This window comes from Saccharopolyspora sp. NPDC002376 (assembly GCF_053593195.1).
On sequence record NZ_JBSFBZ010000060.1, the window covers coordinates 1 to 45,133 of the forward strand.

A 45,133-nucleotide genomic window follows, 5' to 3' on the forward strand; every position below is an offset into this window, starting at 1 on the left:
AGAATGATCTTGTGGTGAGACCTTCTTCTACCAGGACCCCACGCCCACATCGCCTTCAGGCCCCCAGCCCTCCCCATTCCACTGAGATCACCTCATTGAAATTGCGGAAGTTCTCCACAGGCGGAGGCACCTGTCCACAACCATCGGCGTGTCCGGCACCCGACACACATCGGCATGTCCGGCACCGACACGCCACGGGAACCACAGTTTCAATTGAAACTGTAAATCCCACCCACAGCGGATCACAGTTTCAATTGAAACTGTGGTCAGGCTGGGCGACGGGCGCCTGATGCCGCGGGCCGAGGGGTTTTGGACATGAAGAGAGGCCGCCCTGTGCGTGGGGCGGCCTCTCCATGATCCGCTCCGACCACTGCCGCAACGGGACGGCCCTCACCAGGTCCCGTGCCGCAGCGTGGGTCGGGCGGCGATGTTCTGCTGTCTACCGCCAGCCGGGTTTCGGCTTCGACTCTCCGCCGCTGAGGAACTCCTTGCCCTTCTCCACGGCGCCGTCGATCTGGTCTTCGTGGCCGAACTTCTCCTTGGCCCTGTCCGCGGCCGCGTCGAGCCCCTGCCCGATCTTGTCCCCGTGCTCCTGGCCCAGGTCCTTCATCTTGTCCGCGAAGTCACCAATACCCATGGTGCTCCCTTCGGGGTTGCGGGATAAGTCCTGGGGCTACACACCGCCTCGCTGAACCTAAGCCCGACGCGTGGAGCCCGCAGGGCGTCAGGATCGCGTTAACACGTTCCAGCGATCTTGTCGTGCGCCGCGCACCGGGCTACCGTTTCCCCATGACCGGATGACCAGTTTTCAAATCCGGTCACGAAGTCACCGGAGGTGTCCCGTGCCGCAGCCGACCGAACGAGCCGACCGCATCCTCGACGCGGCCGGTGAGCTCATGATCCGGTTGGGCTACCGGAAGGTGACCATCGAGGACGTCGCCCGCCAGGCCGGCATCGGCAAGGGCACCGTCTACCTGCACTGGCGCACCAAGGAGCGGCTGTTCGAAGCGCTCATCCTGCGCGCGTCGGCGGAGCTGATCATCGAGCTGGCGGCCGACCTGCGGCGCGATCCGCGGGAGATCCAACCGCACCGCTTCCTGCGCACCGCGTTCCTCGCCACCCAACGCCGCCCGCTGCTGCGCGCGCTGGTCACCGCGGACGCGGAGCTGCTCGGAAGCCTCACCAATTCCCCGGCGCGGGCCAGGGAACAGGAGATCACCGACCGCTACTTCGCGCTGGTCAGCAAGCACGGCCTGGTGCGCGACGACGTCCCGCACCTGGTCTACGCGATCAACGCGACGACCACCGGCTTCTACACCATGGGCTCGATCAAGCCGGGCCTCGCGTCGTTGGACGACGAGGCCGCGGCGGACGTCCTGGCGCACACCGTCCAGCACGCCTTCGAACCCGACCTCGACCCCGACCCCGCCTCACTGGCGTCGGCCGCGGCCGAGATCGCCGACCTGTTCGACGAGTTGAACACGTCCTACCGGGAGCGGATCTACGCCGACCCGGAATCCGAGCGGGGCTGATCCCGCCGCTCGACCCGTGGAAAGGGGCAACAGATGACGACCCTCGCCGACACCTGGGGAATCAACGAAGCGCAGTTCTGGCTGCGCGGCGTGCACCCCGACCAGCCCGTGCAGCACGATCCGGAGGCCGGCCTCTGGAACGTCTACGGCTACCCCGAGATCGTGCAGGCGCTGAGCGACCACACCGCCTTCTCCTCCAACACCCAGCGCCTCATCCCCGACCTGGGCAAGCAGTTCTCCAGCGAGGGCAACCTCGTGCAGATGGACCCGCCGGACCACAACAAGCTGCGCAAGCTGGTCAGCCACGCGTTCACCCCGAAGGTCGTCGCGGACCTCGAGCCGCGCATCGCCGGGCTCACCAACGAACTGCTCGATGCGGTCACCGACCGGACCGAGCTGGTCGCGGACCTGGCCTACCCGCTGCCGGTCATCGTGATCGCCGAGCTGCTGGGCGTGCCGAGCAGCGACCGGGGGCTGTTCAAGAAGTGGGTCGACGCGATGTTCAACAGCTCCAACAAGGTCTCGATCAAAGCGCAGACCAAGGAGCAGGAGGAGTACTTCGCCCGTGCCCTGGAGCAGGTCCAGGAGCTGACGAACTACCTGATCGAGCACGCCCAGGAGCGGCGGGAGCAGCCGCGGGCAGATCTGCTGACCAAGCTGGTCGAGGCCGAGGTCGACGGGGTGCGGCTCACCGACGGCGAAGTGGCTAACTTCGCGATGGTGCTGCTCATCGCCGGGCACATCACCACGACGATGTTGCTGGGCAACACGGTCCTGTGCCTGGACGCGCACCCGGAGCAGTTCGCGAAGGTGCGCGAGGACCGGTCGCTGGTGCCCAAGGCCATCGAGGAGTCGCTGCGCTTCTTCAGCCCGTTCGCGGCGGTGTCGCGGGCGACCTGGAAGGACACCGAGTTGGGCGGGCAGATCATCCCCGCCGATCAGGTGGTGCTGATGTGGGTCGCGGCGGCCAACCGCGATCCCCGGGAATTCGAGAACCCGGACGTCTTCGACGTGACCCGCGATCCGAACCCGCAGATCGCCTTCGGCCGGGGCATCCACTTCTGCCTGGGCGCGCCGCTGGCCCGGCTGGAAGGCCGCGTCGCGCTGAACATCCTGCTGGACCGGTTCCCGAACCTGCGGACCGATCCCGGCACGCCGCCGGAGTTCATGCCCGCTCCGACGATGACCGGCGTGAACAAGCTCCCGCTGCTGCTCTGAGATCTGGGGGTGGAGCGAACGGACCGTTTCGCTGGACGGCGTGAACGGTCCGTTCGCTCCTGCCCGAGTTACGCGGGCACGACCTCACGCTCGGACGCGGTTGCCTGCTTCGGAACCCCGACCGGCTCTGCGGCCGGAGTGGTAGGCATCCGCCAGAACAGACCGAGGGCGAGGACGGCGACGACGGCCGATGCCGGGCCCAGCGCCCACCAGTCCCACTGCGCGGCGACGGCGCCGCCGGTGATCCCGCCGAGGCCCATGCCCAGGTAGAGCGCGGAGGAGTTGAACGCGATCACCACGGCGGCGCCGGTCGGGGTCAGCGAGATCAGCCGGTGCTGGACGGCGGGCATGATCCCCCAGCCGCCGAGGCCCCACAGCACCAGCAGCGCCCCGGTCGCCACCAGCGAACCGCTCGCGAGCGGCAGGAACGCCAGCCCGGCGGTGAGCAGCAGCAGCGATCCCACGATGCCGACGCTCGAACCGAAGCGGTCGGTGATCCGGCCGACCACGGCGTTGCCCATCGCACCCGCGGCCCCGTAGACGAAGAGCAGCACGCCGAGCGTTCCCGCACCCGCGCCGGTCAGCGCGGACAGCATCGGCGAGGCGTAGGTGTAAGCGGCGAAGTCGGCGAGGGAGGCGAGCATCGAGACCACCAGCACCCACCCGACGGCCTTGTTGCGCAGCACCGACACCCGCTCGCGGACCCGCATCGCCGGCGGTGCCGGAACCGGCGGCAGCACCAGCAGCGCGGCCGAGGCCAGCACGCCGAGCCCCGCGATCATCCAGAACAGCGCCTGGTAGCCGAGGGATCCCTCCAGCAGCACGCCCAGCGGCACGCCGATCACCGTGGCCAGGGTCAGCCCGGCGAGCACCATCGACACCGCGCGGCCGCGGCGGTCCAGCGACACGAGGTCGGCGGCGATCACCACCGCGGTCGGGGTGAACAGGCTCGCGCCCAGCGCGCCCACCACGCGCGCGGCGGTGAGGGTGCTGAAGTCCGGTGCGAGCGCGGTGGCGATGTTGCCCACCACGAACAGTCCCAGCGACAGCCACAGCAGCTTCCGGCGCTCCCACTTTCCGGCCACAGTGGACAGAACGGGGGCGCTGATGGCATAGGTGAGGGCGTGCACGGTGACCAGCTGGCCGGCGGTCGTGACCGGCACTCCGACGTGCGCGGCGATGGCCGGGAGCACCCCGGCGACCAGGTACGACCCGGTGTTGATGACGAAGGTGCCGACGGCGAGCACCAAGAGCCGGAATTGCATTGGCGTCCCTCGGGATGACGGGGTGGGCAGGGCAGCACGAATCGCACGACGACCCGGGGGTCGATCGCGTGGAGCTGAGGGAGCCGCGACCTCGTCAGGGCATGACGGGGTCAGCGGTGCGATGTGTTCGGTTGGGGATGACCCTGCAACTGCGGACGGCCAAGAAGACCAGACCCGTTCTCGGTGTCAGGTGGAACAACGACCACAACGGGGCCGCACCCGGGATTTCGATCGAGCCTCGGGCGACGTTAACAGCCGTGTCTCAGATCACAGGCAACAGTGAGTGACCACCCCCGGGACACCTCGGGGACAGGCTGACGCGCGCAGCGAATCACCTTGTATCGCAACAGTTTTCACCCAGGGATGCCAGCAGGGGGTCCCTGATGCGAAATCAGGCGCCTACCCGACCGGGTGATCCCCGAGGAACGCCGAGCCGGTGATCGGCGGACGCGCGGGGTAATCGGCTTGTTCCGGCGGCTCCGTCTGGGGGATTCTGCGCGGCATGAGCAATGCCACCGACACCTTCTCCGCCTGCCTGCGCGGGCTGGACGTGCCCGGTCAGGTCGTCGAGTTCACCACCGAGGTGCCGACCGCCGCCGCGGCCGCCGAACAGCTCGGCTGCGAGGTCGGCGCGATCGCCAACAGCCTCGTCTTCACCGCCGACGACGAGCCGCTGCTGATCATCGCCAGCGGCGCGCACCGGGTGGACACCAAGCACGTCGCGCGACTCCTCGGCGTGGGCAAGATCCGCCGCGCCACCCCGGAATTCGTGCAGGAGGCCACCGGCCAGCCGGTCGGTGGAGTCGGCCCGGTCGGCCACCCCCAACAGATCCGCACGGTCGTGGACCAGATGCTCGCCGACCACCCCGTGGTCTGGGCAGGAGCGGGCACCAAGCACGCCATGTTCCCCACGACCTTCGACGAGCTCGTCCGCATCACCAACGGCCTCCCAGCCGAGGTCGAGAAGCCCTGACCGCAGCGGTCCCGTCCCGACTTCCGCAATTTCCATGGAAATCAGACGTCCGATTTCCATGGAAATTGCGGAAGTCCCCCACAACCAGGGCGCTTGTCCACAGGGTCCCCTCCCCCGGCCTGCCCCAGGTGTCCGCTCCGGGCTCCGGAATTACAGTTTCAATTGAAACTGTGATCCGTCGTGGGTGGGATTTACAGTTTCAATTGAAACTGTGGTCCTGGACGGACGTCACGGGCTGCTCGACGGGTCGGACGACGGCGATGGGGTCAGACGCCGGGGTCGAAGCGGCCGTCGATGGCCGTCCAGCCGCCTTCGACCAGTTGGAGGCTGCCGGTCACGTAGGACGCGGCGTCGGAAGCCAGGTAGACCACGGCGCCGGTGATCTCGTTCGCCTTGGCCCAGCGGCCCAACGCGGTTTTGCGCGCGTACGCGCCGTACCAGGCTTCGTCGGACTTGATCTGCTCGGTCAGCGGTGTCTCGAACGGGCCGGGCGCGATGGCGTTGACCCGCACGCCCTTCGGCCCCAGTTCCGCCGCCAGCGCGCGGGAAAGCTGCACCACACCGGCCTTCGTCGCGGCGTAGATGCCCTGGCCGGGTTCGACGACCTCCGCCCGGAAGCTGGCGAAGGTGATGATGCTGCCCCGCCCGTGCTCGGCCATCCGCGCGCCGAAGTCGCGCAGCAGCCGGTAGGTGCCCTTCAGGTTGACGTCGACGACCCGGTCGAACTCCTCGTCCGCGGTGTCCGCCAGGCGCTTGCGGACGTTGATGCCGGGCGTCACCACCAGCACTTCAGCGTCGGATTCGGCCGAGGCGAGCTCCCGGATCCCCGCACCGTCGCGCACGTCCAACTCGCGCCAGCTCGCCTCGTGCCCGAGCTGCCGGATCGACTCCGCGGTCTCCGTAGCACCATCGGTGTCCACGTCCGCGATGACCACCTGAGCGCCGAATTCGGCCAGGCCCACGGCGCTGGCGCGGCCCAGACCGCTGCCGCCGCCGACCACCACGGCCTTGCGCCCATCGAGCCGGAAGAGGTTCGCCAGCCGATCCACCACGAGCAGCCTCCAGACCATCCACAAAGGACCATTCGTCCACGAGCTCCGACCGGCCGATCATCACCCGGCGAACAACACCGGGCAAGAGCTCAACGGGTCACGAGCTCTTCAGCCCCGCGGAAGGTGCTGCGATACGCACTGGGCGAAACCCCAAGCGCAGCCTGCAGATGCTGGCGCAGCGAGGCGGCCGTCCCGGAACCTCCAGGTGAACGTCCGCACGCTCATCGCCTCCTGTCCGGCCAGCTCACGCAGCGCCAGCGGCCGATCCAGGTGCTCCAACGCCCAAGCGCGCGCCCGCCCGGTGGACTCTTCGGCTGGGTGAGCGCGGCCCACCAGGTGGGCACCGAGCTGGTCGCGCTTGGCGGCGGGATGGCCCGCGACCTGCTCGGCTCCTACGACGAGGTCTGGATCAGCACAGTGGGCCTCTGCGCGATGGCAGCCCCGCTGGCAACGGTGATCAGAGCCCGAATTCCCTCGCCGGCGATCTAGCCCATCGACTGCACGACGGCGGCGGCGACGGCTTGGGCGCCTTCGCGGACGCCCTGCCAGGCCTTCGAGGTTTCCTCCGGCCACTCCAGCTGCTGGTGCTTCTCCAGCAGTGCCGCCAGTTTCGGCGAGAGCTCGGGCTGCAGCGGCGTTCCTTCGCGCAGCATCGCGATCAATCGCTTCAGGTCCTCGGGCGCCGCCATGCGCCCTTCCAGCGCTTCGCGGGCCAGGTCGAGCGCCGCCATGTCGGCCATCAGCCAACCTCCGGGCGGGGTCGTGCCCACCTCGGCGTTGACGTGGGCCTCGATGAGGTCGGCGAGCAGCCCGGAGGATTCCGCGGGCAGCGCCGCACCCGTGCGCAGCGCGCGGATCGCGCGGTCCATGTCATCGCCACTGGCCATCGAGAACCTCCCCATCGCGGACAACCGACAGGCATTCTGCCCCCGCCCACCGCGCCCGCTCGGCACCACCTTCTTCAACCGACCGGTTGACTACGGCGCGGCACGGGCTTACCTTCTTATTCAACCGACTAGTTGAGGAAGACTGGTGGACGAGAGCACTGAGCAGCTCAACCGGGCGTTCGCGGCGTTGGCCGACCCGACCCGGCGCGAGCTGGTGGCCCGGCTGGCCGGCGCGGACGCGACCGTGGGCGAGCTCGCCGAGCCCTACGACGTGAGCTTCCAGGCGATCTCCAAGCACGTGAAGGTGCTCGAGGAGGCCGGCCTGGTGACCCGCAGCAGGGACGCCCAACGCCGACCGGTCCACCTGGACGCGGAGGTGTTCGACCTGATGTCCAAGTGGATCGAGCGCTATCGCCGGGAAGCCGAGGAGCGCTACCAGCGTCTCGACGCCCTGCTGGAACACATGACCGACGAGAACCGGAAATCCGAACGCGCGGAGGACGCATCATGACCAAGCACGAGACCGAGATCGTGGCGGACGAGAAGGTCCCGACGATCGAGATCATCCGGGAGTTCAACGCGACGCCCGAGCACGTGTACCGCGCCCACGTCGACCCCGAGCTCTACGCGCAGTGGGTCGGGCCGCGCTCGCTGACCACGCGGGTCACCAAGTGGGACGCGCGCACCGGCGGCGAGTGGGCCTTCGCCAGCGATCGCGACGGCGAGGAGATCGCCGCCTTCCACGGCAGCTTCCACGAGGTGCGGCCGCAGGAGCGGATCGTGTGGACCTTCACCTACGAAGGCCTGCCCGACGTGGTCGCGCTGGAGACGCTGACCTTCGAGGCGCTCGACGACGGGCGCACCCGGCTGCGGACGCTGAGCGTGGTGCAGGACTTCGAGACCCGCGACGGAATGCTGGCCAGCGGCATGGACGTCGGGGTCCGGGAGGGCTACGAGAAGCTCGACGAACTGCTCGCGAAGGAAGCCTGAGATGGGACCGGCACAGCAGCACGCGCACGACGCCGCCCGGTTCACCGAACTCGTCGAGGCGGCCGACGACTGGACGCGGCGTCGCCAAGACCCTCGGCCGCGAGCCAGACCTGGGCGAGGAACGTTGCCGCGCCGCGCTGGAGGGCATGAAGCAGATTGAGCAGCTGCTGCGCGACAGCGGGCAGTTCGGCCCCGCCGTGCCCGTCTCCGACGGAGCCTCCGCGTGGGACGAGCTGATGGCCTTCATCGGCCGCGATCCCGCCTGGCCGTCCTGATCCGACTCGCGAACAGCCTTGCCGCATACCCCCAGTGGGTATATGAACACCTACATGGGCCGGGGCCAGGAGTCCCGGCGCAGCGCTGAGGTGCTCGACTCTGTGGTTCGCCTCACCCCGGATGGAAAGTTGGCGATTAATTGGCAACCCGGGCCTGACGGGCAGGGCCGACCGCCTCGTCACGGGCCCTGAAAAGCAGCGAACCCCCTGCTAGAGGGGGTTCGCGCTGTCTCGACCAGACGTGCGCCCGAAGGGATTCGAACCCCTAACCTTCTGATCCCGTTTCCACAGTAGACGACAGTTTTCGTTGTCTGCCAACACCTTTGGTTACCTGCATTGACGATCCCAACCAGTTTCGCCTTGCATGACGACGTTTGCCATTGGTTGCGGATGATTACTGGCCATTAATTGGCAATCTGGATCGGGACCACAACCAGGCAACCCCGTTCGGCACGCGCCACTCCGAGGTCGACTGGAGCGGCAAGGCGCCCAGCTCCGCGACGCGCCCAGCACCGTACTTCAACGGCTCGCCCAGTCGACCCCGTGCAGTCGGGACATCTGGACTCAAGGACTTCACTTCTGCGGCTCCTGCGGGGTCGCCTGCCTTCCGCTCGCGCTCAACCGCGGCCGCCGCCCCACCGCTCGCGGCCGGTCCGCCGACCGCCTGCCGGGACCGGCGCCAGCCGCACGCCCGGCCGGCGGTCGGCTGGACCGGGCTCGCAGACAGCGGGGCGGCGGCCGTGGTTGGGCTCGCATACAGCAGGCAGGCGGCCCCGCAGGGGCCGCCCTTGATGAAGTAGAGAAAGTTTAGACACACGCGGACTGCGGCCTGGTCACGCTGACGCGGGCTGCTGGTTGACGCGGACGGCTATGCTAGCCAGGTGGCCGCCCCGAATCCTGTTCCGAACAGCACTCCGGCTCCGCCGCCTGCGGACGCTGCGAGTATCCGGGCGTGCCTGACCCCGCAAGCGGCCTCCGAGTTCGATGCGGAGTGGGAACTGGTCCTCGACCGTGCGAAGCGCTCTCACGACCTCACCGAGGTCTTTGGTCTGCTCCGGAAGTGGCAGCACTACGCGCATACCGAACAAGTAGCGCCGGGGACCTACACGCGAGTCTTGGCCAAGGCTGAGCAGATCCTCCGGACCGGCAAGAACCCTGATGCGGTACCGCTCGATGTCATGCAGGAGACCCTTCGTCGGCGGTTGGGCCGGTAGGTGTACGAGCTCGTTCCCGACGAGTCGGTCAATGATCAAGTCGCCGCGCTGCCAGGCCATGCCCTGACTGCCTACGCTGAGGCGTTGGACGTTCTGCGGCTCGCGCCCTGGAACGGGTTCCCGGTGAACGGCGCTAATCCCACTGGCCCCGTACGGCGCTGGGATTTCGGGTACAGCCACGCAGGCCACGTGCTCTACCTCATCCTCGAAGAACAGCGGGAAGTCCACCTACTGCTCGTGCAGTGGTTCGGCAACTAGAACAGCGCTTGGCCACCCACGATCGCCGTCATTTCTCCGTGATCCGCCCGAACCGCGTTCCAGCCTCCACGCTCCAGCCGTAGCGTCAAGCGTCGTCTTGCTCGCGCTGGCGCTGCCCGTGCTCGCGCAGCTGGCGTTTAACTTCCTCGATGTCAAACCGACCTTGTCGACCAGCAGTAACGATGGTCGGGGTAATAACGCCTTCCCGCACCCAGCGATTGACCGTTTGACGCGCTACCCCAAGTTCGCGCGCCACTTCCGAGCTGGTGATGAGGCGCGCGGAACTAGGCATGACCCGAAGCTACGAACTTCAGGCCAAACCTTCCTTCCCAATGTTACCGTTGAGCTCCTTGAGTCAAGATAGTCAGTCAAGCCAGATGAGTCTAATGTCCAGTTTTGGGACCGGTTATGTCAAGCGGTAACGGGGTGCTAGCGGTGCTTCTACGTGCCGCCCAGTGGGAACTCGATGAGGCCGCGTTCGCTCTCGGCGCTGGGCGATACACGCGCGAGCAGCGCCACTCGCTTGCCGAGCAGTTGACTGCTCTGGCCACGCAACTTCGGGCAGATGAGGGGCAGCCTGTAGTCATAGACGCCTCTGAGCAATGAGCAAGCGAAAGAGGCTTTCAGCCACAGCCCAGAAGGCGGGACGAAGCTAAGCGAGTGATCATCTCGACTCGCTCGACGTGACTGGCACGTGTATCCAGTTCGAGCTGGATGCGATCAACGCAGCGCTGCACGTCGCTGCCGGAGGGCTGTGGCCAAGGATCCGGCAGGCTGGCGAGTGGCGGCGCTACGACGCTGTTGGCCCCGGCCGTGATACTTCCGGTGATGTCTCGCGACGAGCCGTGAATGATTTCGAGCTCTGGCCCTGCCTCCGCGCGGATCTGTGCAATCTGCGCCGCTGTTACCTTGGACAGTTTGACGGCTGTCGGCATCACACCCCGGCGACGCGCCTTCGCAGCAAGCTCCGCGGTAAGCACGACCCTGCTGTACCGGGGGTTGGCGTACGCAATCGCGTTGCGAGGCAGGGTCGCCATCTGGGTAAGAAGCTCGTCGGCGGTGGAGGCTCGCAGCATCACCAGCGGCCGGATACCTCGCCGAAGTGCCGCGCTCGTGTCCTCGGGGTTCCAACAAGCGCTGACGAGCCCAGATCGGTCAACGTTGTCTGCCCATAGATCGAGAAGCTGCAAACGCTCCGCTTGGGTGGCTCGTTCACCGAACCCCATAGGACCAGCAATGATGACCTGCCTTATCCAGGTTGACCCGACCAGCACCGCGTATTGTTCAGTGGCGTTTCGGTCGAGAACACCGCTCTGCAGCCGGAAAGTCGGGGCCGGGAGGGCAACAGGAAGCATCGTCTCAGCACTCCATCAAGACAGGACGTTCTGTGCTGCTTGAGCGATTCGCCTTGCAGCGGCGTCGGGTTCGATCTGGTCGGTTCTGACCGAGAGGTCCGCGCGTTCGAGGCGTTCCGTGGCATCAAAGGCCGCGAGCCGTTCGGCGGTATCACCTGTGCCACGTTCCTCGATGCGCCTGGCGGCGACGCCCCGAGAGCACCACAGCTCGACAACCAGCCACGCGACATCAGGCATGGCGGATGTCATGGCCTCCACTGCTTCGACCTGGCCTAGATGAATCACCGGCACCGAGCCCTTGCCGATGATCACCAGGAGCTCTGATCGATCGACTACGTATGTCGATGAGTACCGCCTGTTTTCCCAGAGCACTTCCCCAGGTTGCTCGCGAAGTTCGTCGAGCTGCGCCGTACTGATCATCCGATATCCGGCCGAGCGACCGGAACCGCACTTGAGGCGTCGAAAGTGCTCGTACCTGGTGTCGATCCGCGAGAGAGCGTCGTTCACGGTGTCCTTGCCCGCCGCTGGAGGGCCGTAAAGAACGATCGCACTGCTCATGATTCGATCCTTTGCAGCAACTCGGCAGCCTGCTGTTGAAGCGGACGCGAGCCGACTGAGTTTTCGATCACGCCATGTTCGATGGCGGGCGTGAAATCAAGATCGATCGCGTCCAGGTACGAAGTCCAGTTGGCAAGCTTCGTCGCGTCTCGCGCGGCACCGCGCTGCTTGAGGTACGCGCGCATCGAGTCCGCATCGCAACGAACCCACACCACATGAAGCTGTGCCCCCATGCTCTCGACGGTCGCGGACGTTCGTTCACACCAAGCACGATCGGAGAGCTCCCTGATGAATGGAGCGGTGACAATGGCCGAGTTTCCGCACATCAGGTTCTCGGTCATGGCAGCTGCCAGGGCCTCGTACTCGGCGGGGCGGATCGTGTTCAGGTAGACATCGGACTCACGATCGTGCGGCGACTTGCCGAGCATCTCAAGGGCGGCTTCAACGACCGCCCGCGTCGTGGTGTCCTTGTCGAGCATTGGCCAACCAGCCCTCCGGGCCAGCACCCGGCCGAGTTCGGTCTTACCTGATCCAGCGTATCCGCCAACCATGATGACGTGCGGCGATACTGATTGCTCCGCAGGCCGGCCAGCTGATGACGGGTAGTTCACGATCCGGCTTGATCGCGCTCGGTTGAGTACGAGCCCTTCGTCTGCAAGCACTCCCATCGCACGGTTGATCGTTGCGACGCTGGTGCCCCACTCCTTAGCCAGCTCGCGCGTGCTCGGGAGCTGCTGTTCATGGACCAGCTCCCCTGCCTCGATCTTGTTTCGGATGTTTCGCGCGATGACTAGCACGCTCGTGCCGTGCTGCAGCCCTTGTTGATCCTCCGATGCCATCACTACGCATGCCTCCCTGTATCAGTCACGATTCAGATGGTAACAGAGGCGGCCAGCTGAACCAAGTTCCCCCTGGTCAGGAGCGAAGTTGCTAGTGATACCGATGTTTCAGTTGACTCCACCTGATCCGAGCTGTTAGATTCTGTTCCAGACGGCAACGAGGTCGGGCTTCCGACCAACAACCATGGAGGTCAAGAATGCTGAAGAACGTTCCGGTCGTGCTGGAGGGCTACAAGGTGCGGGTCGTCGAGGAGCCGGTGGTGAAGATGTACAAGAACCGCGACACGGGTAAGCAGGAGATCGCCACCAGCCAGGACGGCGCGCCGCTGTACGAGATGTCGATCTTCATGAAGTCGATCCCGACGGAGGAGGGTAAGCGCGCTCCGAAGGGCTTCGAGATGAAGGTGACCCTGGAAACGGAGCCGCAGGACAAGATCGAGGAGGGCGAGCTCGTCGCGCTACACCAGCCGCGCCTCTCCCAGTTCGTTCTCGACAACGGGGCCCAGGGCGTCACACTGAAGGCTCTCGGCGTGATGCCCGCGAACGCGGGATGAGTTAGCCCCGCACTTCCGAATTCTTCCTCTCGCCAATTCTGGCTTGTTGTTTGAGAAATACATAGTGGGCCGAGCTATGCCTTTTTCGGCGCGCATTCGTCGCGTCGGGGAGGCCATGTTGACCCCCGGCCACCTGGGATTTCCCTGGGCATTCCGGGGGTCTTGATGGACTCCATTAGGAAAGGACGGTTTCGGATGTTGTCTTTGGGTTTGCAGTACTGCCCGGCGTGCCACGTCGACCCGTGGCGCTACTCGCACTCGCAGGATGTGCACTGCTCGAAATTCTCGTGGCGGTGATGGGCGGTGATCTGCACGGTGGTTGCGAACGGATCTATCCGGGGCGCGAAGGTTTCCGGCCAGGGGCGTGATCCGCGTTTCACGATCGGAATGCTCTACGACGTCGGGAAGGCGTTGGAAAGCCACGGTTTTCCGGCGCTGGAGAACTACACGAGCGGGCAGCTGATGCGGCTTCAGGAGGCGCTGCACCACTTCGCTCACCCGAAGGGCGGTGATCAGTGATGGGCGGTTTCGGGTTCCACGGCGACTCGGGATGCATCGGAGATTCGACGGAAGGGCAGGGCAAGTGAGCAACGAGAACCAGATGAGTGACGAGGAGCTGCGGGCCCGGGCTGCCGAGGACCCGCCATGGTTTCCCCCGGACCCGAACATTTCCATGGATAGTTACAAGCTGATTGGAGAGGTTGAGTTTTATGGCTGAGGTGAATTTGCCGGTCGGGGCGCGGAGGAACACGCCCGCTGTGAACCGGCTGAAGAAGATCGGGGAACACCTCGACGTGTTGCACAGGGAGCTCGTCGCGGTCCGGCTGTTGGAGCCGAACGTGATGCAGAAGAAGGACTTCGACGAGATCACGGAGCTGGCGGACGCGGCCCGCCAGACGTTGTACGGGGTTCGGGACGGGATCGCTGCAAAGGGCGGTCAGAACGTGGCGAAGGGATACGTGAAGAAGTAATGGCATTCGGTGATGAGGTGCACAACCGGGTCAAGCGCATCGACGCGTCGATGCTGTCGCTGGTCGAGACGTTGAGGAAGTTCGGTGTGCCCAAGGGATTGGGCGAGCCGCTGAACAAGACGCGCAACGCCGTCGGCGACTTGGTCGCGAAGATGGAGATGACCCAGCGCCGGAGCTGAATCTGGCGACTGCTCGGCCGGGGCACCGAACCTCTCAATGGGGTTGGGTGCCCCGGTTTCTTTTTGCTCGCATGAAAGGTGAACGGCAATGCGGAACACGCTGGTGGGCACGGAGAACACCTCCCCGATTCGATGGGGGATCCGGACGGTGGCCGGCCACCCCCGGACGTCGAGCTCGGCGGTCGCGACGTCGGCGGCGGTGTTCTGGTTCGGCCTGAACACGATGGTGTGGGCCGTGGGGATCGCAGTGCTGGCAGGGATCTCCTGGCGGCTGCTGGACCGGCCGACCTTCGACCGTTTCGCTGGTCGCCTGCTGCGGGCGTGGTGGAGACGCTGGTGGACCTACCAACGCCAATGGCTTCGGATCATGACCGCCTGCAACTTGACCCTGACCGATCACAAGGGCAACACGCTGATGCCGCGCGTGACGAGGGTCAAGAGCACGTGGTCGTGGGACATGGTGACCGTTCGGATGGCCAAAGGACAGGAACCGGAGGACTTCGAGAAAGCCATCGGCCGGTTGGCGAACGCGTTTCGGGCGCGCTCGACCAACGTGCGGCTGGTCAAGCCCGGCAAGCTCGCGCTGGACTTCCAGCGGTGCGAACCGTTCGACGAGATGCTGATCCCGCTTCCGGCGCTGGCGGAGTCGACCACCGAGGTTGACCTGACGAAGCTGGTGATCGGCCGCGACGAGTACGGCCGGGAGTTCACCCTGAATCTCCTGGAACGCGACCTACATGTGCTGCTCGGTGGCGCGACAGGTGCGGGCAAGGGTTCGTGGTTGTGGGCACTGCTGCGGGCGCTGGCTCCGCTGATCCGCGCCGGGCTGGTGCGGCTGTGGGTGATCGACCCCAAGGGCGGCCAGGAGTTCGGCATGGGCCGGGAGATGTTCCATGCCTTCGCCGACAACGACGTGGACGGTCTCAAGCTGATGCAGACCTACGTCGCGACCCTTGACGACCGGAAGCTGGAGCTGGGCCGTGCGGGCGTCCGGAAGTTCACCCCGTCGCGGGAAACGCCGTTGGAGCTGCTGGTCTGCGATGAGCTGGCCGCGATGACCTCCTACGGAGGCAAGGCGGTCACGGTCCCGTTCGAGCCGCTGATCTCCAAGGGCCTGACGCAGTACCGCTCTGTCGGCGGCCGGATCGTCGCCGCGACTCAGGAGCCGACCAAGGAAAACGTCCCGATGCGAGGACTGTTCCCCACCAAGATCGCCCTGCGCCTGGACTCCGCTTCGTATGTGGACATGTGCCTGGGTGAGGGCATGAGGGACATGGGTGCGTTCGCCGACAAGATCCCCGAGATTCTCGCCGGTGTTGCCTACGCCAAGCGCGACGGCCGCCGTGAACCCCTGCGGGTCCGGGCTCCCTACACCCGTGACGAGGACGTCACCGAACTCGTGGAGTTCTGTACCACCGTGGGCACGGTGACCGACCTCCGCAGCGAGCCCATCGACCTCGATGCGATCCCGGAGCACGAACAGCCGGCAGACATCTACAACTTCGACTTCGAAGCCCACGAGGTCGACGACTACGACCAGGACAGCAACGAGGTCGACGAGATCAATTACTTCGAAGGCGACGATGAAGAGAGCGCCTGACCCTTTTCCCTGTTCAAGTGGCCCGCCCGGCCTCCGGCAAGAGATTCCCGGGCGGGCCTTACCTCGCATTGGAGGCAAGACCCATGTTGGCAAAGATGGCGCTGGGTGTCACCAGCATGACGAGTGTGGCGGCCGGGACCTGCGCGTACCGGCTGTTCCGGCAGTCCCGCACCGACCCGCTGACCGGGCTGGGCAACCGTGCGGCGCTGGTGTCGGCGTTCAACCGGGCGATGCGGCGCGGCCGGGGCCTGGTCGGCGTGGCGGTCGGCGACATGAACGGCTTCAAGACCTTCAACGACGTGCACGGGCACCGCTTCGGCGACCAGGTCCTCATCCAGGTTGCCGCGATGCTGCGGATCACCGCTAACCGCGGTGAGGTCCCGGTCCGGCTGCACGGCGACGAGTTCGCGCTGCTCCTGCCGAACGTCGAGACCCCGGAGCAGGCCGAACACCGTGTGCGGGAGTTCCAAACCGCGGTGTCGACCATCACTGAAATCGACGGCCAGCCGGTCGAGGTCGGCCTGGCGTTGGGCGTGATGACCTCCCCTGCCGCCAAGGCCCAGCTGACCACGCTGCTGGCCTCCGCCGATGACCGCATGTACGGCGACAAGCACACCACTCGCCAGAACACCGGCCGCGTCGCTGTGGCGGCGTGAGGTCCTGAAAGGACGGTCATGAAGAAGGACATGAACCACTTCTACAGCGCTTTCGGTAACCGGCTGGTGGAGATCAGCCACTGTCGGCGAGGTGTGGAGATCTCGGTGACTGAGCTGGGTCGCGACGGTGAGCACGTCATGTCGGCGGTGATCAGTCGCGAAGATTTCCAGCAGCTGATCATCGACGCCCCCGAGATCTTGGAGGCGGTCGACGAACTGCGCGACGAAGCCATGCGTAAGCGCGGATATCCGCTCTAGAGAAAGGAAATTCGAGAGTGCAGCACATTCATTTCGAGGTCACTGGCAAGAGCGTGTTGACGATCCTGCTGCTGCTGGTGATCGTCGCGGGCGGTCTGGCGCTGGTGTGGACGTTGATCAGCCCCGGCATCGCCTTCGGGATCGGCATCGGCCTGGTCCTGGTCGTCCGGGGCTTGTTCTGGCTGTTCAAGCCCAGCAGCGAGTAAGCGTCAACGAAGAAGGGAGCTGAAGATGAGCCAGAAGCTGGAACAGCAGCGAGCTGCCGCCATCGAGGCGGTTGACCAGGCGTGGGACGCCGTCGAGAAGGCCACTGTCGCAGGCCTCAAGTGGTACCTGACGCGGGTCAGGCAGGAGAAGGAACGTCTCGGCGTGGGCGGAGAGCCCGAGGTTGTTCTGGGCATCGAGCTGCACGACGCCCCGGAATGGCAGCGGGTGGAAGCGAAATTCACGGCGCTTATGCGGCTGAGCGATGCCGCTGACGACGTGGCTCGTCTCTGGCTGCGATGACCAACCCATTCGGTAGCGAGTAGGAAGGAAACGACCGTGGGCCTGCGTCGCAAGCACAAGCAGAACGCCGACCCCGAGGAGGTGGGTAAGACCTGGCGGGTCCGCAAGCTCGGTGATCGGATCGCGGAGGCTCGGGAACTGCGGGGCCTGGTCCGGGATCCGGATCTGCGGGCGGTGGAGCTGGAGCGGCAAGGCCGACGGACCCTGATCGGGTTGTGGTTCTTCCTCTCGCTCGGGCTGGTGTTCACCACGGCCGGTGTCCAGAAGTTCCTGGCCGGGGATGCGACCACGGCAGACCCGTTGTGGTGGGCGGCCTGGACGGTGGAACCGATGTTCGCCGGGCTGCTGATCGTGATCCTGAACTTCGAGGCCACGATCCTGTCCTACGGCTGCGATCCGGATCACGAGTGGTGGTCCCGTCTCAAGCAGGTCCTGCTGGCCTCGACGCTGGCCATGAACGTGATCCCGCAGATCACACCGCTGGTGCGACTGAAGTTCGAGGAGTTCAACCTCGGGTCGGCGGCGGTGCACGCAATCATCCCGGTCATCGTCTACGGCATCGCTGAGATCATCCCGGTCATTCAGGCCCGGCAACGCGAGGTCATGTTGCTGATCTACGAAGCCGCCGACCAGGACCAGGACGCCGAATTCCCGGCCGTCGCGGAACAGCCGGCCACCACCTCGCCGGAACCTGATCCGGTCGCCCCGGTTCCCGAACCTGAACCGGTGGCCGTCGCACCAGTACCTCCGGCTCCGGCTCCGGCTCCGGCTCCGGCTCCGGCTCCGGCTCCGGCTCCGGCTCCGAGCACGGTGGCTGAGGTGTCGAGTCGAACGCTGAATCTGCTGCCGGGTGAACTGGCGGGCAAGGTGCGCACCGCCTACACCGACGCCGTCGAGCAGGGCCGGGAGTTCACCGCGGCTGATGTTCGTGCGGTCACGAAGATTCCGGAACAGATGGCCGAACGGATCGTCGACGAGATCCGCATCCACAACGGACACGCCATCGCTGCCTGAAAATCGTTGTGGCACAACTGAATACGAACCACTGCACAACCACGCTCGGCGGGTATGACCGCGCGGGGTGATGGACCTGGTGGTGATGCCCGCCGGGCCCTGTCCCTCGAAAGGTCACCGCCCATGGTGTTGCCCACGCTCCCGGACGTCGACCGCCTCAAGCGGCGCATCCAATCCCCTGACTACCGCGACTGGCGCGCGAAGGTCGAGAACGTCTACGGCTGCCTGCACCCGGTCCGCCTGTCCGGGCAGTGGCAGATCACCGACAAGACCACCGGCGACGTCCTCACCCGCCCTGACGGGCGCCCCGCGCAGACCAGCGGCCACATCATGTCCCCGTGCGGAAACCGCCGTGAGAGCGTCTGCCCAGCCTGCAGTGATCGCTACGCCGCCGACGCCTTCCACCTCATGCGAGCAGGCCTGTCCGGTGGCTCCAAGGGCGTCCCCACTTCTGTGGCCGACAAACCGCGTCTGTTCGTGACCCTGACCGCGCCCAGCTTCGGGCCGGTGCACAACCGCCGCACCACCACCTCCGGGAAGCACGCCCCGTGCCGCTGCGGCACCTACCACCACGAACACGACCCGAAGATCGGCCAGCCACTCGACCCCGACGGCTACGACTACACCGGCCATGTCCTGTGGCAGGCCCACTCCGGGAAGCTGTGGAACGTCTTCACGACCAAGCTCCGCCGCCACCTCGCTCGCGCGGCCGGGATCACCACCCGCGACTTCAAGGACCACGCCCGGCTGAGCTACGCCAAGGTCGCCGAGTTCCAGAAACGCGGCACCATCCACTTCCACGCCGTGATCCGCCTCGACGGCCCGAACGGTGCTGTGGACACCACCCCGCCGTGGGGCACGGCCGAGCTCCTGGCCGCCGCCGTCCAAGCCGCTCACGCCGACACCACCGTGACCACCCCCATGTTCGGTGACGGCCAGGTGCTCGAACTCGCTTGGGGCGACCAGGTCGACATCCGCCCGATCCGCCCAGCTGAAGCGCACCGCTTCGAAGACGACCACGGCACGATCAGCGATGACCGGATCGCCTCCTACGTGGCCAAGTACGCCACCAAGGGCACCGGCAAGTCCGAAGCCGCAGACCGCCCGATCCGCTCCCGCACGCAGATCGAGTACCTGCGCACCACCGAGCACCACAAACAGATCATGCGCACCGCCTGGGACCTCGGAGCGCCGGCCGTCTGCCCGGACTGCCACCCCAACGGCGAGCACCAGGCGGACGGCTGCGACTGCGCGGAGATCGACCACTGCGCTACCTGCGCCAACGGCGGTTGGATCCCCGGACCGCTCGCCGAACTCAACCTGCGGCGCTGGACGCACATGCTCGCCTTCCGCGGCCACTTCCTATCCAAGAGCCGTGCGTACTCGACCACGTTCAAACAGCTCCGCGAGGACCGCCAGACCTGGCGCTTCGAGCAGAACCTCGCCGAACTCGGCGTCACCGCCGACACCATCGCCGTGGTCAACCACTGGGACATGACCTCCGTCGGCCACCACACCGACGAAGAACGCGAACTCGCCGCCGCCATCGCCGAACGAACCCGCCAAGCACGCAAACACCGCTACGCCACCGAACGGAAAGACTGACCATGATCCGCAACCTGTGGGGCATCCAAGACGTCTCGGCCTACCTCGGCGTCCCCGTCGGCACGCTCTACCAGTGGCGCAGCCGTGGCTTCGGCCCGACCGGCCGCAAGATCGGCAAGTACGTCCGCTACAAGCCTGACGACGTCGAGCAGTGGTTCGAAGCCCAGGCTGAGGGGGTGATCTGATGGGCGGACGCCTGCCGCTCTCTCCTGGCAGTAGCGGAGAGATCAAGGTGAAGAAGGTCGGGAGCTCGTACAAGGCGCGCTGCCAGTACCGGCGCACCGATGGCACCTACACGGATATCCGCCGTCTGGCGCGGACGAAGGAGCTGGCCAAGCAGGCTGTACGGGATGCCATCAAGAACATCGTGGCCCAGTCCGTCGGGGCGAGGCTGACCTCGCAGGACTACTTCCGTACCGCCGCAGAGATGTGGCTGGCCCAGTTCCAGGCTGATGCGGAGAACGGGATCTACTCCTTCAGCTCGCTGGACACCTACACCGACGCCTACCGCAACCACGTGGCCAAGAGCCTGGACAACCTGCGGTTGTTCGAGATCAAGGCGCCAGTAGTCAACGCGTTGTGCCAGAACAAGCTGAAGGCGAACAGCCTGAGCCTGGCCAAGCACGTCAAGGCCGTGATCAACGGCGTGATGGTCTTCGCGATTCAGGAGGGCGCGATCGAAGAGAACCCGGTTCGCGAGATTGCCCAGCTGACTGAGCGCCGGGCCAAGACCAAGCGGAAGAAACCCCGTGCCATGGACGCGGCTCAGCTGCGGGACTTCCTCGGCAAGCTCGACGCCGACGAGCAGGCCGGGGAGAAGGACCTGCCGGACCTGGTGCGTTTCGTCGCCGCGACCGGCGAACGTGCTGGGGAAGCCCTCGGAGCCCACTGGGAGGACTTCGACGCCGAGGCGAAGAAGCTGCGGATGTCCGGCAACATCATCCAGGCCCGTGGCCGGGGCACGGTCCGCAACTCGGGCAAGTCCGAAACGGCGGACCGGGACATTCCGCTGGCGGACTGGTGCGTCGAGATGCTCCTGGAGCGCCAGGCCAAGCTCGGCGATGTTGACCCGGGGTCGCCGATCTTCACCAACACGAAGGGCGGCTACCTGAACTTCCAGAACCTGACGAACCGGATCTGGCTGCCGTTCCGGAAGCGCGCGGGCTACGAGTGGGTGACCTTCCACACACTCCGCAAGACCTTCGCCACGCTGCTCGACGACGCGGGGATGACCGCCCGGGAGATCGCCGACCTGTTGGGCCACTCCAACCCGTGGACCACCTACAACACCTACATGGGCCGAGGGCTGGAGTCGCGGCGCAGCGCCGAGGTGCTCGACTCCGTGGTCCACCTGGACCCGGACCCGAAAACTGGCCATTAACTGGCACACGGGCCCTGGCGGCGGTCCTGGTCTACCCTCCGCCAGACCCCGGAAAGCAAGGAACCCCCTGCTAGAGGGGGTTCCTGCTGTCTCGACCAGACGTGCGCCCGAAGGGATTCGAACCCCTAACCTTCTGATCCGTAGTCAGATGCTCTATCCGTTGAGCTACGGGCGCTTGTTCAATTGTGGACCCCCACCTTACGGTGGAGACCTCTGCGGAGGCTCCGGGATTTGAACCCGGGAGGGGGCGTAACCCCCAACCGCATTAGCAGTGCGGCGCCATAGACCAGACTAGGCGAAGCCTCCCGGCGTCCGTTCTTCGCGGCCACCGGAGAAAAATATACACACCCCTCTCAAGGGGGTTTTCAGGGGGGTCCCCTTAATCATCCAGATGCCCCCTGAACTGCACGAACGAATCCAGGGCCGCCGGGTTGCCCAGAGCGTCGCGACTGACCGCCCGTTCCGGCGGTGTCCCCGTGAGGATCTTCTTGACCGGAACCTCGAGCTTCTTACCGTTCAGAGTCCGCGGCACCTCGTCCACGACGATGAAGCGGTTCGGCACGTGCCGGGGTGACAACTCGCTGCGCAGAGCGGCCGCGAGCTGCGGCTCGACGTCGGCCAGCGACGCGCCCTCGGCCAGGACCAGGAAGCACAGGAGCTCGCCGTCGGTCTCGCCCGCGCCCGAGGTGTCGATCACCAGCGAGTCGGCGATCTGCTCGAAGCCCTCCACCACGTGGTAGAACTCCGCGGTGCCCATCCGGACCCCGCCGCGGTTGAGCGTCGAGTCGCTGCGGCCGTAGATCACCAGCGAGCCGCGGTCGGTGATCCGCACCCAGTCGCCGTGCCGCCAGACGCCGGGGAAAACGTCGAAGTAGGCCTCGCGCAGCCGGGAGCCGTCCGGGTCGTTCCAGAAGAACACCGGCATGGTCGGCATCGGCTCGGTCAGCACCAGCTCGCCGACCTCCTCGTGCAGCTCCGCGCCGTGTTCGTCGTAGGCGGCCACAGCGGCACCGAGCATCGGGCAGGAGATCTCGCCCAGCCACACCGGCACGTCCGGGGACGGCCCGACGAACGCGGTGCACACGTCGGTGCCGCCGGAGATGCTGGCGATCTGCACGTCCTCGCCGACCGCGTCGACGATCCAGCGGAAGCCGTCGGTGCTCAGCGGCGCTCCAGTGGAGCCGACCGCGCGCAGCGTCGAGAGGTCGAAGTCGTCCTTCGGGCGCAGGCCGTGCTTGAGGCAGCTCTGGATGAACGGCGCCGAGGTGCCGAAGAAGTTCACCCGGGTCCGCGCGGCCAGCTCCCACAGCACCGACTGCGACGGGTGGCCGGGACTGCCGTCGAACAGCACCAGCGCGGTGCCGTTCAGCAGGCCACCGACCAGGAAGTTCCACATCATCCAGCCGGTCGTGGTGAACCAGAAGAACCGGTCGCCCGGCCCGAGGTCGCAGTGCAGACCGATGGCCTTCAGGTGCTCCAGGACCATGCCGCCGTGGCCGTGCACGATGCCCTTGGGCAGGCCGGTGGTGCCCGAGGAGTACAGCACCCACAGCGGGTGGTCGAACGGCACCGCGTCGAACTCCAGCGGCGCGCCGCGGTGCTGCGTGAGCAGGTCGTCCCAGCTCAGCACGCCTTTCAGCGATGCGCCTTCGCCGAGGTAGTCGATCAGCACCGTGGCGGCCGGCATCGCCTCGCGCAGCTGATCGACCGTGGGACGGACGTCGAAGGCGCGGCCGCCGTAGCGGTAGCCGTCGACGGCGATCAGCACCTTCGGTTCGATCTGCACGAACCGGTCCGCCACCGCACGCACGCCGAAGTCGGGCGAGCACGACGACCAGGTGGCGCCCAGGCTCGCCGCGGCGAGGAACGCCACAAGCGTCTCGGGGCAGTTCGGCGCCAGCGCGGCAACCCGATCACCAGTCCGGACGCCCAGATCCACCAGCGCCGCGCGAGCCGCCGCCACGCGCGATCGCAGCTCGCCGTAGGTGATCTCCTCGGTGCGCCCGTCCTCGCGCTTGAAGATCACCGCGAGGTCGTCGTCTGCTTTGCCCTCTCCCCCGCGCAGCGCGTGCTCGGCGTAGTTCAGCGTCGCGCCCGGGAACCACTCCGCACCCGGCATCACCTCGGCGGTCAGCACCTGATCCGCGCGCTCGTGGAACGCGACGTCGAAGAAGTCCGCGACGGCGCCCCAGAACCCGCGCAGATCCGAAACCGACCACTCCCACAGCGCCCGGTAGCCGGCCAGGTCAACACCCCGCTCGGACCGCAGCCACCCGCGAAACGCCGCCATCCGACTGGCGGCCACCCGCTCACTGCTCGGCCGCCACAACACTTCCGGGGAAGGCGCCCTAAACCCCATGCACCCTTGGTAACCCCGAAACCTACCGCCCAACAACCCCACTGAGCCGCCCTTTTCCGCGCGCCGGGGGTTGGGGTGTCAATTTCGCGAGAAATTGACCACCTCGGCAGGCTCAGCGGAGGTGGTGGTCGAGCCAGTTTCGGGCTCGGCGCCAGGCCTCGACTGCGGCTTCGGAGTCGCGGTCGAAGCGGTGTCCCGCGCCCGGGAAGCGGACCACGTCGGTCACCGCCGACGCCGTGTCCGCGACCTCCCGGAGCTTGTCCACGTCGCCGGCCTCAACGCCCTCGTCGTCGCCGTACAGCCCGAGCCACGGGCTGGACAGCTCGCCCGCGATCTCCACCAGCGGCGGCAGCTCTGCCGTCAGCGGCTCGAGGATGCCGCGTCCGCCGACGCTCACCGCCGCGCCCAGCGTGCGGCTCGCGGCCACCACCAGCGCTGCGGAGCCGCCGATGTCGAACCCGATGATCCCCTGCCGATCCGCGGGAACACCCTGGTCGGAGAGCCACAGGAAGGACGCGTCCGTGTCGTCCAGGATCGATTCGCCGGACAGCTTCCGCACCTGGTCGGGGTCGTCGTCGTGGTACAGGTGCGGTACGACGGTGAGCCAGCCCTCCTCCGCCAGGGCGCTGCTCAGCCGACGCACCCGCTCGGTGACCCCGCGGGCCTCGTGCAGGAAGACGAGCCCGCCGCGCACCACGTTGTCCGGTTCGGCAACGGTGAGCCGGAGTTCGGTGCCGTCGGTGAGCGCGAGCGTCTCGGTCCGGGTTTCGGTCATGCCGTGCAGGTAATCACGCCCAGGTGAATACGAGTCAACACCGTCATCCGGTCGGACCATCCGGTTCTGCACAAGATCACCGAAACGCGGCAGCGGGTTGCACTGACCGGAGTCGAGCCGCGGCATCGGATATAGGGCTGCTTCGGAGGGCCTCGGCGCGTTAACGTCAGCCTGACCGACCTCGAAGGAGTCGTAGATGAGCGTGCGCACCCGTGCCGACCTCGATCAGCTGCCCGCTTACGTGGCGGGACGCACCGTGCCCGGTTCGATCAAGCTGGCCAGCAACGAGGTTTCCGAAGGCCCGCTGCCCAGTGCGGTGGCGGCCATCAACCAGGCGGCCACCGAGGTGCACCGGTACCCGGACATGGGCGTCGGCCGGCTGACCGAAGCGCTGGCCGCGCACTACCGCGTTGAGCCCGAGCGGATCGCCGTCGGCTGCGGTTCGGTCGCGCTGTGCGAGCAGCTGGTGCAGGCCACCTGCACCAGCGAGGACGAGGTGATCTTCCCGTGGCGTTCGTTCGAGGCCTACCCGATCATCACCCAGGTCGTCGGCGCCAAGCAGGTCCGCGTCCCGCTCACCGGTGAGCACGCGCTCGACCTGGAGGCGATGCTCGCCGCGATCACCCCGGCCACCCGCCTGATGTTCGTGTGCACCCCGAACAACCCGACCGGCACCCTGCTCCGCAAGGCGGAGCTCAACGCGTTCCTGGACCGGGTTCCGGAAGAGGTCCTGGTGGTCCTCGACGAGGCGTACTTCGAGTTCGTCAACGACCCGGAAGCCCCGGACGGCGTGGAGATCGCCGGAGAACGAACCAACGTGGCCTCGACGCGCACCTTCTCGAAGGCCTACGGCCTGGCTGGCCTCCGAGTCGGCTACGCGATCGCCCCGCCGAAGGTCGCCGAGGCCCTCCGCAAGGTCTGCATCCCCTTCAGCGTCAACGCCCTTGCCCAGGTGGCCGCGATCGCGTCCCTGAAAGCCCAGGACGAACTCCAGAAGCGCTGCGCCAACATCACCGCAGAACGCGAGCGCGTGCACCGAGAACTGGTCGCCCTCGGCTACGAAGTCCCGGAAACCCAGGCGAACTTCGTCTGGCTCCCCCTGGCCGACCGAACTGCGGACTTCAACGACCACTGCCTCCAAAACCGAGTCGTGGTCCGGGCCTTCGCGGGTGAAGGAGCCCGCGTGACGATCGGCACCCCCGAAGAAAACGACACCTTCCTCACCGCTGCGGGATCTTTCACCCGATTGACGCAGTGACAGTTCCCAGGTTCGGCGCGTTCGGTTCCTCGAATGCGCCGAACCTGGTCCTTTCATGTGAAATGTCCCGCGGTAAACAGCTACCGCGATGCTTGACCGGCACCCGTAGTCCAGGCGGGCGCTGAAGTTCCGCCACTGGCACCGCCACGCACCCGAGACCAACAGATAGACATAAAAACGGTGGTGTCCAGCGAAGAGAGGGGGAGTACTTCGCCGGACACCACCGCAGGGGGTGTGGTCGCCCGAGCCGGGACGACCACGTGGAGCACGTAGTGATCTACGCAGCTCCGGAATTTAGTTGTGATCTCGAACCCCCGCCAGCCTGAGCGGATTGTTGTACCCGTTCAGGTGGCGGGGGTTCGTCAATCAGCCCGTGACCGGGTGGTGCCCGGCCACCGGGTCCGGGGACGGCGCGGTGGGCAGGTTCGAGTTGGACGGGGTGGTGCCCTGTACCGGCGGGACCGCACTGTCACCTGGGTCGCCCGGAGGCACAGCGCCGTCACCTGGGTCGCGCGGAGGCACAGCGCCGTCACCCGGGGGCAGCTCGCCCTCCACCGGCGGGATTTCGCCCCAGGACGGCGGCTTCTCCGACGGGGGTTCCTGCTTCGGGTGGTCCACGACAGGCGCGTTGACGCAGTTGTTGACCTGCGGCGAAAGCGCCGACACGACCGCGCCGAGCACCGCGACGTTGTTGCCGCAGAGCTGGGTCGGCGCCAAGCTCACGTTGTTGCCGTCGCCCACGTTGATGCCGTCGTTGTCCGCCGAGTCGGCGAACGCCGGAACGCCTCCGGCCAGCAGTCCCGCGCCAGCGATGAATGCGCCAGCGAGGCAAGCACTTCTACGCATAGCTCCCTCCCTTTTCGTTGTCCTTCGGGGTATTTCCATCCTCGGTGGTTACCGCAGGTGGACCAGAGTGCCCAGTGGCAGAGTCGTCAGCAGGTGGAGCGCATCGGCTGGCACGCGGATGCATCCGTCGCTGGAGGCTTGGCCGAACACCGATGAGTCCGGCCAGCCGTGCAGCGCGACCGTGCCGGGGCCGCCGCCGTAGGTGCTGTAGGTGTTGGAGTGAGTGCCCAGCGGGAGGATGATCGGGCTGAACTTGGTCACCGTCTCCTCGATCGCGGCCATGATGTAGGTCCGGCCGCGCGGTGTCGGTGATTTCGTCGCCCCGACGCCGACCACCCATTCGCCGATGGGAGCGCCGTCCTTGCGGACTACGAGGCGCCGCCCGTCGATGTCGACGTCCACCACGTAGGGCGTGCGGGCGCGTTCGACGGGGCCGTCGGTGCGGATCCAGCCGGTAGTCCCGTTGGGACGGGATGGGAGCAGCACCTGCGCCCACGGCCCGCGTTCGGCGATGATCGGTACCCAGGTCGGGTTCTCCAGCTGCGATGCGGGCAGCTTGGCGAACACCGCGCCGTCCGGATCGTGGTGCAGGGCGATGTCCTGCTTGACGTGCAGGACGACGCCACTCGTTTCCCTGTCCGGCGCAGGGTCTTTCGGTGCGGTGGGGAATTCGGTGAAGGTGCTGGACGGTGCCTGCATGCCCAGGTCGGCCCGGGCCATGACCTGCCGCTCGGACTGGGCCGCTGGCGCGGTGCCGCAGCCGGAGAGCGCGACGCACAGCGCACCGAGAGCAGCACCCAGCTGGATCCTGCGCCTAGCAACGGTCGTGCGTGGACTCATGATCGACTCCTGGCCCGTAGTTCGATTGGCTGTATGACCCGGGAGATCAACGCCGCACGGACGCTAACCCGGGCCTTCGCGCCGTTGGCGCGGGCCGATCGGGGATCGATTCAACCGATCAAGGCCCTGACCAGGCAAAACGTGCAGAATCGATCGATGGATTTAATTCGTTACTAAAGAACCGTCGCTCGATAGTGTTTATTTTTTAGCTCTACCGAGCGACAAATGGCCGGGTCGTTCGATCCCAAAAAGGGGCTCGAACGACCCGGCCGGGTAAACGCGAAATGTCACTTCCAGGTGGCGAGCACGCCCATCGGCTTCTGGTTGGCGTCGGTCGGCGCGTACTCGACGGTGAACCCGGTCGCGTCGGCCGGAACGTCGTAAATAATCTTGCCTGAAACCGGTTTCCCCTCGGTCAGCAGGTGGAGGAACATGTTCTCCATCGTCACGGTGGCCGCCTCGTAGCGGTTGCCCTGCGCGTCGACCAGCGTGAACTCGTCGTCGCTGATGTTGTCGACGGTGCCGGCCAGCAGTTCGGCCTGGGCGTCGACGGCGACGTACTTGCCCACCTCCGGCGAGAAGCTCACCTGCGCGGGGTCGAGGTCCGCGGGTGCCGCGATGGACACCTTCAGCTTGGCGCCGACGTCCTTCTTGACCTCGGCGGATTCACCGAAGGCCACCTGGCCGCTGCTGGATTCCTCAGTCGCCTGGCCGCTTTCCGAGCTGCTGGAGTCAGTGCTGGTCGTGGTTTCCTTCGGCACCGCGGGGCCGCAGCCCGCCAGCCCGATCACCAGTGCCGCGGCCAGGGGTGCAATCAGCCTCTTCAACGTTCCTCACACGGGGGGATGTTCGGTTGACAGTAGGGCTGGACTTTTGCACGACGGAGAACGAAAAATCACCGAAATGGGCTAATGTTCTGAAGGAAATTTCGACTGCACTCCGGATCTGAACCACGAACGCAACAGGCCGGATTCCGAGCCGCTGATGAATCAGCTCACCCGCGAATGAGGCTGATCGGGAGGCCGTCGGTGGGCATCGGGCCGGTGCCGTAGCGCATCGGCGGTTCGTAGCCGGGGCGGACGCTCCAGCGGTACTTCAGCAGGAGCTGGTGGAGGATCGCCTTCACCTCCATGGTCCCGAAGTGCATGCCGATGCACTTGTGCGCGCCGCCGCCGAACGGCGCCCACGCATATCGGTGCACCTTGTCCTCCCTGCGGTGCTCGGCGAAGCGCTCCGGGTCGAACTCGTCCGGGTCGGGCCACCACTGCGCCATCCGCTGCGTCGCGTAGACCTGGGCGACCAGCTTGGTGCCCGCCGGGATGTGGTGGCCGAGGATCTCGGTGTCCGCGACTGCCTGCCGGAACAGCCCGCCCACCGGAGCGTTGAGCCGCATGGCTTCCTTCACGACCATGTCCAGCTGGGGCAACCGGTCCAGGTCGGAGTGCTCGACGGCCGGTTTGCCCAGCGCCGCGGCTTCTTCCCGGAGGCGGTCCTGCCATTCCGGGTGCTTGCCGAGGTAGTGGGCCGTCATGGCGAGCGTGATCGTGCTGGTGTCGTGCGCCGCCATCAGCACGAAGATCATGTGGTTGACGATGTCGTCGTCCGAGTACCGGTCGCCGTCCTCGGTCTCAGTCCGGCAGAGCACGCTGAACAGGTCCTGCCCGGAGCCCGCCCGCTTGGCCGGGATCCGCTCCCGGAAGTAGCTCTCCAGCATCCGGCGCCCGCGCAGTCCTTTCGCCCAGGTTCCGCCGGGCACGTCGGCGCGCACGATCGCGTGGCCGCCGTGCACCGCGGCCACGAACGCCTGGCTGAGCCGATCCGCGTCCGCGCCGGGCCCTTCGCCGACGAACACCTCGGTCGCGATGTCGAGGGTTAGCCGTTTTGCCGCGGTGTACATGGGGAATCGCTCGCTCGGCCGCCACCGGGCCAAGGCTCGCTCGATGGCCGGGGTCATCGCGTCGAGGTAGCCGAGCAGGCGGTCGCGCGTGAACGCCTGCTGCATGATCCGCCGGTGGTGCCGATGCTCCTCGAAGTCCATCAGCAGGATGCCGCGGCGGAAGAACGGGCCGATCAGGTAGTCGTAGAAGCCCTCGGTGCTGAACGCTTTGTCCCGGTTGGTCGCGATCGCCTCGATCGCGTCCGGCCCCATCACCGTGACAGCCTTGGTTCCGAGCGTCACGCCCCACGACACCGGTCCGAACTCCTCGTACCGCTGGCGCGAGGAGTCGAGCAGGTCGGTCAGCACGCTGACGGTGTGCCCGATGACCGGTAGCCCGCGGTTGCCGAACACGGGCTTCAGACCCGAACCCGGTGGTGGCATGGCCAGCGGGCGCGTGGCAGTCATTCGCTCGGCGTGGAAAATCGCGGACCGCAGCTGACTGAGGAGCGCACGAGTCGTCACCAGCGACCTCCCTGCGGCACGGGGCAGCAATCCCCCTTCCACGGAAGCACGTCGCTGGCGCGAACCTCATCCGCCGTGAGCGCGAACCTGTTCCGCCGAACGCCCCCAATCCAGCGGGGTGGCCGGTCGGCGCGCGGGGAGGGACGACGCGCCGACCGGCCGTCCGGCTCGACGCCTCAAGTCGGGGGCATCGGCGACGAACCGGAATTCAGGTGGTCAGAGGCAGCGGAGTCCGTCCAGCACGCGCTGCTGCAGCTCCAGCGGCGGACCCGAACTGTCCGATATGGACTCAACCGGTTCGCGGAGGCGATGCCGACCACCGCGTTCTCGTTGCTGCCGCTCGGCTTCCACGTGCGCAACGAGCTGCCAAACGGTCAGCGCGCCCTCACCGCCGCCGGCGTGCTGAGGACGACTCGGCCGCCAGGCCAGGATCAAGTAGCAGGCGAGAATCGCCGAGACGGAGCCGATCTGCGGCATCAGGTCCAGCATGTCGAGTCCTTCCGGAGTTCAGCGAGCGGTATCGGCGATCCGCCGCGCGGCGGAGTTGCAATCGGCGCAGGTGCCCCAGAGCCAGGCGACCTCGGAGTTGTCGGCGACGAGTTCGCTCCCGCACAACGTCAGAACCCCGGTCCCGCTCGGATAAGCCAGAGCCCCATCAGGCCGCGCATCGGTACTCGCATGCCGCGCACCACCAGCAGGAACCCAATGAAACGGATACATGGCCACCACCCCAGATTCTCGGATTGCCGAACGCTGCGATCGCCTACAACTCGAAGACTAGAGGTGCAATTAACCCTTTACTATCCCTTGATCGGGTGCAAGTGCACCAAACTCGCGAGAGCTAGGCTCCTGCCATGCCCGCCACTCCGACGCGTCGCAAGAAGCGACTGGGACAGTTGCTCGCCCGCCTGCGCAGTGACGCAGACAAGGCGCTCGGCGATGCGAGCGACCTGCTTCGCGTCAGCGAGCCGACCATCAGCCGCTACGAAACCGGACACGTCCGTCCGGGATGGGCGGCCCTGCAAGCACTTCTGGCGCTCTACAAAGCAAGCGATGAGGAGCGCACCGAAGCTGCGGCGTTCTGGGACGATGCAGGTGAGCGCTCCACGCAGGTCGTTACGCCTACAGGCTCGCCAAAGGCATTCCGCGCCTTCCTACGCGCAGAAGCGGAAGCCGACACAGCCCGAACGCTGGAGCCGCACGTAGTTCCTGGACTGCTCCAAACCCATGCCTATGCACAAGCTGTCAACGAGAGCGGCCAGCAGTTCCACAGCGCGACACCCGCGCGCTACGTGACGGCCCGACTGAGTCGTCAAGCCAGGTTGGTCCAGCCATCGCCGCTCCGCTTCCACGTCTTGATCGACGAAGCGGTGATCCGAAGGACAGTGGGCGGACCGGAGGTGATGGCCGAGCAGCTGATCCACCTGAACGATTGCGGTGCACGGAAGAACGTGACCGTGCAAGTTCTGCCGTTCAACCTCGGCGCGTACGGAACCATGTCCGGCGGCTTCACGATCATCAGCTACGCCGATCCCGATGACCCGCCTGCCGTCTATCTGGACTACGTCGCCGGCGGCGTCTGGGTGGAGAATGCGAATGACGTACAACATTTCGCGGAGATGTTCTCGGAGATCGCTGCATCGGCGCTCAGCCCCGATGAGTCTGCGGAACTGATCCGCGAACAGGCGAAGGCGTTGAGATGAACAACATGAACTGGCGCAAGAGCAGCCGCAGCGGGAGCGGAGCGAGCAACTGCGTCGAGCTGGCGATCGGCGAGTCGGCCACCTATATCCGCGACACGAAGGACCGCGACGGCGGGACATTACGCGTCCAGCAGCCGGCCTGGGCCGGTTTTCTCGGCGGCCTCAAGGCCGGTCGTTTCGACAGGTGACAGCTCCGCTGCTGGTCAGGTCCCGTGAGCCTTTTGGGCTGTCATGACGCCCCAAAAGACTCACGGGTCCCACCCGGCGCTAGTCCAGGGCTCGGCGGAGGAAGAACTTGATGCCGAGGGAGCCGAAGATCAGGCAGGAGACCAGCAGGGCCAGGACGCAGATCCACGGTGGCATGTGCGGGACGTCCGGGAGCAGGGCTCCGCGCATCCCCTCGCTGACGTAGGTCAGCGGGTTGATCGCGCAGAGGACCTGGAACCAGCGCAGGTGGTCCAGCTGGGCCCACGGGAACTGGGTCGCTCCGGTGAACATCAGCGGGGCCAGGATCACCGCGAACATGATGTTGATGCGGCGCGGTGGAACGGCAGCGCCCACGGTCATGCCGACCGATGCACCGGCGAACGAACCCAGGAGCATGCAGAGCAGGGCGAACGCGAGACCGCTGAAGTTCCAGTTGATCTCGCCCAGCATCACCATGCCGATCGGCACCATCAGCACCGCCGCGAACAGACCGCGCATCGCGCCGAAGAGCATCTTCTCCACCGCCACCCAGCTGATCGGCAGCGGCGCCAGCAGCCGGTCCTCGATCTCGCGGGAGAAGGAGAAGTCCAGCACCAGCGGGAACGAGGTGTTCTGCAGCGACACCAGGAACGCGTTGAGCGCGATCATGCCGGGCAACAGGATCTGCGCGTAACCGGGCTGGGCGTAGCCGAGCTCGCTGAGCACCTTGCCGAAGATGAACAGCAGCGCCACCGGCTGGACCAGCACCTGCGCCAGGAAGCTCGGCAGCTCGCGGCCCGTCACGAACACGTCGCGGGCGAGCACCGCGGTGAAGGCGCGCACCGGACTCATCGCAGTTCCCTCCCGGTGAGGTCGATGAAGACGTCTTCCAACGTGGCCGACCCCAGCGCCAGGTCGCTGACCGAAACCCGCTGCTCGTGCAGGGTCTGCGCGACCGGCCCGAGCAGCGCGGCCGGCTCGACGCCGACGTAGAGCCGCAGCCGCAGCTCCGCCTCGCCGTCCGCCGCGGTGCTGCTGCCGATCTGCTCGACCCGCTGCACACCGTCCACATCGGACAAGAGCGCGGAGATCCGGTCCGGCTCGTAGCCGTTCGGCCGCAGCGTCGCGTCCACCGTGCCGCTGCCCGGCAGCGATTTGATCAGCGCGTCCGGGGTGTCCAGCGTCAGCAGCTTGCCGTGGTCGACGACGCCGACGCGGTCGGACAGCTTCTCCGCCTCGTCCATGTCGTGCGTGGTGAGCACGACCGTCACGCCTTCAGCCCGCAGGTCGTTGATCCGGTCGTGCACGAACAGCCGCGCCTGCGGGTCCAGGCCGGTGGACGGCTCGTCCAGGAACAGCACCTCGGGCTTGTGGATCAGCGCGCGGGCGATCATCAACCGCTGCGCCTGCCCGCCGGAGAGGTCGTCGACGCGTGCCTTGGCCTTGTCCGCCAGACCCATCCGGTCCAGCAGCTCGTCGGCGAGGCGATGTCGTTCCGCGCGTGAAATCCCGTGGTAGGCGGCGTGCCAGATCAGGTTCTGCCGGGAGTTGAGCGAGCGGTCCAGGTTGACCCGCTGCGGCACCACCGCCACCTTGCTGCGCGCGGTCACCGGGTTGGCGGCCACGTCCACCCCGGCGACGCGGGCGGTGCCGCTGGTCAGCAGCACCCTGGTGGTCAGGATGCCGACCGTGGTGGTCTTGCCCGCACCGTTCGGCCCGAGCAGCCCGAAGATCTCCCCGGCGCGCACCTGGAAGCTGAGCCCGTCGACCGCGTTGGTCCGGCTCTTCGGGTACCGCTTGACCAGATCGGTCACTTCAACCGCTGTGGTCACATCCGCCTTCTTCCTCGCCGTGTCCACAGAGGACAGCAAGCTGGCACTGACGGCCGCCTCCTCCGGCGCGACCTCCGGTTCGATCCGCTGGGCAACGCGCAGCCCGACCAACCGCTGGTCGACGGGGATCTCGACAGCGGGAGAAGGGCAGGTGAGTACTGCGTGCCACGGCCCGCTCCCTGTGCGGGGGCAGTCGCCGACCGGTCAAGCCCACCAGCCTGGTCAGCGGCATCAGCTGCGGATTCTGCTCCGCGAAGCCGGGCACGCCGCGATGGTATCCGCGCCGAACGCCCGGACGCCAAACAATTTTCGAAGCACCCCGGAGCAGTAGGTAACCTGATCAAGTGACAGACCAGGACATTCGATGGCTGAACGACCGCGAAATGGCAGCTTGGCGCGCCTACATCGTGGGCAGCGCGCTGCTGGAGCACCACCTGAACAAGGACTTGCAGTTCAGCCACAACCTGTCGATCGCGGACTACGAGATCCTGGTCCGGCTGTCCGAACGCCCCGACCAGCGGATGCGCATGAGCGAGCTGGCCAACGACGTGGCCCACTCCAAGAGCCGAATGTCGCACCAGATCCGCCGTCTGGAAACGGCCGGACTGGTCCGCCGCGACGAATGCCCGGACGACGGCCGAGGTGTCCTGGCGGTCCTGACCGAAAAAGGCGCGGCGAAGCTCCGCGAAGCAGCCCCGAGCCACGTGGCGAGCGTCCGCGAACACCTGGTCGACATCCTGGACGAGCAGGAGCAGGAAGTCCTGGGCCGAATCTTCGACCGCCTGACGACCCACCTGGGCGGAATCAAGTAACGGCCCGCCTGCACCCCACCACCGCTCGGTTGGCTACGCTGCGCTTGGAAGCGTGGCAGAGCGGCCGAATGCACTCGCCTTGAAAGCGAGCGTCGCGAGAGCGACCGGGGGTTCGAATCCCCCCGCTTCCGCCGCACCGCCCCTGACCTGCGATTACGCGAGTCAGGGGCGTTCTTGTCGGTACTGAGCTGAGCGAGCACAGCGCTCGCAGCACGCTCGCCTGGAGGAGATCGACCGCTCTCCGATCGTGGGCTAACACGGAAGACCGGGCGGTGCGTGCCCCGACAGCACGCGGTCCTGTCGCCAAGGGCGCCGCCGACGTGGAGAGTGGAGCTCTGCGACACGGCGAACGCGCACCGGGCACTGCCTGCGTTCACCTCGCTTGATCAGTTCGTCGAGGACTGTGGTGATGGTCAGCCTTGGGTCGCGGCGCCAGGTGAGCAGGTCAGCGACATCAAGAGCCCTGCAAACCCAATTCGGAATCGAGCCTCAAGAGATTTCTTCCGATTTCATACCAATCCCAGAGGCTGACCGTGCTTCCGGTATAGTATGGCAGCGTTCGCTCCTCTTTTATCCCTTCGATCACACAGTCGAGGGTTTCTTTGATTCGTCGTTTATTATGGTCTCGAATCGCTTCCGCATAGCCAAGGTAAATAGGAAACCAATGCTTCACCTGCTTTCCATAGAAGATTGATTTTTCATAATCCCCAAGGAAGTAGAAGCATTCACCTGTTTCGTGCAATATGCTGACTCCGAAATCAGGGTCGCTTCGATATTTCTCCCGATAGAGTTCGAGATATGCCACCGAAAGTTCCTCGTAAATTGATTGAGATTGCTCGGCAAATCCCGCCAAACGGTAATAGTTTGCTTGGATTTGTTTACAGCGATACGCCTCCGTTAGGTTGTTTCTTCTTTCGATCACAATCTGAATCAATCGATTCAGATGCTCCGCTCCCTCGAGAAAGTAGGGGACCGCTTTCTCTTCTTCTCCGAGGTAGAGCAAAGATCTCGCATAAGCTTCGCAGGTTGACCAAGATTTTTTCTCCTCATATTTGTCGATGAAGTCCATCTTTTCCCTTAGCTTCTGTTCATTTACCTTTAGAGGTGGCGGATATGTCATTTTTCTCAATCTCCCTCCTTGGCAGATGCCGCTTGAAGTTTTCGCGCGATAGAACCAGGGCAACTAATCGGATCGCCGGCAGAGGTTAGCAACGAGGCCCACCTCCGCGATACGCTCTATGCGATTCTTCTGGCGCTCTGACAGCCTTTTCACAGGGATTTGATCTTAACATTCCTTGGCCATCCGCGGGCGACTCGCGCAGCTTGGCGTCCCACTCGCTGCTGCAAACTCTTTAAGGCGAGCCGATAAGCACGGCCGACCATCGTCTGCGGTGCAAGATCCGCTATTGGATCGCGACCGGCACGACGGGCGCAACCAAGGGGCAGATGCTGTGCCGGACAGCTTGAAGGCGAGCGTCGCGGCGATGCAGATCGGCACCGTCCCGCGTGACAGCTCCGGGTACAGCCCGTCGACTTTCCGCTCGCTGGCACCGCCATGGCGGGTGGACGTGCGAGTCGGCGCAAGGTTGCATTCCGGCGATCAACATCATATTTGCCGGACCCGAGGCATCCCCGCGCCGCCCCAGACGTCTTTAACCATGAGAAATCCGACCTTTGAAGCAGGAGGAAGCTCATGGGAATCGCATCCAAGATCGGTTACTGTGCCACCGCGATGAGCGTGGCGGGAACCCTCGTGGCGGGTGGTCTCGTGCTGTCGAGCGCGGTCGGATGGGCGATGCCCACCGAACGGGGCCAGTGCAACGTCCAGGATCTCAACATCACGACGAACGAGCGCGTGGCCCCGGTGCCGGGCGAGCGGCTGTTCGAGATCAACTTCGCGGCAAAGCCGGGTGTGAGTTGCAAGATGTCCGGTGCGCCCAGCGACCTGGTGTTCTACAGCCCCGGGGGAGCGCCGCTGGGTATTGACAGCCAACTCCCCGACCCGGACGGGGCTACCGAGGTCACCGTGGACGAGCAGCACCCCGCAGTGGTCTACATCGCTGCTCCGCAATCCGAGGGGCCGGCCATGGCGGGATCGATCTCGTTCAACCTGCCCTCCGGCGGTTCCGACACCGCCGCGTGGACCGCGTGGACTCCTGGTTCGATCGACGGTGTCCCTCGCATCGGCTATGTGACCTACCCCGTCAGCTGAGGTCTGCGACCGCGTCGAGCACGTGCTGGGCGTCGCTCGCAGCGCTCTGCGGCAAGAACAGGGCTAGCGTGGCGGCCATGACCCGCGGTTCCCGGCGGCTCGCCTCTGCGGTGGCATTCGTGCTGGTAGCGACGGCGTGCGGCACGACCGCGCCGCCTGCTCCGGCGCCACCGCCCGCGCCCAGCCCGCCCGCGACCACCGTGCCCAGCCCGGCACCCACTCCGCAGGTCGAGCACGCGCCGCCTGGTTTCGTGCCGCTGCGCGACGTCGATCCCTCGATCATCGAGGAGATCCGCTACGCGACGCCGCACAACTTCACCGGCGACCCGGTGCCCGGCTACGACGAGCCGATGTGCATCGTGACGCAGCCGCTCGCCGAGGCGCTCCACGCGGCACAGCAACAACTCGCACGCCGGGGCTACACCCTCAAGGTCTACGACTGCTACCGGCCGCGACGCGCCGACTACCGCTTCGTCGCGTGGGCGAAGGACGTCGGTGACCAGCGCATGAAGGCCGAGTTCTACCCGGAGCTGGACAAGTCGCGGCTGTTCGCCGACGGCTACATCGCCGAGAAATCCGGACACAGCCGCGGCAGCTCGGTCGACCTGACGCTCGTACGGCTACCTGCCCGCCCCCAGCGCCCCTACGTGCCCGGTGAGCCGCTGACCTCGTGCACCGCGCCGGCCGCGCAGCGGTTCCCGGACAACAGCGTCGACATGGGCACCGGTTACGACTGCTTCGACAACCTGGCGCACACCGACGACCCGCGCGTGACCGGCGAGGCCACAGCCAACCGGAACCTGCTGCGCGACGTGCTCACCTCGGTCGGCTTGAAGAACTACGAGAACGAGTGGTGGCACTACAACCTGCGCACCGAACCGTTCCCGGACCAGTACTTCGACTTCCCGGTGAACATCGCGGCCTTCCGCTGAACGACCACCATTCGCGGGCTGGCGAACGGGCGCCCGCTAGTAGTCGAGGGAGGCGTACCAGTCACCGCGGCCTCGGGGGGTCAGGTCGAGGACGTGCCACACCGGGCTCAGCAGGTCTATGCCGCGTTCGTCGACTTCGTCGGACATGCGGGGGTGCGCTGAGTAGAAGTGGTGCACCTCGCCGTTGCCGTCGCGGGTGAACACCGACACCGTCGAGTCCTGGTTGCCCTCCTCGTCCTCGCTACCCAGGTCGCGCTTGAAGGTGCTCTTCGCGGCGCTGAGGAGGCGCAGGTTCGTCCACCCCCGGTTGCGCGCGTGTTCGCGGAGCGCAGGCAGGTCGGCTGCGGCGACGATCGCCAGGTCGGCGTTCTGCTCGACGTGGTGGGCGATTCCGTTGAACCCGTCGATCCACATGGTGCACATCGGGCAGGGCTCGGTCTGCGTTTTCCCGTACATGAGGTGGTAGACGACGAGATCGCGATCGGGTCCGGTGAACAGCTCGCCCAGCCGGACCTCGCGCACCGGCTCATCACCGGCGTGCAGGTCGGCGGGGCCTTCCTCGAACACGTAGTCGTCGACCACGGGCCCCAGCGGTAGCCGACGGCGCAGGTCGGCAACCCGTTCGCGGTGGCGCATCAGCTCCATCTCGGCCTGGCGCAGCTCCTCGCGGGCGCGTACGTACTCGGCCGTCTCCCCGGTGAGATTGGTCTGGCGCATCGCTCTCCCTCAAACGTGACCGCTGCCCCGTCCCCATCGTCTGCTCGCACCCCGGGGCCCGCCAGGCAGCTGAACCGAACCCAAAAAGTGATTGCAAATTACAATCAGTCTACTGCAGGTCATCCGGTACGACCACCGCGACACCGGCCAATCGAGCACGTCCGCGCCGGGCCACCCCGACTACACCGGCGACGACCTCGCCGCCGGTCCGTTCCGGGCTCGACAAGGCACGCGTGCGCGCCCTGGCGACGCTCGAAGTGCGCCGCAGCCACAACATGGTGTCGTCGATGGCGAACCACTTCATCGCCGAACCCGGAAACCCGATGGACCCGGCCGAGATCCGCGTGCCGCCCCTCGTCCTGCACAGCACCGACGACCCGCTGTTCCCCCTCCCCCACGGAGAAGTACTGGCCCGCGCGATCCCAGGCGCCCGGCTCGTGCGCCTGGAGGGAATGGGCCACGAAATCCCACCACCCGCGGTGTGGAACGTGGTCATCCCAGAACTGCACAATCACCTGCTCCACACCTGACGGCCTGAAGAAAAGCCCACCACTTGACCCGTATCCCGGTGCGGCATAACGGGTTCGGACTGCATGCTCGACCACCCGGCTGTTCGCAGCGCTCTGCCGGAGGAGTTCCAACGGCCGTTCCCGCTCCCCGAAGCCGTGAAGCGCCATCTGAGGGGCTGGAACTTGGGCGTGTCGATCCAGCTCAGCAGCGAGTGGGCGTGGAGCTTGTACGCAGGCGGCATGTACACGTCCGTCGATCTGACATTGTCCGCCGGTGAGCGGGACCAGCGAGCCCACCGCGCCATCAACGCGGGGCAGGAGCTGTATGCGGCCTTGTTCGGGGACCGGTACGCCACCGTCAACGTGTACAAGACGCGAGACCCGTGGTGCGCGTGGTTCCCGGGCCTGTTCAACATCACGTGGGTGGCCTACGACCTGAACGAACGGGCGTTGCTGCTGCTGTGCGTGACCGACATGGACTGACAGCGCGCTGGACGTCAGACCGGGGCTTCTCCGCCGGAGATTCGTTTCCCACGAGGCCGGAGAGCTTCTGGTTGTCCACCACCAGGTTCGGCTGGTCCGCCATCTGCTCGATCAGGGCTGGCTCGATCACGTTGACCTGTCAGTGGAGTGCCAGCACGGCACAGCTGCGCGCGTCCATCCGCCCGATTCTGCCCCAGCCCGATCCCGCTCGGCACGCAATTGTCAGGACCGCCGGGCACACTCCTCCGCATGTCCGCTCAGACCCATCACGCACTCGACACATCGAGATCAGCGTCGATAACTTCGCCGCCGCCAAAGCCTTCTGCGGCAACGCTTTCGGCTGGACGTTCACCGACTACGGGCTTGGTCCGGCTTACGTCGGCATCAACGGCTCCGACGGTGAAGTCGGCGGCTTCCGGCTGACCGATGAGGTTTCCGCCGGTGGGCCGTTGGTTCTGCTGTACTCGGATGACCTCGACGCCAGCGTGCAGGCGGTTCGCGACGCCGGCGGGTCCGTCGTGCAGGGACCGTACGAGTTCCCCGGTGGGCGGCGCTTCCACTTCCACGACCCAGCGGGGAACGAGCTCGGCGTCTGGTCCGCCGGGTGAGCGATGCCCGGCGAAGAATGTTCTCCGGGTTGCTAGAAATGGTTTTGGGATTTGTTCTTGGCGCGGTTCGGAATTCGCTGGCATCATTCGTCGCGTTCGTTTTTCTTGACCTGATGAGGAAAAGTGAAGAAGTTCATCGCGCCGGTGGTCGGGTTGATGTTGTTGGGCCTGGCCGGATGTGGCGCTTCCAGCGAGCCGACCGCTCCGGAACCGAAAACCCAGACCGCACCTGAGCAGGGCGAACCCCAGACCGGGACGACCGAGGTCGGTGGCAAGGACGTCGCTTTCGGCGAGACCGCGGGCATCAGCAACGAGAACGGCGGGACGTACGCCATCACCGCTGGTCCGCTGCAGGACCTCGCCGAATTCTCGGTTCCGCCGGTGGAGGGGAAGTACGTTTCCGTCGACGTCGACGCCAAATTGGTCAGCGGGACCGGCGGTGCCGTCGCTTCCGTCGATTTCATGCTGGTCGACGGGGCGGGCAACGAGTACCCGAGCGCTGCGCCGAACGGGGAGAGTCTGGACGGCGTGCTCTTCGCGACGCTCCTGACGCAGGGCGATGCTGATAGCGGGAAGGTGTTCTTCGACGTCCCCGCCGATGCCGCCGGCCTGAAGCTGGTCTACCAGCCGCTCACCGCCACCGAGCCGAGCGGCAGCTGGACCTGATTCCTGTTTCTGCCTGGAACTGCACCCAGTTCCAGGCAGAACGTCATCCGACGTGAGCGGCGATGGCGTGCAGGACTTCGCGCAGGCCCTTGCGGATTTCGGTGTCCTCGATCGTGCCGTCCGGGCCGACCGCGTCCCGCGGCACGAAGAGGCGGCCGCAGGCCGAGTCGACGAGATCGACGGTCAAGTAGCCCAAAACCGTGAGCAGGGTGCTGGTCGCGCCTTCGCCACGTCCTTCGGCCGCGACGTTGAGCCAGGCGACTGGTTTTCCGCCCATCTCGGCGCCGCCGATCGACCAGTCCAGCAGGTTCTTGAAGCTGCCGGGCAGGGTTCCGGCGTACTCCGGGGTGCAGAAGAGCACCGCGTCCGCCGCGGCGACCCGACTCCGGAGGTCGGCCACTGACGGCGGGAGCGGGTCCACGTCGTGGTCCGGGTTGAACGCGGGAAGATCCGCCAGGCCTTCGTAGAGCAGCGTCGTCACGCCGTCCGGGGCCACTTCCTGCGCCGTGCGCAATGCGGCGGTGTTCGTGGAACCGCTCCGCGTGCTGCCCGTGATGAGCAGAACCTCGACCACAGCCGCCCTGCCTCTCCGAAGTGGCCCATCCACCCCAGCTCGAACCTACCTGCGGCGGACGGGCTTTCGGCCCGGATCACGGGACGACGTCGAGCCAGACGAGGTGGTGGTCCGAGGCGTCGTTGAGGCGGGACAGCTCGTCACCCGAGGTCGGCCAGAACACCTCGGCGCGCTGCGGGATCAGCGGAGCGGACGGCAGGACGTAGTCGACGCGCAGGTTGCCCGGCGACTCGTCGTTGAAGTCGCCAGTGTCGAGGAACGGGTCGCCGCGGTGGTTTTCGTTCGCACCGCCCTGGGTCTTGCTCGCTTCGACCGCTCCGGCGCTGCCCGGCCGCGGGTCGATCACGCGCGGAGCATGGAGCAGTTGGCGGATTCCGTTGCTGTCGCCGTCCAGCGGGTCGGAGTTCTGGTCACCGGCGACGACGAACCGGGAACCGGGCTTCAGGCCGCCGCGCGCGCCCTGGTCGTCGTAGATGTAGTCGCCGAGCTTCGGCGTCACGTAGTCCGCCCAGAACCGGATCTCGTCCTGGTTGCGCAGGGCGTTGCGCTTCTCCGGGCCGTCGAAGGCGGGCGGCGTCGGGTGCGAGGTGAGAAAGTGCACCGTGCGGCCACCGACGTCGATCGGCAGGTCCCAGTGCGACTTCGACGACAGGCGGACGTGTTCGAGCTCTTCCGGCGAGAACCAGTCCGCGGGTTCCGGGGTCGCCGGGTCGTCCGGCAGGCGCGCGCCCGGCATGTCCGCCCAGCGGAACTGCTGGAACGTGCGGGCCGGGCCGATCGGGTACTTCGACAGCACGACCATGCCGTACTGGCCGGGGAATTCGCCGAAGCCGTAAGCGTCGCCCGGGCCGCCGATGGTGCCGTCGTTGTCGAGGTCCATCCCGGACGGCACACCGGTGTTGACCGGGGCGGTGTAGGCGTAGGGGTAGTCGATCGGGTCGGCGCCGTGCTGTCCGCGCGCGAGGTAGTTGGCGCGGAAGGCATCGACCGCAGCGTTGCCCTCGACGTAGTCGAACTCGTTGAGCAGCAGGACGTCCGGGCGGGTTCGCTGCACCACCTCGGCCACCTTCTGGGCCTGCGGATCGTCCGGTGTGGACAGGTTCGCCAGCAACTCGCCCTCGGCGGAGCGGTTGAGCGAGGCGTTGAACGTCGCGAACCGCACCGGTTCGACCGCGTTCGCGGTCGGGGTCACCAGTCCGACGGCTACCGCCGCCGCCACCAACGCGGCACGTTTCACGACATCTCCTCCTCGTGCGATCGACGGAATCGATCACAGTTTCAATTGAAACTGTAAATCCCAGCCACAGAGGACCACAGTTTCAATTGAAACTGTGGTCAGACCACCAACGGGACCACAACTCCGGCTGAACCTTTGGATCCGGCAACCGAAAACGTGCGGGGCGCCCCGAGGGACACCCCGCACGTCAGGTGATCAGGCCAGGTCGTGGCCGTGGCCCACCTTCGGGCCAGCGCTCTGGACCGCCAGAGCGCTGTGCTGGGCGCGCAGCTTCGCGCGCTCCTCGCGGGTCTGCATGCCGTTGACCCCCTCGGTGCTCTGCGAGTAGGCCTGCACGACGTTGGCCATGCCCTTGGTCATCCGCTCCAGCGCCACCTTGTCCACATTGGACAGATTGTCGCCCGCACCGTGGTAGTTCGGGTCGAACGCGATGCCCGCGGTGCCACCCCACTTGGCGGCCTGCTCCTCGGTCTTCAGGTCCTCCACGCCGGTGTGCATGCCACCCGACGGGATGCCCACCGCGATGAACTCGCCGTAGTCGGAACGGCCGTTGAACTCGCTCGGCTCGGACTCGATGCCCTGCGCCGCCATCGCCGCGAGGAAGTCCTCCTTGATCTGGCCCGAACCCACCGGCCCCGTAGGACCACCGGTGGAGCCGTCACCGTCGTAGACGAAGTAACCGGCGTTCGGCGAACCGATCATGTCGAAGTTCATGTACAGCGCGATGTCGAGCTGCTCTTCCTGACTCAGGCTCTGCACGTACTTCGTCGAACCGACCAGGCCGGACTCCTCCGCGCCCCACCAGGCGAACCGCACCGCGTTCTCGTTGCCCTTCGGGCTCCCGCCCAGCTTCAGCGCGGTCTCCAGCAGACCGGAGCTGCCGGTGCCGTTGTCGTTGATACCCGGGCCCTCCGGCACGCCGTCCAGGTGCGCCCCGGCCATCACCACGTTGTCGGTGCGCCCGGTCTTGGTCTGCGCGATGACGTTGCGGGTGGTAACGGACTCGAACCGGGCCTGCACGTCGAGCTTCACCTCGGCACCGGCCTGACCGGCCAGCGCCTCGCCGGTCTGCTTGGTGACACCGGCGGTGGGAATGCGCCCCGCGTCCGCGTCGCCGAGGGTGCCGTTGAGCGGGCCTTCGACGTTGTTGTAGATGATCGCACCCACCGCGCCGGCCTCGGACGCGATCTGCTGCTTCTCCGCGAAGGAGCAGGCCCCGCGCGAGATCAGCACGACCGTCCCGGCGACGTTGGCGCCGTCGTAGTCGGTGGCCTCGCAGCCGGGGGTTTCGTCGACCGGTGCGACCGACAGCGGCGCGGTCAGGCCGCCCTGCGGGGTCGCCGGGGAGTACTCCAGCGCGTCGCCCTCGGTCGGCTGACCGGCGACCGCCAAGCTGAACGAGTCCTTGAAGTACGCCTCGTAGGTGAACTCCGGGGTGGTCACGTCGAAGCCGGCGCGCTTCAGCTTGTCCACGACGTAGTCCACGCTGGCCTCGTAGCCCGGCTGCCCGGACGCGCGGTTTCCGCCGTTCTGGTCGGCGATCCGCTGGAGCGCGATCAGGTGACGGTTCACAGCATTGCCGTCAATCGTCGAGCCGAGGTCCGGCGGAGCCGCGCTGACCGGGGTGACAGCGAGCATCGTCGCCGCGCAACTGGCGGCCAGAACGGTCATCGCACGCTTGGATGTGATGGTTCGCAAACTCATCATTCTCCCCGTTTCGGGTGGTTTTCGTGGCCGCTAGCCTTGAGAAGATCACGCTGCGAAGTCAAGATCTGACCAGGAAGCGTTAAGAACCAGGGACTAATTCCCGTTTTTCCCGCATTGTGCGACTCGTCCGATCGCCGTGCACCGCCGGTTCACCCGACTCGGACTACCGTCGCGGGCATGTACGCGATCGCGATCCGCGAGCCGGGCAAGCCGGACGTTCTGGAATGGACCGAACACCCCGATCCGCGCCCGGGACCGGGCGAAGTGCTCATCGACGTCGTCGCCAGCGCGGTCAACCGCGCGGACCTCAGCCAGCGGGAGGGCAACTACCCGCCGCCGAAGGGCGCCAGCGACATCCTCGGGTTGGAGTGCTCCGGCACCATCGCCGAACTCGGCGAAGGCGTCGAAGGCTGGCAGGTCGGTGACGAGGTCTGCGCGCTGCTCGCCGGCGGCGGTTACGCCGAACGTGTTGCGGTGCCCGCCGAACAGGTGCTGCCCAAGCCCGCCGGGGTCGATCTGGTCGACGCCGCCGGACTGCCCGAGGTGTGCTGCACCGTCTGGTCCAACGTGATCACGGAGGCCGGACTCCGAAGTGGACAGTTGCTGCTGGTGCACGGCGGTGCGGGCGGCATCGGGACCTGCGCGATCCAGATCGGCCGGGCGCTCGGTGCGCGAGTCGCGGCGACCGCGGGATCGGCGGAGAGCCGGCAGTTGTGCGCCGAGCTCGGCGCGGACCCGGTGATCAGCTACCGGGACGAGGACTTCGTCGCGGTCGTGAAGGAACTCGGCGGCGCCGACGTCGTCCTGGACAACATGGGTGCGTCCTACCTGGACCGGAACCTGTCCGCACTGGCCCCCGACGGGCACCTGGCGGTCATCGGCATGCAGGGCGGCCGGAAGGCCGAGCTGGACCTGGGCAAGATGCTGGTCAAGCGGCTGCACCTGTCGGTGCTGGGATTGCGCGGACGTCCGGTGGCAGGCCCGCACGGCAAGGCCGCGGTCGTCACCGACGTGCGGGAACGCCTGTGGCCACTGGTCGAAGCCGGCCAGGTCCGAACCCCGGTCCACGACCGGATCCCGCTGCGCGAAGCGGCCCGAGCCCACGAGATCCTCGAAGCGGGCGACGTCCGGGGCAAGATCCTCCTCGTCCGCTGACGGAGAGCAAGCACCCAAACCTGAACCACGCTCGAAGCCGCACAACGCTCACCTGCTCCGATGCGGTTTCGAGCGTGGGGTGTGCCAATTTCGCGAGAAATTGACCGTCACCCGGGTGAACGTCAATTTCTCGCCTCCGACACGGCGTGCTCCGTGAAACCGACCGGGGCCAGGATCGGC

At 66.4% G+C, this 45,133-nt stretch carries 58 protein-coding genes, 3 tRNA genes and 1 pseudogene; 35 read left to right on the plus strand and 27 right to left on the minus strand.

Features of this window, described 5'->3' with window-relative positions; genetic code table 11:
- Positions 1-439 precede the first annotated feature (439 nt).
- On the minus strand, positions 440-637 hold the full coding sequence (locus ACWCO2_RS30075; RefSeq protein WP_450131163.1) for an antitoxin: 198 nt from the start codon (positions 635-637) through the stop codon (positions 440-442).
- A 205-nt stretch (positions 638-842) separates the two neighbouring features.
- On the opposite strand from ACWCO2_RS30075, the gene ACWCO2_RS30080 reads away from it, so the two are divergent.
- Together ACWCO2_RS30080 and ACWCO2_RS30085 are read left to right on the plus strand one after the other, a co-directional pair.
- On the plus strand, positions 843-1,532 hold the full coding sequence (locus tag ACWCO2_RS30080; RefSeq protein ID WP_450131164.1) for a TetR/AcrR family transcriptional regulator: 690 nt from the start codon (positions 843-845) through the stop codon (positions 1,530-1,532).
- Positions 1,533-1,565: 33 nt separating this feature from the next.
- Positions 1,566-2,750 carry a cytochrome P450 gene (locus ACWCO2_RS30085; protein ID WP_450131165.1) on the plus strand — a complete coding sequence of 395 codons (1,185 nt, stop codon included), beginning with the start codon at positions 1,566-1,568 and terminating at the stop codon, positions 2,748-2,750.
- A gap of 68 nt (positions 2,751-2,818) precedes the next feature.
- Here ACWCO2_RS30085 and ACWCO2_RS30090 read toward each other — a convergent pair whose 3' ends face one another.
- Positions 2,819-4,015: an MFS transporter gene (locus ACWCO2_RS30090; protein ID WP_450131166.1), complete on the minus strand. Its 1,197-nt coding sequence runs from the start codon at positions 4,013-4,015 to the stop codon at positions 2,819-2,821.
- A 502-nt stretch (positions 4,016-4,517) separates the two neighbouring features.
- On the opposite strand from ACWCO2_RS30090, the gene ACWCO2_RS30095 reads away from it, so the two are divergent.
- Positions 4,518-4,988 (plus strand): YbaK/EbsC family protein, encoded by a 471-nt coding sequence (locus ACWCO2_RS30095; protein WP_450131167.1) that lies wholly within the window; start codon positions 4,518-4,520, stop codon positions 4,986-4,988.
- A 266-nt stretch (positions 4,989-5,254) separates the two neighbouring features.
- On the opposite strand, the gene ACWCO2_RS30100 is transcribed toward ACWCO2_RS30095, so the two are convergent.
- Complete coding sequence (locus ACWCO2_RS30100) at positions 5,255-6,058, minus strand: SDR family NAD(P)-dependent oxidoreductase (protein ID WP_450131168.1); 804 nt, start codon at positions 6,056-6,058, stop codon at positions 5,255-5,257.
- A 71-nt stretch (positions 6,059-6,129) separates the two neighbouring features.
- Positions 6,130-6,358 (minus strand): annotated as a pseudogene (locus ACWCO2_RS30105) (AraC family transcriptional regulator); the annotation flags it as partial.
- On the opposite strand from ACWCO2_RS30105, the gene ACWCO2_RS30110 reads away from it, so the two are divergent.
- Complete coding sequence (locus tag ACWCO2_RS30110; protein WP_450131169.1) at positions 6,359-6,529, plus strand: hypothetical protein; 171 nt, start codon at positions 6,359-6,361, stop codon at positions 6,527-6,529.
- Here ACWCO2_RS30110 and ACWCO2_RS30115 read toward each other — a convergent pair.
- On the minus strand, positions 6,526-6,927 hold the full coding sequence (locus tag ACWCO2_RS30115; protein WP_450131170.1) for a hypothetical protein: 402 nt from the start codon (positions 6,925-6,927) through the stop codon (positions 6,526-6,528). The genes ACWCO2_RS30110 and ACWCO2_RS30115 overlap by 4 nt on opposite strands.
- 145 nt (positions 6,928-7,072) lie before the next feature.
- On the opposite strand from ACWCO2_RS30115, the gene ACWCO2_RS30120 reads away from it, so the two are divergent.
- The 5 genes from ACWCO2_RS30120 to ACWCO2_RS30140 all read left to right on the plus strand — a co-directional run bounded on the left by ACWCO2_RS30120 (position 7,073) and on the right by ACWCO2_RS30140 (position 9,664).
- Complete coding sequence (locus ACWCO2_RS30120) at positions 7,073-7,438, plus strand: ArsR/SmtB family transcription factor (RefSeq protein WP_450131171.1); 366 nt, start codon at positions 7,073-7,075, stop codon at positions 7,436-7,438.
- Complete coding sequence (locus tag ACWCO2_RS30125; protein WP_450131172.1) at positions 7,435-7,917, plus strand: SRPBCC family protein; 483 nt, start codon at positions 7,435-7,437, stop codon at positions 7,915-7,917. Before ACWCO2_RS30120 ends, ACWCO2_RS30125 begins: the two co-directional genes overlap by 4 nt.
- Positions 7,918-8,063: 146 nt before the next feature.
- Complete coding sequence (locus ACWCO2_RS30130; RefSeq protein ID WP_450131173.1) at positions 8,064-8,192, plus strand: hypothetical protein; 129 nt, start codon at positions 8,064-8,066, stop codon at positions 8,190-8,192.
- Between the two features lie 881 nt (positions 8,193-9,073).
- The gene (locus ACWCO2_RS30135) at positions 9,074-9,406 is read left to right on the plus strand and encodes a DUF6247 family protein (protein ID WP_450131174.1); all 333 of its coding nucleotides are present in this window, start codon (positions 9,074-9,076) and stop codon (positions 9,404-9,406) included.
- Positions 9,407-9,664 carry a hypothetical protein gene (locus ACWCO2_RS30140; protein WP_450131175.1) on the plus strand — a complete coding sequence of 86 codons (258 nt, stop codon included), beginning with the start codon at positions 9,407-9,409 and terminating at the stop codon, positions 9,662-9,664.
- 85 nt (positions 9,665-9,749) lie between these two features.
- On the opposite strand, the gene ACWCO2_RS30145 is transcribed toward ACWCO2_RS30140, so the two are convergent.
- From ACWCO2_RS30145 to ACWCO2_RS30160, 4 genes are all read right to left on the minus strand, one after another.
- The gene (locus tag ACWCO2_RS30145; protein WP_450131176.1) at positions 9,750-9,956 is read right to left on the minus strand and encodes a helix-turn-helix domain-containing protein; all 207 of its coding nucleotides are present in this window, start codon (positions 9,954-9,956) and stop codon (positions 9,750-9,752) included.
- A gap of 331 nt (positions 9,957-10,287) precedes the next feature.
- Positions 10,288-11,019, minus strand: coding sequence for a hypothetical protein (locus ACWCO2_RS30150; protein ID WP_450131177.1), 732 nt, complete (start codon positions 11,017-11,019; stop codon positions 10,288-10,290).
- A gap of 15 nt (positions 11,020-11,034) precedes the next feature.
- Positions 11,035-11,577 carry a kinase gene (locus ACWCO2_RS30155; protein ID WP_450131178.1) on the minus strand — a complete coding sequence of 181 codons (543 nt, stop codon included), beginning with the start codon at positions 11,575-11,577 and terminating at the stop codon, positions 11,035-11,037.
- Positions 11,574-12,416 carry an AAA family ATPase gene (locus tag ACWCO2_RS30160; protein ID WP_450131179.1) on the minus strand — a complete coding sequence of 281 codons (843 nt, stop codon included), beginning with the start codon at positions 12,414-12,416 and terminating at the stop codon, positions 11,574-11,576. Before ACWCO2_RS30160 ends, ACWCO2_RS30155 begins: the two co-directional genes overlap by 4 nt.
- A gap of 197 nt (positions 12,417-12,613) precedes the next feature.
- On the opposite strand from ACWCO2_RS30160, the gene ACWCO2_RS30165 reads away from it, so the two are divergent.
- The 13 genes from ACWCO2_RS30165 to ACWCO2_RS30225 all read left to right on the plus strand — a co-directional run bounded on the left by ACWCO2_RS30165 (position 12,614) and on the right by ACWCO2_RS30225 (position 21,141).
- Entirely contained in the window at positions 12,614-12,970 is a 357-nt protein-coding gene (locus tag ACWCO2_RS30165; protein WP_450131180.1) for a hypothetical protein, read from the plus strand.
- A gap of 303 nt (positions 12,971-13,273) precedes the next feature.
- The gene (locus ACWCO2_RS30170; protein ID WP_450131181.1) at positions 13,274-13,489 is read left to right on the plus strand and encodes a hypothetical protein; all 216 of its coding nucleotides are present in this window, start codon (positions 13,274-13,276) and stop codon (positions 13,487-13,489) included.
- Positions 13,490-13,680: 191 nt separating this feature from the next.
- Complete coding sequence (locus ACWCO2_RS30175; RefSeq protein WP_450131182.1) at positions 13,681-13,941, plus strand: hypothetical protein; 261 nt, start codon at positions 13,681-13,683, stop codon at positions 13,939-13,941.
- Complete coding sequence (locus tag ACWCO2_RS30180; protein WP_450131183.1) at positions 13,941-14,120, plus strand: hypothetical protein; 180 nt, start codon at positions 13,941-13,943, stop codon at positions 14,118-14,120. The genes ACWCO2_RS30175 and ACWCO2_RS30180 overlap by 1 nt, the downstream gene beginning before the upstream one ends.
- 88 nt (positions 14,121-14,208) lie before the next feature.
- The gene (locus ACWCO2_RS30185; protein ID WP_450131184.1) at positions 14,209-15,720 is read left to right on the plus strand and encodes a type IV secretory system conjugative DNA transfer family protein; all 1,512 of its coding nucleotides are present in this window, start codon (positions 14,209-14,211) and stop codon (positions 15,718-15,720) included.
- Between the two features lie 116 nt (positions 15,721-15,836).
- On the plus strand, positions 15,837-16,376 hold the full coding sequence (locus ACWCO2_RS30190; protein ID WP_450131185.1) for a GGDEF domain-containing protein: 540 nt from the start codon (positions 15,837-15,839) through the stop codon (positions 16,374-16,376).
- Between the two features lie 18 nt (positions 16,377-16,394).
- Positions 16,395-16,634, plus strand: a complete 240-nt coding sequence (locus ACWCO2_RS30195) for a hypothetical protein (RefSeq protein WP_450131186.1) — start codon at positions 16,395-16,397, stop codon at positions 16,632-16,634.
- Positions 16,635-16,651: 17 nt separating this feature from the next.
- Positions 16,652-16,840 (plus strand): hypothetical protein, encoded by a 189-nt coding sequence (locus ACWCO2_RS30200; RefSeq protein WP_450131187.1) that lies wholly within the window; start codon positions 16,652-16,654, stop codon positions 16,838-16,840.
- 25 nt (positions 16,841-16,865) lie between these two features.
- The gene (locus tag ACWCO2_RS30205) at positions 16,866-17,141 is read left to right on the plus strand and encodes a hypothetical protein (RefSeq protein WP_450131188.1); all 276 of its coding nucleotides are present in this window, start codon (positions 16,866-16,868) and stop codon (positions 17,139-17,141) included.
- 36 nt (positions 17,142-17,177) lie between these two features.
- A complete protein-coding gene (locus ACWCO2_RS30210) occupies positions 17,178-18,155 on the plus strand; it encodes a hypothetical protein (RefSeq protein ID WP_450131189.1) in 978 nt (325 codons plus the stop codon).
- Between the two features lie 123 nt (positions 18,156-18,278).
- The gene (locus ACWCO2_RS30215; protein WP_450131190.1) at positions 18,279-19,760 is read left to right on the plus strand and encodes a replication initiator; all 1,482 of its coding nucleotides are present in this window, start codon (positions 18,279-18,281) and stop codon (positions 19,758-19,760) included.
- A 2-nt stretch (positions 19,761-19,762) separates the two neighbouring features.
- Entirely contained in the window at positions 19,763-19,945 is a 183-nt protein-coding gene (locus tag ACWCO2_RS30220) for a helix-turn-helix transcriptional regulator (protein WP_093150133.1), read from the plus strand.
- A gap of 47 nt (positions 19,946-19,992) precedes the next feature.
- The gene (locus tag ACWCO2_RS30225; RefSeq protein ID WP_450131191.1) at positions 19,993-21,141 is read left to right on the plus strand and encodes a tyrosine-type recombinase/integrase; all 1,149 of its coding nucleotides are present in this window, start codon (positions 19,993-19,995) and stop codon (positions 21,139-21,141) included.
- A gap of 102 nt (positions 21,142-21,243) precedes the next feature.
- Here the strand turns inward: ACWCO2_RS30225 and ACWCO2_RS30230 are convergent.
- From ACWCO2_RS30230 to ACWCO2_RS30245, 4 genes are all read right to left on the minus strand, one after another.
- Positions 21,244-21,316, minus strand: a tRNA-Arg gene (locus tag ACWCO2_RS30230).
- A 41-nt stretch (positions 21,317-21,357) separates the two neighbouring features.
- Positions 21,358-21,447, minus strand: a tRNA-Ser gene (locus ACWCO2_RS30235).
- A gap of 73 nt (positions 21,448-21,520) precedes the next feature.
- The gene (locus ACWCO2_RS30240) at positions 21,521-23,500 is read right to left on the minus strand and encodes an acetoacetate--CoA ligase (protein ID WP_450131192.1); all 1,980 of its coding nucleotides are present in this window, start codon (positions 23,498-23,500) and stop codon (positions 21,521-21,523) included.
- A 112-nt stretch (positions 23,501-23,612) separates the two neighbouring features.
- Positions 23,613-24,275, minus strand: a complete 663-nt coding sequence (locus ACWCO2_RS30245; RefSeq protein ID WP_450131193.1) for a dienelactone hydrolase family protein — start codon at positions 24,273-24,275, stop codon at positions 23,613-23,615.
- Positions 24,276-24,471: 196 nt separating this feature from the next.
- Between ACWCO2_RS30245 and hisC the strand changes: the two genes are divergently transcribed.
- The gene (gene hisC / locus ACWCO2_RS30250; protein ID WP_450131194.1) at positions 24,472-25,533 is read left to right on the plus strand and encodes a histidinol-phosphate transaminase; all 1,062 of its coding nucleotides are present in this window, start codon (positions 24,472-24,474) and stop codon (positions 25,531-25,533) included.
- A gap of 366 nt (positions 25,534-25,899) precedes the next feature.
- On the opposite strand, the gene ACWCO2_RS30255 is transcribed toward hisC, so the two are convergent.
- The 6 genes from ACWCO2_RS30255 to ACWCO2_RS30280 all read right to left on the minus strand — a co-directional run bounded on the left by ACWCO2_RS30255 (position 25,900) and on the right by ACWCO2_RS30280 (position 30,340).
- Positions 25,900-26,379, minus strand: a complete 480-nt coding sequence (locus tag ACWCO2_RS30255) for a hypothetical protein (RefSeq protein ID WP_450131195.1) — start codon at positions 26,377-26,379, stop codon at positions 25,900-25,902.
- A gap of 48 nt (positions 26,380-26,427) precedes the next feature.
- Positions 26,428-27,219, minus strand: a complete 792-nt coding sequence (locus ACWCO2_RS30260; protein ID WP_450131196.1) for a L,D-transpeptidase — start codon at positions 27,217-27,219, stop codon at positions 26,428-26,430.
- Between the two features lie 287 nt (positions 27,220-27,506).
- The gene (locus ACWCO2_RS30265) at positions 27,507-28,046 is read right to left on the minus strand and encodes a DUF4352 domain-containing protein (protein WP_450131197.1); all 540 of its coding nucleotides are present in this window, start codon (positions 28,044-28,046) and stop codon (positions 27,507-27,509) included.
- 167 nt (positions 28,047-28,213) lie between these two features.
- Positions 28,214-29,563, minus strand: coding sequence for a cytochrome P450 (locus ACWCO2_RS30270; RefSeq protein WP_450131198.1), 1,350 nt, complete (start codon positions 29,561-29,563; stop codon positions 28,214-28,216).
- Between the two features lie 273 nt (positions 29,564-29,836).
- On the minus strand, positions 29,837-30,109 hold the full coding sequence (locus tag ACWCO2_RS30275; protein ID WP_450131199.1) for a hypothetical protein: 273 nt from the start codon (positions 30,107-30,109) through the stop codon (positions 29,837-29,839).
- Positions 30,110-30,127: 18 nt separating this feature from the next.
- A complete protein-coding gene (locus ACWCO2_RS30280) occupies positions 30,128-30,340 on the minus strand; it encodes a zinc finger protein (RefSeq protein WP_450131218.1) in 213 nt (70 codons plus the stop codon).
- A gap of 134 nt (positions 30,341-30,474) precedes the next feature.
- Here ACWCO2_RS30280 and ACWCO2_RS30285 point away from each other — a divergent pair, with 134 nt between their 5' ends.
- Positions 30,475-31,323, plus strand: a complete 849-nt coding sequence (locus ACWCO2_RS30285) for a helix-turn-helix domain-containing protein (protein WP_450131200.1) — start codon at positions 30,475-30,477, stop codon at positions 31,321-31,323.
- Complete coding sequence (locus ACWCO2_RS30290; RefSeq protein WP_450131201.1) at positions 31,320-31,511, plus strand: DUF397 domain-containing protein; 192 nt, start codon at positions 31,320-31,322, stop codon at positions 31,509-31,511. The genes ACWCO2_RS30285 and ACWCO2_RS30290 overlap by 4 nt, the downstream gene beginning before the upstream one ends.
- A 79-nt stretch (positions 31,512-31,590) precedes the next feature.
- Here the strand turns inward: ACWCO2_RS30290 and ACWCO2_RS30295 are convergent, their stop codons facing one another.
- Positions 31,591-32,361: an ABC transporter permease gene (locus tag ACWCO2_RS30295; RefSeq protein WP_450131202.1), complete on the minus strand. Its 771-nt coding sequence runs from the start codon at positions 32,359-32,361 to the stop codon at positions 31,591-31,593.
- Complete coding sequence (locus tag ACWCO2_RS30300) at positions 32,358-33,341, minus strand: ABC transporter ATP-binding protein (protein ID WP_450131203.1); 984 nt, start codon at positions 33,339-33,341, stop codon at positions 32,358-32,360. Before ACWCO2_RS30300 ends, ACWCO2_RS30295 begins: the two co-directional genes overlap by 4 nt.
- Before the next feature lie 383 nt (positions 33,342-33,724).
- Between ACWCO2_RS30300 and ACWCO2_RS30305 the strand changes: the two genes are divergently transcribed.
- From ACWCO2_RS30305 to ACWCO2_RS30315, 3 genes are all read left to right on the plus strand, one after another.
- Complete coding sequence (locus tag ACWCO2_RS30305) at positions 33,725-34,153, plus strand: MarR family winged helix-turn-helix transcriptional regulator (RefSeq protein WP_450131219.1); 429 nt, start codon at positions 33,725-33,727, stop codon at positions 34,151-34,153.
- A 46-nt stretch (positions 34,154-34,199) separates the two neighbouring features.
- Positions 34,200-34,284: transfer RNA gene (locus tag ACWCO2_RS30310), tRNA-Ser, on the plus strand.
- A gap of 196 nt (positions 34,285-34,480) precedes the next feature.
- Positions 34,481-34,684, plus strand: a complete 204-nt coding sequence (locus tag ACWCO2_RS30315) for an SAV_915 family protein (protein ID WP_450131204.1) — start codon at positions 34,481-34,483, stop codon at positions 34,682-34,684.
- Here the strand turns inward: ACWCO2_RS30315 and ACWCO2_RS30320 are convergent.
- Positions 34,608-35,222 carry a hypothetical protein gene (locus ACWCO2_RS30320; protein WP_450131205.1) on the minus strand — a complete coding sequence of 205 codons (615 nt, stop codon included), beginning with the start codon at positions 35,220-35,222 and terminating at the stop codon, positions 34,608-34,610. The genes ACWCO2_RS30315 and ACWCO2_RS30320 overlap by 77 nt on opposite strands.
- Positions 35,223-35,846: 624 nt before the next feature.
- Between ACWCO2_RS30320 and ACWCO2_RS30325 the strand changes: the two genes are divergently transcribed.
- Positions 35,847-36,365, plus strand: coding sequence for a hypothetical protein (locus tag ACWCO2_RS30325; protein ID WP_450131206.1), 519 nt, complete (start codon positions 35,847-35,849; stop codon positions 36,363-36,365).
- Between the two features lie 77 nt (positions 36,366-36,442).
- Entirely contained in the window at positions 36,443-37,297 is an 855-nt protein-coding gene (locus ACWCO2_RS30330) for a M15 family metallopeptidase (RefSeq protein ID WP_450131207.1), read from the plus strand.
- 36 nt (positions 37,298-37,333) lie between these two features.
- Here the strand turns inward: ACWCO2_RS30330 and ACWCO2_RS30335 are convergent, their stop codons facing one another.
- Both ACWCO2_RS30335 and ACWCO2_RS30340 read right to left on the minus strand, forming a co-directional pair.
- The gene (locus tag ACWCO2_RS30335; RefSeq protein ID WP_450131208.1) at positions 37,334-38,014 is read right to left on the minus strand and encodes a DUF899 family protein; all 681 of its coding nucleotides are present in this window, start codon (positions 38,012-38,014) and stop codon (positions 37,334-37,336) included.
- Between the two features lie 109 nt (positions 38,015-38,123).
- Entirely contained in the window at positions 38,124-38,318 is a 195-nt protein-coding gene (locus ACWCO2_RS30340) for a hypothetical protein (protein WP_450131209.1), read from the minus strand.
- Between ACWCO2_RS30340 and ACWCO2_RS30345 the strand changes: the two genes are divergently transcribed.
- The 4 genes from ACWCO2_RS30345 to ACWCO2_RS30360 all read left to right on the plus strand — a co-directional run bounded on the left by ACWCO2_RS30345 (position 38,302) and on the right by ACWCO2_RS30360 (position 40,280).
- A complete protein-coding gene (locus tag ACWCO2_RS30345; RefSeq protein ID WP_450131210.1) occupies positions 38,302-38,544 on the plus strand; it encodes an alpha/beta fold hydrolase in 243 nt (80 codons plus the stop codon). The two genes, ACWCO2_RS30340 and ACWCO2_RS30345, sit on opposite strands and share 17 nt — an antisense overlap.
- 63 nt (positions 38,545-38,607) lie before the next feature.
- Positions 38,608-39,006 (plus strand): hypothetical protein, encoded by a 399-nt coding sequence (locus ACWCO2_RS30350; protein ID WP_450131211.1) that lies wholly within the window; start codon positions 38,608-38,610, stop codon positions 39,004-39,006.
- A 71-nt stretch (positions 39,007-39,077) separates the two neighbouring features.
- Positions 39,078-39,614, plus strand: coding sequence for a VOC family protein (locus tag ACWCO2_RS30355; protein WP_450131212.1), 537 nt, complete (start codon positions 39,078-39,080; stop codon positions 39,612-39,614).
- 123 nt (positions 39,615-39,737) lie between these two features.
- Positions 39,738-40,280 (plus strand): DUF4352 domain-containing protein, encoded by a 543-nt coding sequence (locus tag ACWCO2_RS30360; RefSeq protein ID WP_450131213.1) that lies wholly within the window; start codon positions 39,738-39,740, stop codon positions 40,278-40,280.
- 43 nt (positions 40,281-40,323) lie between these two features.
- Here ACWCO2_RS30360 and ACWCO2_RS30365 read toward each other — a convergent pair whose 3' ends face one another.
- The 3 genes from ACWCO2_RS30365 to ACWCO2_RS30375 form a co-directional block, all read right to left on the minus strand.
- Positions 40,324-40,854, minus strand: a complete 531-nt coding sequence (locus ACWCO2_RS30365) for an NADPH-dependent FMN reductase (protein WP_450131214.1) — start codon at positions 40,852-40,854, stop codon at positions 40,324-40,326.
- A 76-nt stretch (positions 40,855-40,930) separates the two neighbouring features.
- Positions 40,931-42,091 (minus strand): endonuclease/exonuclease/phosphatase family protein, encoded by a 1,161-nt coding sequence (locus ACWCO2_RS30370; protein ID WP_450131215.1) that lies wholly within the window; start codon positions 42,089-42,091, stop codon positions 40,931-40,933.
- A 195-nt stretch (positions 42,092-42,286) separates the two neighbouring features.
- Entirely contained in the window at positions 42,287-43,762 is a 1,476-nt protein-coding gene (locus ACWCO2_RS30375; RefSeq protein WP_450131216.1) for a M28 family metallopeptidase, read from the minus strand.
- Positions 43,763-43,975: 213 nt separating this feature from the next.
- Between ACWCO2_RS30375 and ACWCO2_RS30380 the strand changes: the two genes are divergently transcribed.
- The gene (locus ACWCO2_RS30380) at positions 43,976-44,953 is read left to right on the plus strand and encodes an NAD(P)H-quinone oxidoreductase (protein WP_450131217.1); all 978 of its coding nucleotides are present in this window, start codon (positions 43,976-43,978) and stop codon (positions 44,951-44,953) included.
- The last annotated feature ends 180 nt before the right edge of the window (positions 44,954-45,133 follow it).

Coding starts and splice junctions, on each gene's coding strand:
- ACWCO2_RS30340 (WP_450131209.1), bottom strand. CDS start 38,318: ATGAAGTGGTTCGCCATCGACGACACCATGTTGTGGCTGCGGCGCACT.
- ACWCO2_RS30165 (WP_450131180.1), top strand. CDS start 12,614: ATGCTGAAGAACGTTCCGGTCGTGCTGGAGGGCTACAAGGTGCGGGTC.
- ACWCO2_RS30155 (WP_450131178.1), bottom strand. CDS start 11,577: ATGAGCAGTGCGATCGTTCTTTACGGCCCTCCAGCGGCGGGCAAGGAC.
- ACWCO2_RS30270 (WP_450131198.1), bottom strand. CDS start 29,563: ATGACTGCCACGCGCCCGCTGGCCATGCCACCACCGGGTTCGGGTCTG.
- ACWCO2_RS30220 (WP_093150133.1), top strand. CDS start 19,763: ATGATCCGCAACCTGTGGGGCATCCAAGACGTCTCGGCCTACCTCGGC.
- ACWCO2_RS30180 (WP_450131183.1), top strand. CDS start 13,941: ATGGCATTCGGTGATGAGGTGCACAACCGGGTCAAGCGCATCGACGCG.
- ACWCO2_RS30375 (WP_450131216.1), bottom strand. CDS start 43,762: ATGACCGTTCTGGCCGCCAGTTGCGCGGCGACGATGCTCGCTGTCACC.
- ACWCO2_RS30330 (WP_450131207.1), top strand. CDS start 36,443: ATGACCCGCGGTTCCCGGCGGCTCGCCTCTGCGGTGGCATTCGTGCTG.
- ACWCO2_RS30255 (WP_450131195.1), bottom strand. CDS start 26,379: ATGCGTAGAAGTGCTTGCCTCGCTGGCGCATTCATCGCTGGCGCGGGA.
- ACWCO2_RS30195 (WP_450131186.1), top strand. CDS start 16,395: ATGAAGAAGGACATGAACCACTTCTACAGCGCTTTCGGTAACCGGCTG.
- ACWCO2_RS30275 (WP_450131199.1), bottom strand. CDS start 30,109: ATGCTGGACCTGATGCCGCAGATCGGCTCCGTCTCGGCGATTCTCGCC.
- ACWCO2_RS30305 (WP_450131219.1), top strand. CDS start 33,725: ATGGCAGCTTGGCGCGCCTACATCGTGGGCAGCGCGCTGCTGGAGCAC.
- ACWCO2_RS30095 (WP_450131167.1), top strand. CDS start 4,518: ATGAGCAATGCCACCGACACCTTCTCCGCCTGCCTGCGCGGGCTGGAC.
- ACWCO2_RS30115 (WP_450131170.1), bottom strand. CDS start 6,927: ATGGCCAGTGGCGATGACATGGACCGCGCGATCCGCGCGCTGCGCACG.
- ACWCO2_RS30260 (WP_450131196.1), bottom strand. CDS start 27,219: ATGAGTCCACGCACGACCGTTGCTAGGCGCAGGATCCAGCTGGGTGCT.
- ACWCO2_RS30175 (WP_450131182.1), top strand. CDS start 13,681: ATGGCTGAGGTGAATTTGCCGGTCGGGGCGCGGAGGAACACGCCCGCT.
- ACWCO2_RS30320 (WP_450131205.1), bottom strand. CDS start 35,222: ATGGACTTCATCGACAAATATGAGGAGAAAAAATCTTGGTCAACCTGC.
- ACWCO2_RS30350 (WP_450131211.1), top strand. CDS start 38,608: ATGCTCGACCACCCGGCTGTTCGCAGCGCTCTGCCGGAGGAGTTCCAA.
- ACWCO2_RS30345 (WP_450131210.1), top strand. CDS start 38,302: ATGGCGAACCACTTCATCGCCGAACCCGGAAACCCGATGGACCCGGCC.
- ACWCO2_RS30280 (WP_450131218.1), bottom strand. CDS start 30,340: ATGTATCCGTTTCATTGGGTTCCTGCTGGTGGTGCGCGGCATGCGAGT.
- ACWCO2_RS30240 (WP_450131192.1), bottom strand. CDS start 23,500: ATGGGGTTTAGGGCGCCTTCCCCGGAAGTGTTGTGGCGGCCGAGCAGT.
- ACWCO2_RS30160 (WP_450131179.1), bottom strand. CDS start 12,416: ATGGCATCGGAGGATCAACAAGGGCTGCAGCACGGCACGAGCGTGCTA.
- ACWCO2_RS30185 (WP_450131184.1), top strand. CDS start 14,209: ATGCGGAACACGCTGGTGGGCACGGAGAACACCTCCCCGATTCGATGG.
- hisC (WP_450131194.1), top strand. CDS start 24,472: ATGAGCGTGCGCACCCGTGCCGACCTCGATCAGCTGCCCGCTTACGTG.
- ACWCO2_RS30145 (WP_450131176.1), bottom strand. CDS start 9,956: ATGCCTAGTTCCGCGCGCCTCATCACCAGCTCGGAAGTGGCGCGCGAA.
- ACWCO2_RS30150 (WP_450131177.1), bottom strand. CDS start 11,019: ATGCTTCCTGTTGCCCTCCCGGCCCCGACTTTCCGGCTGCAGAGCGGT.
- ACWCO2_RS30090 (WP_450131166.1), bottom strand. CDS start 4,015: ATGCAATTCCGGCTCTTGGTGCTCGCCGTCGGCACCTTCGTCATCAAC.
- ACWCO2_RS30100 (WP_450131168.1), bottom strand. CDS start 6,058: ATGGTCTGGAGGCTGCTCGTGGTGGATCGGCTGGCGAACCTCTTCCGG.
- ACWCO2_RS30215 (WP_450131190.1), top strand. CDS start 18,279: ATGGTGTTGCCCACGCTCCCGGACGTCGACCGCCTCAAGCGGCGCATC.
- ACWCO2_RS30295 (WP_450131202.1), bottom strand. CDS start 32,361: ATGAGTCCGGTGCGCGCCTTCACCGCGGTGCTCGCCCGCGACGTGTTC.
- ACWCO2_RS30290 (WP_450131201.1), top strand. CDS start 31,320: ATGAACAACATGAACTGGCGCAAGAGCAGCCGCAGCGGGAGCGGAGCG.
- ACWCO2_RS30190 (WP_450131185.1), top strand. CDS start 15,837: ATGACGAGTGTGGCGGCCGGGACCTGCGCGTACCGGCTGTTCCGGCAG.
- ACWCO2_RS30245 (WP_450131193.1), bottom strand. CDS start 24,275: ATGACCGAAACCCGGACCGAGACGCTCGCGCTCACCGACGGCACCGAA.
- ACWCO2_RS30085 (WP_450131165.1), top strand. CDS start 1,566: ATGACGACCCTCGCCGACACCTGGGGAATCAACGAAGCGCAGTTCTGG.
- ACWCO2_RS30205 (WP_450131188.1), top strand. CDS start 16,866: ATGAGCCAGAAGCTGGAACAGCAGCGAGCTGCCGCCATCGAGGCGGTT.
- ACWCO2_RS30325 (WP_450131206.1), top strand. CDS start 35,847: ATGGGAATCGCATCCAAGATCGGTTACTGTGCCACCGCGATGAGCGTG.
- ACWCO2_RS30075 (WP_450131163.1), bottom strand. CDS start 637: ATGGGTATTGGTGACTTCGCGGACAAGATGAAGGACCTGGGCCAGGAG.
- ACWCO2_RS30125 (WP_450131172.1), top strand. CDS start 7,435: ATGACCAAGCACGAGACCGAGATCGTGGCGGACGAGAAGGTCCCGACG.
- ACWCO2_RS30285 (WP_450131200.1), top strand. CDS start 30,475: ATGCCCGCCACTCCGACGCGTCGCAAGAAGCGACTGGGACAGTTGCTC.
- ACWCO2_RS30380 (WP_450131217.1), top strand. CDS start 43,976: ATGTACGCGATCGCGATCCGCGAGCCGGGCAAGCCGGACGTTCTGGAA.
- ACWCO2_RS30130 (WP_450131173.1), top strand. CDS start 8,064: ATGAAGCAGATTGAGCAGCTGCTGCGCGACAGCGGGCAGTTCGGCCCC.
- ACWCO2_RS30335 (WP_450131208.1), bottom strand. CDS start 38,014: ATGCGCCAGACCAATCTCACCGGGGAGACGGCCGAGTACGTACGCGCC.